The organism is Streptomyces sp. NPDC003042 (assembly GCF_053591315.1).
Map to the genome: position 1 here is coordinate 1 of NZ_JBSFTP010000049.1, position 55,932 is coordinate 55,932.

Annotated in this window: 49 protein-coding genes and 1 pseudogene (1 of these 50 only partly in view); 30 read left to right on the top strand and 20 right to left on the bottom strand. The window is 72.7% G+C overall.

Translation table 11 applies throughout. The features are described from left to right. Nucleotides 1–91: 91 nt before the first annotated feature. The 4 genes from ACWDYJ_RS22815 to ACWDYJ_RS22830 form a co-directional block, all read right to left on the bottom strand. Entirely contained in the window at nt 92–733 is a 642-nt protein-coding gene (locus ACWDYJ_RS22815) for a pyridoxamine 5'-phosphate oxidase family protein (protein WP_451567430.1), read from the bottom strand. A gap of 36 nt (nt 734–769) precedes the next feature. Beyond that, nucleotides 770–1,900: a globin domain-containing protein gene (locus ACWDYJ_RS22820; RefSeq protein WP_451567431.1), complete on the bottom strand. Its 1,131-nt coding sequence runs from the start codon at nt 1,898–1,900 to the stop codon at nt 770–772. A gap of 436 nt (nt 1,901–2,336) precedes the next feature. Then, the gene (locus ACWDYJ_RS22825; protein WP_451567432.1) at nt 2,337–2,786 is read right to left on the bottom strand and encodes a nitroreductase family deazaflavin-dependent oxidoreductase; all 450 of its coding nucleotides are present in this window, start codon (nt 2,784–2,786) and stop codon (nt 2,337–2,339) included. A 74-nt stretch (nt 2,787–2,860) separates the two neighbouring features. After that, on the bottom strand, nt 2,861–4,042 hold the full coding sequence (locus ACWDYJ_RS22830; RefSeq protein ID WP_451567433.1) for an FAD-dependent monooxygenase: 1,182 nt from the start codon (nt 4,040–4,042) through the stop codon (nt 2,861–2,863). A gap of 77 nt (nt 4,043–4,119) precedes the next feature. Here ACWDYJ_RS22830 and ACWDYJ_RS22835 point away from each other — a divergent pair, with 77 nt between their 5' ends. Together ACWDYJ_RS22835 and ACWDYJ_RS22840 are read left to right on the top strand one after the other, a co-directional pair. Then, complete coding sequence (locus ACWDYJ_RS22835; protein ID WP_451567434.1) at nt 4,120–4,728, top strand: TetR/AcrR family transcriptional regulator; 609 nt, start codon at nt 4,120–4,122, stop codon at nt 4,726–4,728. 170 nt (nt 4,729–4,898) lie between these two features. After that, on the top strand, nt 4,899–5,291 hold the full coding sequence (locus ACWDYJ_RS22840; RefSeq protein ID WP_451567435.1) for a VOC family protein: 393 nt from the start codon (nt 4,899–4,901) through the stop codon (nt 5,289–5,291). Here ACWDYJ_RS22840 and ACWDYJ_RS22845 read toward each other — a convergent pair. Next, entirely contained in the window at nt 5,288–7,186 is a 1,899-nt protein-coding gene (locus ACWDYJ_RS22845; RefSeq protein ID WP_451567436.1) for a serine hydrolase, read from the bottom strand. The genes ACWDYJ_RS22840 and ACWDYJ_RS22845 overlap by 4 nt on opposite strands. Nucleotides 7,187–7,333: 147 nt before the next feature. Here ACWDYJ_RS22845 and ACWDYJ_RS22850 point away from each other — a divergent pair, with 147 nt between their 5' ends. The 3 genes from ACWDYJ_RS22850 to ACWDYJ_RS22860 all read left to right on the top strand — a co-directional run bounded on the left by ACWDYJ_RS22850 (nt 7,334) and on the right by ACWDYJ_RS22860 (nt 11,390). Continuing rightward, entirely contained in the window at nt 7,334–8,440 is a 1,107-nt protein-coding gene (locus ACWDYJ_RS22850; RefSeq protein WP_451567437.1) for an NAD(P)H-dependent flavin oxidoreductase, read from the top strand. A 57-nt stretch (nt 8,441–8,497) separates the two neighbouring features. After that, nucleotides 8,498–10,093, top strand: coding sequence for an acyl-CoA synthetase (locus tag ACWDYJ_RS22855; protein WP_451567438.1), 1,596 nt, complete (start codon nt 8,498–8,500; stop codon nt 10,091–10,093). A gap of 163 nt (nt 10,094–10,256) precedes the next feature. Beyond that, a complete protein-coding gene (locus tag ACWDYJ_RS22860) occupies nt 10,257–11,390 on the top strand; it encodes a calcium:proton antiporter (RefSeq protein ID WP_451567439.1) in 1,134 nt (377 codons plus the stop codon). Between the two features lie 50 nt (nt 11,391–11,440). On the opposite strand, the gene ACWDYJ_RS22865 is transcribed toward ACWDYJ_RS22860, so the two are convergent. The 3 genes from ACWDYJ_RS22865 to paaK all read right to left on the bottom strand — a co-directional run bounded on the left by ACWDYJ_RS22865 (nt 11,441) and on the right by paaK (nt 16,825). Further along, nucleotides 11,441–13,894, bottom strand: a complete 2,454-nt coding sequence (locus ACWDYJ_RS22865; protein ID WP_451567479.1) for a penicillin acylase family protein — start codon at nt 13,892–13,894, stop codon at nt 11,441–11,443. A gap of 680 nt (nt 13,895–14,574) precedes the next feature. Beyond that, the gene (locus ACWDYJ_RS22870) at nt 14,575–15,426 is read right to left on the bottom strand and encodes a YhjD/YihY/BrkB family envelope integrity protein (RefSeq protein WP_451567440.1); all 852 of its coding nucleotides are present in this window, start codon (nt 15,424–15,426) and stop codon (nt 14,575–14,577) included. A 91-nt stretch (nt 15,427–15,517) separates the two neighbouring features. Then, nucleotides 15,518–16,825 (bottom strand): phenylacetate--CoA ligase PaaK, encoded by a 1,308-nt coding sequence (gene paaK, locus ACWDYJ_RS22875; protein WP_451567441.1) that lies wholly within the window; start codon nt 16,823–16,825, stop codon nt 15,518–15,520. Nucleotides 16,826–16,934: 109 nt separating this feature from the next. Between paaK and ACWDYJ_RS22880 the strand changes: the two genes are divergently transcribed. Further along, nucleotides 16,935–17,783: an alpha/beta fold hydrolase gene (locus ACWDYJ_RS22880; RefSeq protein WP_451567442.1), complete on the top strand. Its 849-nt coding sequence runs from the start codon at nt 16,935–16,937 to the stop codon at nt 17,781–17,783. 214 nt (nt 17,784–17,997) lie between these two features. On the opposite strand, the gene ACWDYJ_RS22885 is transcribed toward ACWDYJ_RS22880, so the two are convergent. Further along, nucleotides 17,998–19,629 carry an acyl-CoA synthetase gene (locus ACWDYJ_RS22885; protein ID WP_451567443.1) on the bottom strand — a complete coding sequence of 544 codons (1,632 nt, stop codon included), beginning with the start codon at nt 19,627–19,629 and terminating at the stop codon, nt 17,998–18,000. A gap of 186 nt (nt 19,630–19,815) precedes the next feature. On the opposite strand from ACWDYJ_RS22885, the gene ACWDYJ_RS22890 reads away from it, so the two are divergent. The 7 genes from ACWDYJ_RS22890 (at nt 19,816) to ACWDYJ_RS22920 (ending at nt 25,979) form a co-directional block, all read left to right on the top strand. Then, nucleotides 19,816–20,616 (top strand): crotonase/enoyl-CoA hydratase family protein, encoded by an 801-nt coding sequence (locus ACWDYJ_RS22890; protein ID WP_451567444.1) that lies wholly within the window; start codon nt 19,816–19,818, stop codon nt 20,614–20,616. A 283-nt stretch (nt 20,617–20,899) separates the two neighbouring features. Then, nucleotides 20,900–21,880: a Zn-ribbon domain-containing OB-fold protein gene (locus tag ACWDYJ_RS22895; protein WP_451567445.1), complete on the top strand. Its 981-nt coding sequence runs from the start codon at nt 20,900–20,902 to the stop codon at nt 21,878–21,880. Further along, nucleotides 21,880–22,965 (top strand): thiolase domain-containing protein, encoded by a 1,086-nt coding sequence (locus tag ACWDYJ_RS22900; protein ID WP_451567446.1) that lies wholly within the window; start codon nt 21,880–21,882, stop codon nt 22,963–22,965. Before ACWDYJ_RS22895 ends, ACWDYJ_RS22900 begins: the two co-directional genes overlap by 1 nt. Beyond that, on the top strand, nt 22,962–24,137 hold the full coding sequence (locus ACWDYJ_RS22905; RefSeq protein ID WP_451567447.1) for a thiolase domain-containing protein: 1,176 nt from the start codon (nt 22,962–22,964) through the stop codon (nt 24,135–24,137). Before ACWDYJ_RS22900 ends, ACWDYJ_RS22905 begins: the two co-directional genes overlap by 4 nt. Nucleotides 24,138–24,269: 132 nt before the next feature. Further along, nucleotides 24,270–24,497 carry a DUF397 domain-containing protein gene (locus ACWDYJ_RS22910; protein WP_451567480.1) on the top strand — a complete coding sequence of 76 codons (228 nt, stop codon included), beginning with the start codon at nt 24,270–24,272 and terminating at the stop codon, nt 24,495–24,497. A 98-nt stretch (nt 24,498–24,595) separates the two neighbouring features. Then, the gene (locus ACWDYJ_RS22915) at nt 24,596–25,000 is read left to right on the top strand and encodes an ACT domain-containing protein (protein WP_451567448.1); all 405 of its coding nucleotides are present in this window, start codon (nt 24,596–24,598) and stop codon (nt 24,998–25,000) included. 478 nt (nt 25,001–25,478) lie between these two features. Next, the gene (locus ACWDYJ_RS22920) at nt 25,479–25,979 is read left to right on the top strand and encodes a hypothetical protein (protein ID WP_451567449.1); all 501 of its coding nucleotides are present in this window, start codon (nt 25,479–25,481) and stop codon (nt 25,977–25,979) included. Between the two features lie 47 nt (nt 25,980–26,026). Here the strand turns inward: ACWDYJ_RS22920 and kstD are convergent, their stop codons facing one another. Continuing rightward, nucleotides 26,027–27,820 carry a 3-oxosteroid 1-dehydrogenase gene (kstD, locus tag ACWDYJ_RS22925; protein WP_451567450.1) on the bottom strand — a complete coding sequence of 598 codons (1,794 nt, stop codon included), beginning with the start codon at nt 27,818–27,820 and terminating at the stop codon, nt 26,027–26,029. Nucleotides 27,821–28,024: 204 nt separating this feature from the next. Next, entirely contained in the window at nt 28,025–29,152 is a 1,128-nt protein-coding gene (locus ACWDYJ_RS22930) for an aminoglycoside phosphotransferase family protein (RefSeq protein ID WP_451567451.1), read from the bottom strand. A gap of 229 nt (nt 29,153–29,381) precedes the next feature. Here ACWDYJ_RS22930 and ACWDYJ_RS22935 point away from each other — a divergent pair, with 229 nt between their 5' ends. Then, the gene (locus ACWDYJ_RS22935) at nt 29,382–30,875 is read left to right on the top strand and encodes a DNA-binding protein NsdB (RefSeq protein ID WP_451567452.1); all 1,494 of its coding nucleotides are present in this window, start codon (nt 29,382–29,384) and stop codon (nt 30,873–30,875) included. Between the two features lie 146 nt (nt 30,876–31,021). Here the strand turns inward: ACWDYJ_RS22935 and ACWDYJ_RS22940 are convergent, their stop codons facing one another. Together ACWDYJ_RS22940 and ACWDYJ_RS22945 are read right to left on the bottom strand one after the other, a co-directional pair. Beyond that, nucleotides 31,022–32,446 carry a PP2C family protein-serine/threonine phosphatase gene (locus ACWDYJ_RS22940; protein WP_451567453.1) on the bottom strand — a complete coding sequence of 475 codons (1,425 nt, stop codon included), beginning with the start codon at nt 32,444–32,446 and terminating at the stop codon, nt 31,022–31,024. 211 nt (nt 32,447–32,657) lie between these two features. Further along, nucleotides 32,658–32,909 (bottom strand): SCO4226 family nickel-binding protein, encoded by a 252-nt coding sequence (locus tag ACWDYJ_RS22945; protein ID WP_451567454.1) that lies wholly within the window; start codon nt 32,907–32,909, stop codon nt 32,658–32,660. A 374-nt stretch (nt 32,910–33,283) separates the two neighbouring features. Between ACWDYJ_RS22945 and ACWDYJ_RS22950 the strand changes: the two genes are divergently transcribed. The 3 genes from ACWDYJ_RS22950 (at nt 33,284) to ACWDYJ_RS22960 (ending at nt 38,056) form a co-directional block, all read left to right on the top strand. Further along, nucleotides 33,284–35,512: a molybdopterin cofactor-binding domain-containing protein gene (locus ACWDYJ_RS22950; RefSeq protein ID WP_451567455.1), complete on the top strand. Its 2,229-nt coding sequence runs from the start codon at nt 33,284–33,286 to the stop codon at nt 35,510–35,512. 15 nt (nt 35,513–35,527) lie between these two features. Next, entirely contained in the window at nt 35,528–35,983 is a 456-nt protein-coding gene (locus tag ACWDYJ_RS22955; RefSeq protein WP_451567456.1) for a (2Fe-2S)-binding protein, read from the top strand. Nucleotides 35,984–36,094: 111 nt separating this feature from the next. Further along, complete coding sequence (locus ACWDYJ_RS22960) at nt 36,095–38,056, top strand: APC family permease (RefSeq protein WP_451567457.1); 1,962 nt, start codon at nt 36,095–36,097, stop codon at nt 38,054–38,056. Here ACWDYJ_RS22960 and ACWDYJ_RS22965 read toward each other — a convergent pair. Continuing rightward, nucleotides 37,956–39,290 (bottom strand): helix-turn-helix domain-containing protein, encoded by a 1,335-nt coding sequence (locus tag ACWDYJ_RS22965; RefSeq protein WP_451567458.1) that lies wholly within the window; start codon nt 39,288–39,290, stop codon nt 37,956–37,958. The two genes, ACWDYJ_RS22960 and ACWDYJ_RS22965, sit on opposite strands and share 101 nt — an antisense overlap. 73 nt (nt 39,291–39,363) lie before the next feature. Here ACWDYJ_RS22965 and ACWDYJ_RS22970 point away from each other — a divergent pair, with 73 nt between their 5' ends. The 7 genes from ACWDYJ_RS22970 to ACWDYJ_RS23000 all read left to right on the top strand — a co-directional run bounded on the left by ACWDYJ_RS22970 (nt 39,364) and on the right by ACWDYJ_RS23000 (nt 46,606). Next, complete coding sequence (locus ACWDYJ_RS22970) at nt 39,364–39,987, top strand: DUF6461 domain-containing protein (protein ID WP_451567459.1); 624 nt, start codon at nt 39,364–39,366, stop codon at nt 39,985–39,987. A 171-nt stretch (nt 39,988–40,158) separates the two neighbouring features. After that, nucleotides 40,159–40,563, top strand: a complete 405-nt coding sequence (locus tag ACWDYJ_RS22975; RefSeq protein WP_451567460.1) for a hypothetical protein — start codon at nt 40,159–40,161, stop codon at nt 40,561–40,563. Continuing rightward, the gene (locus tag ACWDYJ_RS22980) at nt 40,560–41,324 is read left to right on the top strand and encodes a transcriptional regulator (protein ID WP_451567461.1); all 765 of its coding nucleotides are present in this window, start codon (nt 40,560–40,562) and stop codon (nt 41,322–41,324) included. Before ACWDYJ_RS22975 ends, ACWDYJ_RS22980 begins: the two co-directional genes overlap by 4 nt. Before the next feature lie 68 nt (nt 41,325–41,392). Continuing rightward, on the top strand, nt 41,393–41,836 hold the full coding sequence (locus ACWDYJ_RS22985; protein WP_451567462.1) for a roadblock/LC7 domain-containing protein: 444 nt from the start codon (nt 41,393–41,395) through the stop codon (nt 41,834–41,836). Nucleotides 41,837–41,875: 39 nt separating this feature from the next. Next, complete coding sequence (locus ACWDYJ_RS22990; protein ID WP_451567463.1) at nt 41,876–42,247, top strand: hypothetical protein; 372 nt, start codon at nt 41,876–41,878, stop codon at nt 42,245–42,247. Nucleotides 42,248–42,426: 179 nt separating this feature from the next. Further along, a complete protein-coding gene (locus ACWDYJ_RS22995; RefSeq protein ID WP_451567464.1) occupies nt 42,427–45,999 on the top strand; it encodes a CDP-glycerol glycerophosphotransferase family protein in 3,573 nt (1,190 codons plus the stop codon). Nucleotides 46,000–46,123: 124 nt separating this feature from the next. Then, nucleotides 46,124–46,606, top strand: a complete 483-nt coding sequence (locus ACWDYJ_RS23000) for a VOC family protein (RefSeq protein WP_451567465.1) — start codon at nt 46,124–46,126, stop codon at nt 46,604–46,606. 30 nt (nt 46,607–46,636) lie between these two features. Here the strand turns inward: ACWDYJ_RS23000 and ACWDYJ_RS23005 are convergent, their stop codons facing one another. Next, nucleotides 46,637–47,365 (bottom strand): SIR2 family NAD-dependent protein deacylase, encoded by a 729-nt coding sequence (locus ACWDYJ_RS23005; protein WP_451567466.1) that lies wholly within the window; start codon nt 47,363–47,365, stop codon nt 46,637–46,639. Nucleotides 47,366–47,550: 185 nt separating this feature from the next. Here ACWDYJ_RS23005 and ACWDYJ_RS23010 point away from each other — a divergent pair, with 185 nt between their 5' ends. Both ACWDYJ_RS23010 and ACWDYJ_RS23015 read left to right on the top strand, forming a co-directional pair. After that, nucleotides 47,551–47,991: a hypothetical protein gene (locus ACWDYJ_RS23010; RefSeq protein WP_451567467.1), complete on the top strand. Its 441-nt coding sequence runs from the start codon at nt 47,551–47,553 to the stop codon at nt 47,989–47,991. Between the two features lie 174 nt (nt 47,992–48,165). Then, nucleotides 48,166–48,615 carry a sel1 repeat family protein gene (locus tag ACWDYJ_RS23015; RefSeq protein WP_451567468.1) on the top strand — a complete coding sequence of 150 codons (450 nt, stop codon included), beginning with the start codon at nt 48,166–48,168 and terminating at the stop codon, nt 48,613–48,615. Nucleotides 48,616–48,682: 67 nt separating this feature from the next. On the opposite strand, the gene ACWDYJ_RS23020 is transcribed toward ACWDYJ_RS23015, so the two are convergent. Beyond that, nucleotides 48,683–49,126, bottom strand: a complete 444-nt coding sequence (locus ACWDYJ_RS23020; protein WP_451567469.1) for a subtilase-type protease inhibitor — start codon at nt 49,124–49,126, stop codon at nt 48,683–48,685. Between the two features lie 454 nt (nt 49,127–49,580). On the opposite strand from ACWDYJ_RS23020, the gene ACWDYJ_RS23025 reads away from it, so the two are divergent. Next, on the top strand, nt 49,581–49,769 hold the full coding sequence (locus ACWDYJ_RS23025) for a DUF6381 family protein (RefSeq protein ID WP_451567470.1): 189 nt from the start codon (nt 49,581–49,583) through the stop codon (nt 49,767–49,769). 11 nt (nt 49,770–49,780) lie between these two features. On the opposite strand, the gene ACWDYJ_RS23030 is transcribed toward ACWDYJ_RS23025, so the two are convergent. The 3 genes and pseudogenes from ACWDYJ_RS23030 to ACWDYJ_RS23040 form a co-directional block, all read right to left on the bottom strand. Beyond that, entirely contained in the window at nt 49,781–50,242 is a 462-nt protein-coding gene (locus ACWDYJ_RS23030; RefSeq protein ID WP_451567471.1) for a Crp/Fnr family transcriptional regulator, read from the bottom strand. Nucleotides 50,243–50,344: 102 nt separating this feature from the next. After that, nucleotides 50,345–50,647, bottom strand: a complete 303-nt coding sequence (locus ACWDYJ_RS23035; protein WP_451567472.1) for a hypothetical protein — start codon at nt 50,645–50,647, stop codon at nt 50,345–50,347. A gap of 128 nt (nt 50,648–50,775) precedes the next feature. Further along, nucleotides 50,776–51,192, bottom strand: a pseudogene (locus tag ACWDYJ_RS23040) (ankyrin repeat domain-containing protein); the annotation flags it as partial. Nucleotides 51,193–51,419: 227 nt separating this feature from the next. On the opposite strand from ACWDYJ_RS23040, the gene ACWDYJ_RS23045 reads away from it, so the two are divergent. Then, nucleotides 51,420–54,158, top strand: coding sequence for a DNRLRE domain-containing protein (locus ACWDYJ_RS23045; RefSeq protein ID WP_451567473.1), 2,739 nt, complete (start codon nt 51,420–51,422; stop codon nt 54,156–54,158). A 61-nt stretch (nt 54,159–54,219) separates the two neighbouring features. On the opposite strand, the gene ACWDYJ_RS23050 is transcribed toward ACWDYJ_RS23045, so the two are convergent. Further along, entirely contained in the window at nt 54,220–55,137 is a 918-nt protein-coding gene (locus tag ACWDYJ_RS23050) for a LysR family transcriptional regulator (RefSeq protein WP_451567474.1), read from the bottom strand. Nucleotides 55,138–55,208: 71 nt separating this feature from the next. Between ACWDYJ_RS23050 and ACWDYJ_RS23055 the strand changes: the two genes are divergently transcribed. After that, nucleotides 55,209–55,862, top strand: coding sequence for a maleylpyruvate isomerase family mycothiol-dependent enzyme (locus tag ACWDYJ_RS23055; RefSeq protein ID WP_451567475.1), 654 nt, complete (start codon nt 55,209–55,211; stop codon nt 55,860–55,862). Further along, nucleotides 55,859–55,932, top strand: partial view of a GNAT family N-acetyltransferase gene (locus tag ACWDYJ_RS23060; protein ID WP_451567476.1) — the beginning only. It continues 403 nt past the right edge of the window; 74 of the gene's 477 nt are visible here — the first part of the coding sequence; the start codon lies at nt 55,859–55,861; its stop codon lies off the right edge, out of view. Before ACWDYJ_RS23055 ends, ACWDYJ_RS23060 begins: the two co-directional genes overlap by 4 nt.

Genomic DNA, 55,932 nt, shown 5'->3' on the forward strand with positions numbered 1-55,932 from the left:
GGGAGTCGACGCGGAGCGTCGGCGACCGACGACAACGCGGCGAGCGTGCGTGCCAGGCCCCACCGGCCAGGAGGGACTTTGACGACACGACCTAGGGCCCGGCCGGGTACCCCACGTTGGTGGAGGGTTCGGCCGAAGCCGTGCCGAGACCGGTGAAGTAGTGCGCGTCCTTGGGGCGCCCGGCGTCCGGACCGGCCGACCGGGGGGCCGGCTCCAGGTGGGGTATGTACTTGGAGCAGTGGATGTACGCCTCTTCGACGCTCAGATGGACCCACATCTCAGGATCGCGCCCCGGCGCGAGGTCGGTGGGCAGGCCGGGATGGAGGATGCGCAGGTCCGTGTCGCGGTAGAGGCGGGCCACGCCGTTGACGTGAAGGCCCACGTGGTGGTGGGTGAAGTCCACGAACAGCATGCCGAGGTGGGGGTTCTCCATCATGTTGCCGGCGCTGGCGAGCACACCGTTCCCGCGGAATTCGGGGTAGGCGAGCGTGTGGTCGTCCAGTACTTGGACGAACCCCGGCGGCCCGGCGCGGAAGCTGGCATCGCATTCTCCGTGGGAGTCGGCGGTGGCCAGGAAGACCATGGCCTGGCGGCCTATGAAGTCCCGCATATCGGGTGTCAGGCAGGGGCGCACCTGCTGATCGTAGAACCGGGCGGCGCGTTCGGCGGTGCCGAGGTGCTGCTGCAGCAGGTGCTCACCCGCTGATCCGAAGGACGGTGGGGGGAAGGTCACGGGGCGTTCTCCTGGCAGGACGGGCAAGCGCGTGGCTCAGGGAGTGGACAGGACGGGCGTCTCGAACGGGTCGTGGTGGATGCGGTCGGGCAAGGTGCCGCCCAGCGTGAGCGCTTCGCTGGCGGAGACCACCATCTGGGCCGGGCCGCTGAGGTAGACGTCGTGCTGGTACCACGGCCCGTACTCGGCCAGGACCTCGGGCAGGGACCCGCGGGTTCCGGGGATGTACTCGTGGGAGACCGCACCGCGGACGGTCAGCCAGTGGTGCCGCTGGGCCATCCGGAGCATGTCGTCGACCCCGTACAGCTCGGCGCCGGTGCGGGCGCCGAGGAACAGGTCCACCTGGTGGCGGCCGCCACGACGGGCGACTTCTTCGACGAGTGCGCGGATGGGAGCGAGGCCCGTGCCGCCGGCCACGCAGAGCAGGTCGCTGAAGACGGCGGCGTCGAGCACCATGTCCCCCATCGGGGGCCCGAGCTGGATGACGTCGCCCACCGTGGACCGGTGCACCAACGCGCTGCTGACCGCGCCGCCGGGCACCGCGCGCACGTGAAAGGTGAGGGTGCCGTCCGCACGGGGCGCGTTGGCCGGGGAGTAGTAGCGCCAGTGCTTGGGCCACCAGGGCGTCTCGACACTGACGTACTGTCCGGCCGCGTACTCGTAGGGCAGGTGGGGACGTACGGTGATCTCGGCGATGCCGTTTCCGCGCGGGGCGCGGTGCACGACCGTGGCGGGCCACACGGCGGGCCGTACCGCCTCGTCCTGCTCGGCAGCACTGATCATCACGTCGGCGACCACGCCGTACGCCTTGGTCCAGGCGGCGGCGATGTCCGCGGTCCACGCGGGGCCGGCGTAGCGGGCCAGAGAGGCGAGGAGGCACTCGCCCACGGCCGGGAAGTGCGCGGCGAGCGTGCCGAACTTGCGGTGGTCGCGCCCGAGGTGCCCACAGAAGCGAACCAGGCTCTCAGGGTCGTCGACCATGTCCACGATGCGCAGCAGAGCGCGCAGCAGGCGCCCGCGCTGGGCGTCCATCCCCGGCGGGAACATCGGCCGGACCTCGGGGTAGCGGGCGAAGAGGATCGCGTAGAAATAGACCGTCATTTCCATGGCGAGTGGCTCGACCACCGAGACGGAGGCCCGTATGAGGTCGATCTCGTGGGCCGACAAAGGAGGCTCGACGACCTCCGGCTGGGCCGGGTGTACGGCCGGGGCGGGTGGCGGATTCCACAGGGGCGGGGGCGTGGATGTGTTGCTCGCGCGATTGAGCCGGAATCTCAACGGACCAGCGCTCCTCCATCCCCTATTCGGGATGGCTTCCCTCCGGCGGACCGTGGGGCGGCATCACTCATGGGGCCACGCCGCCCGAGCGTGCTTCGGGCGGGAGCGGTGACGGGGGTGTCGAAGGTGGCGGGCATGAGTCCTCATGGTGGGAGGAATGTTGAAACGGATCAGGCGGCTCCGGACGCTACATGATCCTGGAGGTGACTCAGAAGTAGCTAGGGGGTGTGAGCGGAATAGACCCGATTCCTCCCCGGCCCTGGCGGGCCCGCGACGGCGTTCGAGCCCTGCCCGGGGAGCGAACGTCCGTCGCGGGGCCTTCCGGCTACTTCCCCCTGACCGGTTCGATCACGACGATCGGGATCTCACGGTCGGTCTTCGTCTGGTACTCGTCGTACGCGGGCCAGTGCCTGACCATCAGCGGCCGGTACGCGGCGCGCTCCTCGGAGGTCGCCGTGCGCGCGGTGGCGTGGTGCGTCCGGGGGCCGACCTGGATGCGGACCTCGGGGTGAGCGGTCAGGTTCTTGTACCAGAGGGGGTGCTCGGGAGCGCCGCCCTTGGAGGCGACGAGGAAGTAGCGGCCGTCGTCCTCGCCGTAGATGAGCGGGGTCCGCACGGCGTTGCCGGAGACGCGTCCCACGGTGGTCAGCAGCAGGGTCTGGGTGCCGTTCCAGAACTGGCCCTCGGCTCCGTTCGAGCCCACGTACAGCTTGACGTGGTCCAGCTGCCAGCCGGGCTTGGGGTCGGTCGGGTTGTCCCAGTCGATGTCGGTCATGAGGCTTGGCCTGCCTTCGAGTTGAACGGTCAACAAACCACAACAACGAACACCAACGCCCCTGGGCACGGCCGTCATGCCCCGTACGCCGGAAGGACGGGGCCGTTGAACAGGTCGTCCAGGGCGCCCCGGGTGGCGCGCGCGGGGGTGGCGCGGACGGCGAGGTCGCGGACGGCCACGGCCAGCGGGTGGGAGAGGGCGGCGATCCGGCCCGCGCGGCGGGCGCGGACGCGGATGGCGTCGGTGCGGGCGAGGCGGGCCCGGGTGTAGGCGGCGAGGGCGGCCGGTATCCGCGCCGGGTCCGCCGCACCGTCCAGCAGGCGGGCCAGGACGACGCCGTCCTCGACGGCCTGGCAGCCGCCCTGGCCGAGGTTGGGGGTCATGGCGTGCGCGGCGTCGCCGATCCAGGCGATGCGGCCGTCGTGGAGGCGGGGGAGCGGGCCCGCCAGGTCGTACAGGTCGTGCTGGCGCACCGCCGCGGGGTCGAGCCGCTCCAGGAGTACGGGGATCGGATCGTGCCAGGCGCCGTAGCGGCGCAGCAGTTCGGCGCGGGCGTCCGCGGGCCGGTACCCCTCGGGGACGACGGCGGTGGCGTAGACGTAGATCCGGCCGTCGGCGAGCGGGACCACCCCGAAGCGCTCGCCGCGGCCCCAGGTCTCGGCCGCCGTGGGCGGCGGCCCGTCGGGGGGCAGGACGGCGCGCCAGGCCGTCTCGCCGCTGTAGCGCAGGCCGGGGTGGGCGGGGAAGTGGTGGCGGCGCAGAGGGCTGTGGATGCCGTCGGCGGCGATCACGACGTCGGCGGTGAGGTCGCCGGAGGCGGTACGGACCACCGGGCGGCCGTCGGCCTCGGCCGCGTCCACGGCGGTGACGGCCGTCCCGTACGCGACGGCGGTGTCGGGCAGTGCGGCGGCCAGCCCGGCGGTGAGGGTCTGACGGTGCACGGCGAGCGGGGGCCGGCCGTAACGGGCGGCCAGAGCGGCGGTGTCGGGGCGCAGGAGCCAGTCTCCGGTCGGTCGGCGCAGTCCGCCCAGGGCGGCCGGTGAGGCGTGCCCGGCCGTGCGGGCGGCGTCGAAGCCGACGGCGTCGAAGGCGCGCAGGGCGTTGGGGGCGAGGACGATCCCGGCCCCGGTGTCGGCCGGACCGGCTGCCTTCTCGCACACGGTGACATGCCACCCGTGACGGTGCAGTGCCACAGCGGCGGTGAGCCCGCCGATTCCCGCACCCACGACGACGGCGTGGCGCTGACGCTCCGGCATGGCGTACTCCTCCGCGTTCGACACACCCTCTACATCCGTAGAGGGTGTGCTCCACTCTACAGCTGTAGAGTGGAGTCATGTCCACCCCCGAAGGGCCCGGCCCCCGCACGAGCGACCGCAGAACCCTCCTCGCGGACACCGCGATCCACCTGGTCGCCGCCGGTGGCCTGCGGAGCCTGACCCACCGGGCCGTCGACGGCGCGGCGGCGCTGCCGGCGGGCAGCACCTCGTACTACTTCCGGACGCGGACGGCGCTGATCGGCGCCTGCTACCGGCGGGTGGCCGAGCTCGACCTCGCGGACCTCGACGCGGACGTCCCCGACCTGCCGCCCGACCGGGACGCGGTCGCGCGGGCGCTGGCCGCGCTGCTGCACCAGTGGCTGACCGTGGGCCGGGCGCGTCAGCTGGCCCGCTTCGAGCTCAGCCTGGAGGCGGCGCGGAACCCGGAGCTGGAGCCCGAACTCCACCAGGCCGGCCTCGGCGCCCGGGCCCGCGCGGCCGAGATCCTCGCCGCCCTGGGGGCGGACCGGCCCCGGGAGTCCGCCGAACTTCTGGCCGCCTGGACCGACGGCCTGCTCTACGACCGCCTCGCGGGTTCCCTCGCCCGCTCCCGCCCGGCGCCGGACCCGGCCGAACTGACCGCCACCGTGCGGCGGATGATCGACGCGGCGCTGGACACGACCTAGTGCTGTGGGCGGAAAGGTTTGCCGGGTCGCGGCGTCCGGTGGGGCGCATCCCAAGGCGGAGGGCCGCAGCTCGTACTGGACGTACTCGCGCGGTCCGACAACGCAGGGAGGTGCCGTGCCGGGCGTCGTGACCCGGTGGACCTTGCCGGTCACGGCACTAGGATCCGGTCATGATCGCTGAATTGCAGTGCGTGGTGCTGGACTGTCCCGATCCGCTGCGGCTCGCCGAGTTCTACGGGGAGTTGCTGGGCGGCACCGTCAACCAGCCCGACCGGCGCTGGTCGGTGGACGAGCACTGGGCCACGCTGCACACCCCCGCAGGAGCCGTCCTGGCCTTCCAGCGGGTCGCCGACCACCAGCCACCCCGCTGGCCGGACCCCGCCCGCCCCCAGCAGTTCCACCTGGACCTGGCGGTCCCGGACCTGGACCGGGGACAGGAAGAGGTACTGGCCCTCGGTGCGACCCTCCTCGACGACGGCTCGACCGGCCCCGCGACCCAGGACTGGCGCGTCTACGCGGACCCGGCGGGCCACCCCTTCTGCCTGGTCCGCCACACCGGCTAGTCCGCCGAGCGGGTCCAGCCCGCGGCCTCGATGCGGGCGGCGTCCGCGGGGCGGTCCTCGGCGAAGAGCAGGCGCGCCCTCTCGGCCACGCGGATCACGTCCACGTACACCCCGCGTCCGAGGTACCGGCCCGTCGCCGCGTGCCGGAAGCGGAGCCGGACCTCGCGGCCCGCCCAGGCGGGCAGGGGAGCCTCGAGGCGGTGCCAGATGCGGCCCGACCAGCCGCCCGCCGAGCCCTGCGGCCACTGTTCGGGGGTGCCTCCGGTGCTGCGTACCGTGCTGAACGGCAGCGGCTCCCAGGTCACCCCGTCGGCGGAGGCCTCCAGGTGGAAGGCGCCCGCATCCGGCACGGTGTCCCACCACACGGCGCAGCGCAGCCTCCCGCCCGCCGTGGCGGGGGTCAGCGGCGGGAGGGTGAGGGTGCCCGCGCCGCCCGTCTCCATGCCGGAGTACCACGCGGGGCCGCCGTGCTTCGTGCGCACGGGGACGGACCGGGCGAAGCGGTTGCCGACCGCGACCCTGGGCGCGCTGCCCGCCCGCCAGCTCCGTACGGGGTGGACGGAGTTGCCGAGCAGGATCAGGAAGGAGTCGGTGGACGGGTCGAGTACGAGGGAGGTGCCGGTGAATCCGGTGTGCCCGGCGGAGTGCGGGGTGGCCATGGCGCCCATGTACCAGTGCTGGTAGAGCTCGAAGCCGAGACCGTGGTCGTCGCCGGGGAAGGCGGTGTTGTAGTCGGTGAAGAGCAGCTCGACGGAGCCGGGGCGCAGGATGCGCTTGCCCGCGTAGACCCCGCCGTCGAGCAGGGCGCGGGAGAGGACGGCCAGGTCCCAGGCGGTGCCGAAGACTCCCGCGTGGCCCGCGACGCCGCCGAGGGCGTACGCGTTCTCGTCGTGGACCTCGCCCCACACCAGCCCGCGGTCCAGGCCGGACCAGGGCGGGCGCTGCACCTCGGTGGCGGCCGTGACCCGGCGCCAGGAGAGCGGTGGGTTGTAACGAGTGCGGTGCATCCCGAGTGGAGCGGTGATCTCGTCGTGGAGCAGGACGTCCAAAGTGCGACTGGTGATCCGTTCCAGGAGCAGCTGGAGCGCGATGAGGTTCAGGTCCGAATACCGGTACACCGTCCCCGGGGTCTCCTGTGGCCGCACCGACCACAGCAGCCTCAGCTGCCCCTCGCGCGTGGGCTCCTGGTAGAACGGCGCCCACGAACGCAGCCCCGAGGTGTGCGTCAGGAGCTGACGGACCGTGACGGCCGCCTTGCCGCCCTCCGTGAATTCCGGGAGGTAGCGGCACACCGGCGCCTCCAGCTCCAGCCGGCCCCGCTCCATCTGCTGCACGGCCAGGATGGAGGTGAACAGCTTGCTCAGCGAGGCCAGGTCGAAGACCGTGTCCTCGGCCATCGCGATCCGCTCCGCGGACGGGAACTCCTTGGGCCGCTCCAGCCGCCCGTCGTAGTCCGCGTACCGGACCGCGTCACCCATCGCCCGGTGGAGGGCGATGGTGCGCCCGCGCCCGGCGAGGACCACCGCCCCGGCATAGTAAGGGTGCTCGGGGGAGGGGCCGAGGAAGCGCCGGGCCTCGTCCGCCACGCCTTCGAGGTGCCTCTCCAGCAGCCCGGCCTGGCGCGCGGAGCCGTAGCGCAGGCGCAGCCCCTGCAAGGCCCGCCGCTCCGCCGGACCGCCCGAGGCCCCGGCCGCCGACCCGGGCAGCGCGGCGTGCAGTACGAGCACTCCGCCGAGCGCGAGCAGCCGCGCCCCGAGCCGTCTGCGCGTCAGTCCCCTGCCCGTGGCCGTGGCCGTGGCCGTGTCCCTGCCCGTGGCCGGGTCGTCGTCCGCCGTACCGCCCTCCGTACCACCCGTCGCACCGGCCGCCGTTGCGACCGTCGCCGTACCGCCCATGTCCGGCCCTCCTGTTCCTGCCCGCGCACGCTACTGGGTATCTGCCCGCCCGCTCCCCACCCTCCGCACCGACCGGCCCGCAAAGAATCTGACACAGCATCAGAAAATCTCTTCCCTCGGCCGCCACCCTGCGGCATCCTCACGCCCATGGAGACGGAGCTGAGCAAGAAACTGGGAGTCGAGCACGCCATCTTCGGCTTCACGCCCTTCCCGGCGGTCGCCGCCGCCATCACCCGCGCGGGTGGATTCGGCGTCCTCGGCGCGGTCCGCTACACCGCCCCCGACGACCTCAAACGCGACCTCGACTGGATGCAGGCGAACACCGACGGGAAGCCGTACGGCCTCGACGTCGTCATGCCCGCCAAGAAGGCCGTCGACGGTGTCAGCGAGGCCGACATCGAGGCGATGATCCCGGCCGGGCACCGGGAGTTCGTACGCGAGACCCTCGCCAAGCACCACGTACCCGAGCTCGCCGAGGGCGAGGCATCCGGCTGGCGGATCACCGGATGGATGGAACAGGTCGCACGCAACCAGCTCGACGTCGCCTTCGACTACCCCATCAAACTCCTTGCCAACGCCCTCGGTTCCCCACCCGCCGACGTCATCGGCCGCGCCCACGACCACGGCGTCCTCGTCGCCGCCCTCGCGGGCAGCGCCAAACACGCCCGCCGCCACGCCGAAGCCGGCATCGACATCGTCGTCGCCCAGGGCTACGAGGCCGGCGGTCACACCGGCGACATCGCCACCATGGTCCTGGTCCCCGAGATCGCCGAGGCCGTCGCCCCGCTCCCGGTCCTCGCCGCCGGCGGGATCGGCAGCGGCGCACAGATCGCCGCCGGCCTCGCGCTCGGCGCCCAGGGAGCCTGGCTCGGCTCCCTGTGGCTCACCACCACCGAAGCGGACCTCCACTCCCGCGCCCTCACCGAGAAGCTCCTCGCCGCCGGATCCGGCGACACCGTCCGCTCCCGCGCCCTCACCGGCAAGCCCGCCCGCCAGCTGCGCACCGAGTGGACCGACGCCTGGGACGACCCGGACGGGCCCGGCGCGCTCCCCATGCCGCTCCAGGGCCTGCTGGTCGCCGAGGCCGTGTCCCGGATCCAGAAGTACGAGGTCCAGCCGCTGCTCGGCACCCCCGTCGGCCAGATCGTCGGCCGGATGAACACCGAACGCAGCGTCCAGGCCGTCTTCGACGACCTCACCCGCGGCTTCGAGCACGCCATCGACCGCATCACCCATATCGCCGGCCGCGCCTGAGAGCGAGCCGAGGCCGATCCGAGATCGAGCCGAGACCGAGAGAGGAGCGCGACCGCCATGACCGGCAACACGACCGACAACACGACCGACAACACGACCGACGAACAGTCTCTTCCCAATGGTTTCTGGGCGCAGGCCGCCGCCGACCCGGAGCGCACCGTCCTGGTCACCCCGGAGGGCGAGGAGTGGAGCGCCGGCCGCCTCCACGCCGACGTCAACCGGCTCGTCCACGGACTGCGCGCCGCCGGGCTGGAGAGGGGCGACGCCTTCGCCGTCGTCCTGCCCAACAGCGTCGAGTTCATCACCGCCTACCTCGCCGCCTCCCAGGCCGGCTTCTACCTCGTCCCGGTCAACCACCACCTCGTCGGCCCCGAGATCGCCTGGATCGTCGCCGACTCCGGCGCCAAGGTCCTCGTAGCCCACGAGCGCTTCGCCGCGGCCGCCACGACCGCCGCCGACGAGGCGGGCCTGCCCGCGCGGCGCCGGTACGCCGTCGGCGCCGTCCCGGGCTTCCGGCCGTACGCCGAACTCCTGGACGGGCAGCCCGGCACACCTCCGTCCGAGCGCACCCTCGGCTGGGTGATGAACTACACCTCCGGTACCACCGGCCGCCCGCGCGGCATCCGCCGGCCGCTGTCCGGCAAGCTCCCGGAGGAGACGTACCTCGGTGGTTTCCTCGGCATCTTCGGCATCCGCCCCTTCGACGGCAACGTCCACCTCGTCTGCTCGCCGCTCTACCACACCGCCGTGCTCCAGTTCGCGGGCGCGTCCCTGCACATCGGGCATCCGCTGGTCCTGATGGACAAGTGGAGCCCGCAGGAGATGCTGCGCCTGATCGACCAGCGGGCCTGCACGCACACCCACATGGTCCCGACCCAGTTCCACCGCCTGCTCGCCCTGCCGCAGGAGACCAGGGACGCCTACGACGTGTCCTCCATGCGGCACGCCATCCACGGCGCCGCCCCCTGCCCCGACCACGTCAAGCGGGCGATGATCGACTGGTGGGGCCGGTGCGTGGAGGAGTACTACGCGGCCAGCGAGGGCGGCGGTGCCTTCGCCACCGCCGACGAGTGGCTGAAGAAGCCGGGAACCGTCGGCAAGGCCTGGCCGATCAGCGAGCTCGCCATCTTCGACGACGACGGAAACCGGCTGCCGGCGGGTGAACTCGGCACGGTCTACCTGAAGATGAACACCGGCGGCTTCAGCTACCACAAGGACGAGGGTAAGACGAAGAAGAACCGCATCGGCGACTTCTTCACGGTCGGGGACCTCGGGCTGCTGGACGAGGAGGGGTACCTCTTCCTGCGCGACCGCAAGATCGACATGATCATCTCCGGTGGCGTGAACATCTACCCGGCGGAGATCGAGTCGGCCCTGCTCACCCACCCGGCGGTCGCGGACGCCGCCGCCTTCGGCATCCCGCACGACTCCTGGGGCGAGGAGGTCAAGGCGGTCATCGAGCCCGCCGAGGGCTTCGTGGCGGGGGACGCGCTGGCCGCGGAGATCCTGCACCACTGCGAGCGGCAGCTCGCCGGCTACAAACGCCCGAAGTCGGTGGACTTCATCGAGACGATGCCGCGCGATCCGAACGGCAAGCTGTACAAGCGCCGCCTGCGCGACCCGTACTGGGAGGGCCGCGAGCGCGCGATGTGACCTCACTCGGTGACATGTCACGGTGTCATCTCACCGTGCGCGGCGCGTCAGCGGCCTGCCCGAGCGCCCGCCACGCCCGGCCGGTCGGTGAAAGCGCCACGTCAGGGCCCCGGAGGCGCGCCGTGCCCCGTACCCGGGGGTCGGTTCTGGCAACTTGGCCGACATGAGTACGGCAACGCGCACTTCCCCCCTGACCGACTGGACCCTGGTGGTCCCCGTGGTGGCGCTCGTCGCGCTCGTCTTCAGCTGGGGGCGCGATCTGCCCTCGGTCGCGGTGGTGCTGGTCTCCCTCTGCCTCGCGGGCGCGGTACTGGCGGCCGTCCACCACGCCGAAGTCGTCGCCCACCGCGTCGGCGAACCCTTCGGCTCGCTCGTCCTCGCCGTGGCCGTCACCGTCATCGAAGTGGCTCTGATCGTCACCCTGATGGCCGACGGCGGCGACGAGACCTCCTCCCTGGCACGCGACACCGTCTTCGCCGCCGTCATGATCACCTGCAACGGCATCGTCGGCGTGTCCCTCCTCGTCGGCGCCCTGCGCAACCGGGTCGCCGTCTTCCACGCCGAGGGCTCGGGGGCGGCCCTGGCGACCGTCGCGACCCTCGCCGTGCTCAGCCTGGTCCTGCCGACCTTCACCACCTCCAGGCCCGGCCCGGAGTTCTCCACCGCGCAGCTGACCTTCGCCGCCGTCGCCTCCCTCGCCCTCTACGGCCTGTTCGTCGCCGTCCAGACCGTCCGCCACCGGGACTACTTCCTGCCCGTGGACACCGAGCGGCGCACGGCCGAAGCGGCCCGCGCCGCCGCGGCGGGGGACGAGGACGGCGACCACGCCCAACCGCCCACCGCCCGCGCCGCCCTGATCAGCCTCGGCCTGCTGCTCGTCGCGCTCGTCGCGGTCGTCGGCAACGCCAAGGCCGTCTCCCCGACCATCGAGGCGGGCGTCGCGAACGCCGGCCTGCCGCACGCCGTCGTCGGTGTGATCATCGCCCTGCTCGTCCTGCTGCCCGAGACCCTGGCCGCCGTCCGCGCCGCCCGCCGCGACCGGGTCCAGACCAGCCTCAACCTCGCGTACGGCTCCGCCATCGCCAGCATCGGCCTGACCATCCCGGCCATCGCCCTGGCCTCCGTCTGGCTCTCCGGGCCGCTGCTGCTCGGTCTCGGGCCGATCCACATGGTGCTCCTCGCCCTGACCGTGGTGGTCAGCGCCCTCACGATCGTGCCCGGCCGCGCCACGCTGCTCCAGGGCGGTGTGCACATCGTGCTGCTCGCCGCGTACCTCTTCCTCGCCGTCAGCCCGTGACCGCGCGACGACGCGGCGCGGGTGCGGGCCGACGGCGAGGACCCGACCGGTCAGCGCCGCTCGCGCGCCCAGACCACCTTCAGCTGCGGCGAGGTGAGGATGTCGCGCTCGCAGAACCGCGAGGTGACCCAGCGCTCCTGCGAGAACAGCCGCGTCTGGTCGGCGTAGAAGGGCGAGGCCGGGTTCGCCGACTGGCTGTACGTCAGCACCGTGCGGGCCACCGGGCAGCGACCCCCGTTCCAGCCGACCGCCTGCATGTGGCTGGACCCGTGAACGATCTCCGGATAGCCGCCCGCGGCCGCGTTCCACGGCGCCTCGATCTTGTTCCAGACGCCGAGCGCCTCGGTCCCACCGCCCACCGGCAGCTTCTCCCCGCCGCGCACCACGAACTGGTGGTCACCCAGCTGCGCGTCCAGCGCGATCCCGGCCGTCCGCAGTTCGGTGACCGCGTCCGCCAGCGCCCGCCCGATCCCCGGGGCCGTCCGGTTCAGCGTACGAGGCGTGCGGACCGGATCGGCCGGGTCGAAGGGCACCAGCCACAGGTCCTTGGCCGGCGTCGTCGCCGTCAGCTTGCGCCAGAAGCGGTCGAACAGCAGCGCCCCCCGGCTGGAACTGTCGGCCGTACGGTCCCAGCCCGCCAGCACCCCGCAGGCCGCCGAGACGTCCACCGTCGCGCCGTCGCTGCCGGACGCCGTACCGCCGGGCAGGGCGGCGCAGGCCTTGGCCGCGTCGGTGGCTGCCAGGTCACCGGCCGGGACCCGGTTCGCGTACTGCTGCTTCTGCAGGTCGCCCACCGTCAGCGCGCCGCGCGCGGCCATCGCCGACACGTCCTCGACCGCGCCGCGCGTGCGCAGCGAGCGCGGAGTGCCGAGGCTGCCCCAGATCCGCTCGTAGCCGGTCAGCGGCTGGTCGGCATTGGCCAGCCAGGCGCTGTCGTTGGAGTTCTCCACGTACGGGGCGTCCCGCAGCGTCGGCGCCCTGCCGGGTCCGAACACGCCCGGCTGCACCGCGTCCGGATCCGAGCCGAGCGCGCAGTCGCCGCGTGAACCGTCCAGCACGGCCAGCCCCGAAGAGGCGTACGTGGCCTTGCCGAGCGGGGTGGAACAGCGGGCGGCGAGCTCGTCGGTGATCCGGGGAAGCACCTGGGACTGCGTGAACAGGGTGCCGCCCGCCGAGTCCGCGGCGATGGTGTTGACCCAGGGCAGGCCCTGCGTGCGGGCCAGGGCGTCCCGCATCGCGCCGACCGTGCGGGACTTGCCGAGGGCGAGGGCGGTGTCGGAGCCGCGCAGGTTCATCGCGTTGGGGTCGTTGAGCGCGTACGCGCCGGTCGCCGTCCAGGGCAGCGGGAGCCCCGGGCCGAGGTGCGTGACGACCGGACCGTAGCGCGTCCACCACTGGCTGCGGGTGACCGGAGCCCCGCCCGCCACCTGGACGCTGACCTTCCGCTCAGTCATCTTCTCCGGCTCGCCGTCGACGAGGTACGCCGTCGGGTCGGCCGGGTCGAGGGTGAGCTCATGCAGGTTGAGCGTGGTGCCGGTGGCCACCGTGTGGCTCCACGCCACCTTGTCGTTGAAGCCGATGTTCACCACGGTGGTGCCGAGCAGGGAACCGCCCGAGACGTTCAGCTCCCCCGGGATGGTCTGCTGCGACTGCCAGAAGCGGCGCCCGCCGTGCCAGGGGTAGTGCGGGTTCCCGAGCAGCAGGCCGCTGCCGTTGGCCGTGGTCGAGCCGCTGAAGGCCACCGCGTTGGAGCCCATGTCGTAGCGGCTGGTGTCGAAGAACTCCCGCGCGGCCTCGGCGACGGCCGCCGGATCGATGTCCGGCGCCGCCGCCGTACGGGCGGCCGTACCCGGCGGCTCCGCCGCGGTACCCCTACTCCTGCCCGGCGGCTCCGCCGCCGTGATGCCGTCGATGCCGCGCCCCTGCCCGCCGAGCACCGAGACCGCGTAGCCGCGTGCGGCCACGTCGGTGGCGGTGACCGGGTGCACCCAGCCGGCGCCCTTGCACGCCGGGTCGGTGATCTGGTTCTGGGCGAGCCAGGCGTTGTACCCGGCCGCCCAGCCGCGCATCAGCTCCTTGAGGTCCTTGCTCGGACCGGCCGGAGCGGGCGTGGCCAGCAGCTTCTCGACCGTGCCGGACTCCCGTACGCCCTTGAAATACAGGTCGCCGGCGAGGTTCTTGGTGGCGGAGGAGAGCGAGCCGTCGTGCGTGGCGTCGGGGCCGAACCAGCCTGAACGTTCACCGGCGACCGTCACGAACCCGTCCGCGAGGACGCACACCTGGTCGGCTGCCTGCGCCCAGCCGGTGCCGAAGCCGAGGCGGGCGTAGTCCTGGGCCAGGATGTGCGGGATGCCGTGCTCGGTGTACCGGATGACGGCGGAGAGACCGCCGCCGGACGGGTTGCGGTCCCCGGTCGCCGCCGAGGCCTGCGGTATCGCGGTCGTTGCGGTCGCCGCGGTCGCCGCGGTCGTCGCGGCGAGCAGGGCTGCGCTGGTGAGGGCGATCCGGCGCAAGAACGGACGAGTGCGGCGGTGACCACCGAATGAGGGCAACGTACCTCCCAAGTAGCCTGAAGACGGGCGTGGTTGCCCGTCACGTAGGCGGAGCTCGCGTGCCCGCATACTCACGCAGGCGACCCCGGGATCTGTCAACATCCCGTTTGGTATCCCCGGTTGGCGGTTCTGGCCCGACCGGGCCGCCGTCCGCCACCGCGACCGGACCCGGACGTACGCGGACCGTCTCCACCGGCGCCCCAGGGTCTCGACGTGCGGCGTCAACAGCTCGGCCGCCCGCTCGCGTCGGCGGCAGCGTCGGCGCGTCCAACGCCGACGTGGCCGTAGTCGTTGCGGGCACTCACCGATGTGCGGCGCCTACCGGCGGGCAGTCCGGCGCTGCCCGAGGAGGACCCGGCGGTGGTCGGACAGGTTCCTCCGCCCGCTGCCGCGACCGACGACGACCGTCAAGGGGTGGGCGTGCAATACGCGCAGCTCAGGGACCACAGGGCGCGGGCCATCGAGCGCGCCTACCGCGGCACCACCGCCCCGCCCGCACCCGGGATCCCGGCGCAGGCCCCCGCGGGCCGGCCCCACCGCGACACCTGGGAGTTCCTCTTCCCCTCGCGCTCGACCACGGGGCGCTTCCGCACCCGCCCGCCGTCGAGGACATCGGCCTCCACTCGGGCCGGTCACCACGGGTGCGGGTCATCAGGAGCGGGGTGGGCGGGGAGTACTCCGCGTTCCCGCAGGCGGCGCAGGGTCAGGTGCTCGTGGACCAGTCGGCCGACCATCGCCCCGCCGTAGACGACGAAACCGACCCCGACCAGCCACGACTGGACGACCAGCAGCGTGCCGAAGGGGCCGTACGTGACGGCGTTGGAGGCGATCAGCGGGGAGAACACCAGCTGCGAGAAGAGCCGGAGGCCGAGCAGGCCGAGGCTGGTGGCCACCGCTCCGGGAAGCAGCGCGCGCCAGCGGACCCGGCCGCCCAGCAGGATCCTGCCCGAGGTCCAGAAGAACACGCAGGTGCCCACCACGTCGCCCGTGGCGCCGACGATCGACCCCACCACGTCGTCGGACGGGGCGGGGATCCCGACGAGCAGAGCGAGGTAGCAGACGAGCATGGCCAGCCAGACGACATGTCGCCACATGGTGTGCCAGCGGGCGGTGGGCAGGTCCCAGACCTTCTCGTACCCGGTCTGCACGGCGGAACCGAAGGTCAGGCCGAACACCGCCAGCGCGGCCAGACCGAAGGCGGTGGTCCGCTCCAGCGCCAGGTCAGCCGCCCCGAACAGCAGCTCCACCCGGTCCCGCGAGGACTCCGTCACCCCGAGGGCCTGACCCAGCCAGCGGCCGAAGCCCGAGCCGCTGCCGGGCGCGGCGGCGGCCACGACCACCAGCAGCGGAACGAGGGTCAGGAACCCGAGGGCCGCGAAGCCCATCGCCCGGTGCATGAGCTCGATCTCCCGGCCACGACCCCAGGCCAGCCCCGCGGGGGAGCCCTGGAGCCGGTCGTAGAGCTGCCGCAGGATCGAGGTCACGCCTCATGCACTACCCGGGCGCGACCGCCGGCTCCCGGGACCGGCGGCCAAGTGGGCCCGAAGGGGTGGTTTCGACCGCCGTCAGCGCGTCTCAGCTCTCCGGTATCCCGCGGAGGTCCCGCAGCCGCTTGATCTTGCCTACCGAGCGCTCCAGCGTCTGCGGGTCCACCACCTCGACCCCGACGGAGACCCCGATCGACTCCTTGACGGCCCGCACGACCTCCGCGCCCGCGGCCCGGCGCCGCCCGGCATCGGACTCCCGGCGCGCCTCCACCCGTACGGTCAGGGCGTCCATGCGGCCCTCCCGGGTCAGCCGCAGCTGGAAATGCGGGGCGAGGCCCGGCGTGCGCAGGAGGATCTCCTCGATCTGCGTCGGGTACAGATTCACCCCGCGCAGAATGATCATGTCGTCGCTGCGCCCCGTCACCTTCTCCATCCGGCGGAAGGCAGGCCGGGCCGTCCCCGGCAGCAACCGCGTCAGGTCCCGGGTGCGGTAGCGGATGACGGGCATGGCCTCCTTGGTGAGGGAGGTGAACACCAGCTCCCCGGGCTCGCCGTCCGGGAGCACCGCCCCGGTCAGCGGATCGATCACCTCGGGATAGAAGTGGTCCTCCCAGATGTGCAGGCCGCCCTTGTGGGAGGCGAACTCCTGCGCCACACCCGGGCCGATCACCTCCGACAGGCCGTATATGTCCACGGCGTCGATGCCCAGCCGCTCCTCGATCTCACGGCGCATCTCCTCGGTCCACGGCTCGGCGCCGAAGATTCCCGTCCGCAGCGAGGTCGCGCGCGGGTCGATGCCCTGGCGCTCCATCTCGTCCAGCAGCGTGAGCATGTAGGACGGGGTCACCATGATGACCTCCGGCCGGAAGTCCTGGATCATCATGACCTGGCGGTCGGTCATGCCCCCGGAGGCGGGGACGACCGTACAGCCGAGCCGCTCCGCGCCGTAGTGGGCGCCGAGGCCGCCCGTGAACAGGCCGTACCCGTACGCGACGTGCACGATCTGCCCGGGCCGGGCGCCCGCCGCGCGCAATGACCGGGCGACGACATCGGCCCAGGTGGAGAGGTCTCGGTCGGTGTACCCGACCACCGTGGGGCGGCCCGTCGTACCGCTGGAGGCGTGGACGCGGCGCACCTCGGTGCGGGGCACGGCGAACATCCCGAAGGGGTACTGCTCGCGCAGACCGGCCTTGGTGGTGAGGGGGAAGAGGGCGAGATCGGCCAGGGTCCGGCAGTCGTCGGGACGCAGCCCCGCCTTGTCGAAGGCCTGCCGGTAGAACGGCACCCGGTCGTAGGCGCGGTGCAGGGTCGCGCGCAGCCGCTCGAGCTGGAGCGCGGCCAGCTCGTCGCGGCTCAGCCGCTCGCCTTCGTCGTGGAGATCCGCGTACGCCGTCATACCGTCACCTCACCAGGAGCCAACCAACCGAACGTTCATTCGGTAGATTGCCGGACCCGGCTGCGTAAATCAATGACTCGAACGGGTGATCGTCTGGTCGGATGCCGTCATGCCTTCCTTCCTCACCTACGACGGAACCGAACTCGCCTACCAGGTCCAGGGAGTCGGTGAACCGCTCGTCTGCCTCCCCGGCGGCCCCATGCGCGCCTCCGAGTACCTGGGCGACCTCGGCGGACTGGCCGCGGGGCGCCGCCTGGTCCTGCTCGACCTGCGCGGTACGGGCGACTCCGCGACGCCGACCGACGAGTCCACGTACCGGGTCGACCGCCAGGTCGCGGACGTGGAGGCGCTGCGGGCCCATCTCGACCTGGACCGCGTGGACCTCCTCGCGCACTCCGCCGGCGGCAACCTGGCCCAGCTGTACGCCGCGCAGCACCCTGAGCGGCTGCGCCGCCTCGCCCTGGTCACCCCCTCCGCCCTGGCCGTGGACCTCCCCGCCACCCCGGAGGACCGGCTGGGGGCGGCCCGGCTGCGGGCGGGCCGCGAGCCGTACGACGGTGCCGTCGCGGCCTTCGAGCGGATCCTCGCCGGGGCCGACGGCAACGAGGACTGGGATCTCGCCGGGCCGCTGTTCTACGGCCGCTGGGACGAGACGGCCCGGGCCCATTGCGCGGCGAACGCGCGGCAGCAGAACGAGAAGGCGGCCGGCACCTACGCCGGGCCGGGGGCCTTCGACCCGGCCGTGACCCGGGCGGGGCTGGGGCGGGTCACGGGTGAGGTGCTGGTGCTGGCCGGGGAAGTGGACGGCAACCCCCGCCCGGCCCTCGCGGCCCGGATCGCGGCCCTCTTCGCGCGGGGCGCGGTCGATGTGCAGCCTGCGGCTGGGCATTTCCCGTGGCTGGACGACGCCGATTGGTTCGCGGGGCGGGTGGAGAGGTTCCTGGCGTCGGGGGTGTGACCGGGCGGGCCTTGCCGGGGGCGGGGGTTGCCGCTGCGCGGAGCTGCTCCCCGCCCCGCCCTTTCGCCATCCCCCAGACCCCGTCCGGGGGGACCCCCAGCCGGGGCTCCGCCTCGGACCCCGCGCCTCAAACCCCCCCCAATGACTCCGTCATGGGGATACCCCCTGGCGGGGCTGAAGGCGGGCGCTCCGCCCCGGACCCCGCGCGGTGTGTTCAGGGGGTGGTGTCCGCCTCCGTTGCCACCGCCTTCGCCCAGCGGTAGTCCGCCTTGCCGCTCGGGGAGCGCTGGACGGTGGGGGTGATGACCAGTTGGCGTGGGATCTTGTAGCCCGCCAGGCGCGTGCGGCAGTGGCTCTGGATCTCCGCCAGCGTCGGCGTCGGCGCGCCCGCGCGGACCTGGACGACCGCGGCGACGTGACTGCCCCAGGTCGGGTCCGGGACGCCGGCGACCAGGGCGTCGTACACGTCCGGGTGCGACTTCAGCGCCTGCTCGACCTCCTCCGGGTAGACCTTCTCCCCACCCGTGTTGATGCACTGCGAGCCGCGGCCGAGCACCGTGACGATGCCCTCCTCGTCGACCGTCGCCATGTCGCCGAGCAGCACCCAGCGTTCCGCGCCCTTCTGGAAGAAGGTCTCGGCGGTCTTGGCCGGGTCGTTGTAGTAGCCGAGCGGGACGTATCCGCGCTGCGCGAGGCGCCCCGGTTCCCCGACGGCCACGGGCTCGTGCGTCACCGGGTCCACCACCCGCGTACGGTCGTTGACCTCGAGGCGGAAACCCTTCTCCGGACCGGAGTCGTCCGTCGCCCGGCCGTTGGACCCGGACTCGGACGACCCGAAGTTGTTCAGGAGCATCACGTTCGGCACGAGCCGCTGGAACTCGGCGCGCACCGTCTCGGACATGATCGCTCCGGACGAGGAGACGCTGAACAGCGAGGACAGGTCCGTCCCCCTCAGCGGGCCGTTCAGGGCGTCGATGAGGGGCCTGAGCATCGCGTCGCCCACCAGTGACACGCTGGAAACCCTCTCCTTCTCGATGGTCCGGAGCACTTCCTCGGGCGCGTACTTGCGGTGGATCACCACCCGCTGCCCGTAGTTGAAGGCGATGAACGAGGTCAGGGTCGAGGTCCCGTGCATCAGCGGCGGAGCGGGGAAGAAGGTGAGACCGGCCCCGCGCGCCGCGACCCGCTCGGCCAGTTCCTCGGGCCGTTTCACCGGCTCGCCCGTCGGCTCGCCGCCGAAGAGCCCCGCGAAGAAGAGGTCTTCGGCCCGCCACATGACGCCCTTGGGCATGCCGGTCGTACCGCCGGTGTAGATGATGAACAGGTCGTCGGCGGAGCGCGGGGCGAAACCGCGCTCGGGTGAGCCGGCCGCTTCGGCGTCCGCGTACGCGACCGGCGCGACCGCCGGCTCCGGCGCGCCCTCGGGGACCGCACCGACCCTGATCAGGTGCCGCAGCTTCGTGGTCTGCGGCAGCGCGGCCGCCACCCGCCCGGTGAACTCGCCCTCGAAGACGAGCGCGGCGAGGTCGGCGTCGTTGTAGAGGTAGACCAGCTCCTCCTCCACGTACCGGTAGTTGACGTTCACCGGCACCAGGCGGGCCTTGAGGCAGGCCAGCACGGTCTGGAGGTACTCGATCCCGTTGTAGAGGTGCAGGCCCAGGTGTTCGCCGGCCTTCAGCCCGCTGTCCAGCAGGTGGTGCGCGATGCGGTTGGCCGCCGCGTCCAGCTCCGCGTACGTCAGGCGGCGTTCGGCGCCGGTCCCGGGGTGGTCCACGTATACGAGGGCCTCGCGGTCCGGGACCACGTCCACGACCGACTCGAACAGGTCGGCAAGGTTGTACTCCACCGTTCCTCCTGACCCTGGAAATTCCATGGCAGTCGCATGGCTGGTCCGCTCCGGCGGTCATTACAGCGCCGCCGTCTGCAAGGGGGAAGGGAGCGGTCCAAGAAATCTGACTGACTGTCAGAAAACTATTGAACTGCACCCGCCCCTACTGCAACCTGTTCTAGGTCTTGAGACGGGAGGACGGCAATGGGTGGGACGGAACACCTGACCGTGGAGCGCCACGGCGCCACGCTGGTACTCACCATGAACAGGCCGGAGGCGAAGAACGCGCTCTCGCTTCCCCTGCTGGTGGGGCTCTACGACGGCTGGCTGGAGGCGGACGCGGACGACACGGTCCGCTCGGTGGTCCTGACGGGCGCGGGCGGCGACTTCTGCGCCGGCATGGACCTCAAGGCGCTGGCCGGGAAGGGGATGGCGGGCGACCAGTACCGCGACCGGCTCAGGGCCGACCCCGACCTGCACTGGAAGGCGATGCTGCGCCACCACCGGCCGCGCAAGCCGGTGATCGCCGCGGTGGAGGGGTACTGCGTGGCGGGCGGCACCGAGATCCTCCAGGGCACCGACATCCGGGTCGCCGCGCACGGCGCCACCTTCGGGCTGTTCGAGGTCAAACGGGGGCTGTTCCCGATCGGCGGCTCGACGGTGCGGCTGCCACGCCAGATCCCGCGCACGCACGCCCTGGAGATGCTGCTGACCGGACGTCCGTACTCGGCCGAGGAGGCGGCGCGGATCGGTCTCGTCGGACGGGTGGTGCCGGACGGGACGGCGCTGGAGGCCGCGCTGGAGATCGCCGAACGGATCAACGCGTGCGGGCCGCTCGCCGTCGAGGCGGTCAAGGCGTCCGTCTACCAAGCCGCCGAGCTGACGGAGACCGAGGGGCTGGCGGCCGAACTCGCCCGGGGGTGGCCGATCTTCGACACGGCCGACGCCAGGGAGGGGGCGCGGGCCTTCGCCGAAAAGCGGCCGGCGGTGTACCGGCGGGAGTAGCCGCCGGTGCCGGTGCCGGTGCCGGTGCCGGTGCTGTGCGTGGGCCTGCGCGGCGCCGCTGCCGGGGGCGCCGCCCCCGGACCCCCGCGCCTCAATCGCCGGCGGGGCTTCAAAGACCAGGGCTCCGCCCCGGACCCCGCGCCTCACCCCCCAATGACTCCGTCATGGGGATACCCCCTGGCGGGGCTGAGAAGGCCCCGGACAGGGCTGGAAATGCCTCCGGCGGGGCCGAAAGGACGCCGGTGAGGCCGAGAAGACCGTTCCCGAAGATCGGAGAGCCACCATGACAGCCGCGTCCCCACCCGAGGTGCTCCGGGCGCCCCTCGTCGTCGAGTTTCCCTTCACCCGCTCCCTCGGACCCGTCCAGAGCGCCTTCCTCACCGGCCTGCGCGAAGGGGTCGTCCTCGGCGTCAGGACCTCCGACGGCAGGGTGATGGTGCCGCCCGTCGAGTACGACCCCGTCACCGCCGAGGAGATCCGCGACCTCGTCGAGGTCGGCGTCACCGGCACCGTCACCACCTGGGCCTGGAACGGCGTTCCCCGCCCCCACCAGCCTCTCGACACCCCCTTCGCCTGGGTCCTGGTCACCCTCGACGGCGCCGACACCGCCCTCCTGCACGCCCTCGACGCCCCCGGCCCCGACGCCGTGCGCACCGGCATGCGGGTCCGCGTCCGGTGGGCCGCCGACCGGACCGGCGCCATCACCGACATCGCCTGCTTCGAGCCGTACGAGGGCGCGAACGAGGGGACCGAAGGCCCGGAGCGCCGCCAAGCCGCCCCGCACACCGGGGAGTTCGCCGACCCCGTGACCGGCATCGTCGCCGCCGCCCGCCTGGACTACACGTACAGCCCCGGCCGCGCCCAGAGCGCCTACATCAACGCCCTCTCCGAGCGGCGGACCGTCGGCGAACGCTGCCCCTCCTGCCACAAGGTCTACGTCCCGCCGCGCGGCGCGTGCCCGACCTGCGGGGTCGCCACCACCGACGAGGTCGAGGTCGGCCCGGCCGGCACGGTCACCACGTACTGCATCGTCAACATCAAGGCGCGCGGCCTCGACATCGAAGTCCCCTACGTCTACGCCCACATCGCCCTCGACGGCGCCGGCCTCGCCCTCCACGGCCGGATCGGCGGCATCCCGTACGACCAGGTCCGCATGGGCCTGCGCGTCGAACCGGTGTGGACCGAGGGCGGCCGCCACCCCGACCACTACCGTCCCACCGGCGAGCCGGACGCGGACTACGACGCGTACAAGGAGCTCATCTGATGCCGAAGACGCCGCCGACCCCGCCGACACCGAGGCACGCACGCGACGTGGCCGTCGTCGCCTTCGCGCAGAGCGACCACCTGCGCCGCACCGACGAGCTCAGCGAAGTCGAGATGGTCATGCCGGTCCTGCACCAGGTCCTGGCCCGGACCGGCCTGAAGGCCAACGAGATCGGCTTCACCTGCTCCGGTTCCAGCGACTACCTCGCCGGCCGGGCCTTCTCCTTCACCATGACCCTCGACGGCGTCGGCGCCTGGCCGCCGATCTCCGAGTCGCACGTCGAGATGGACGGCGCCTGGGCCCTCTACGAGGCCTGGGTCAAGATCCAGACCGGCGAGGCCGACACCGCACTCGTCTACGCGTACGGGAAGTCCTCGCCCGGATCCGTACGCGACGTCCTCACCCGCCAGCTCGACCCGTACTACGTCGCCCCCCTGTGGCCCGACGCGGTGGCCCTGGCCGCCCTCCAGGCCCAGGCCCTGATCGACGCGGGGGAGACGGACGAGCCGGCCCTCGCCGCGATCGGCGCCCGCAGCCGCGCCGCCGCCCGGGCGAACCCGCACGCCCAGCTGACCGGCGCCGTCCCGCAGGGCGCCTACCAGGTGGCCCCGCTGCGCACCGGCGACTGCCCGCCCGTCGGCGACGGCGCGGCCGCGGTGATCCTGGCCGCGGGCGACGTCGCCCGGCGGCTGTGCGAGCGGCCCGCCTGGATCACCGGCATCGACCACCGCATCGAGGCCCACAGCCTGGGCCTGCGCGACCTCACCGACTCCCCGTCCACCCGGATCGCCGCCGAACACGCCGGGGTCTTCGAGGCCCCGGTGGACACGGCGGAACTGCACGCGCCGTTCTCCTCGCAGGAGGTCGTGCTCAAGAAGGCCCTCGGTCTCGGCGACGACGTGGCCGTCAACCCCTCGGGCGGGGCGCTCGCCGCCAACCCGGTGATGGCCGCGGGCCTGATCCGGATCGGCGAGGCGGCCGCCCGCATCCACCGCGGCGAGTCCGACCGGGCCGTCGCCCACGCCACCTCGGGTCCCTGCCTCCAGCAGAACCTGGTCGCCGTCCTGGAAGGGGACCCCGCATGAACAGGACGGGCAAGGAGCCGGTGGCCGTCGTCGGCATCGGCCAGACCAAGCACGTGTCCGCCCGCCACGACGTCTCCATCGCCGGACTGGTCCGAGAGGCGGCCGCCCGCGCCCTCGCGGACGCCGAACTGACCTGGGCGGACATCGACGCCGTCGTCATCGGCAAGGCCCCCGACTTCTTCGAGGGGGTGATGATGCCGGAGCTGTACCTGGCGGACGCGCTCGGCGCGGTCGGCAAGCCCATGCTCCGCGTCCACACGGCCGGTTCGGTCGGCGGTTCCACCGCCCTGGTCGCCTCCAACCTGGTCGCCGCCCGCGTCCACCGCACCGTCCTCACCCTCGCCTTCGAGAAGCAGTCGGAGTCCAACGCCATGTGGGGTCTCTCCCTGCCCGTCCCCTTCCAGCAGCCGCTGCTGGCGGGCGCCGGCGGGTTCTTCGCCCCGCACGTGCGCGCGTACATGCGGCGCACCGGCGCGCCCGACACCGTCGGCTCGCTCGTCGCGTACAAGGACCGCCGCAACGCGCTGAAGAATCCGTACGCCCACCTGCACGAGCACGACCTCACCCTGGAGAAGGTCCAGGCCTCGCCGATGCTGTGGGACCCGATCCGGTACTCCGAGACCTGTCCGTCCTCCGACGGGGCCTGCGCGATGATCCTCACCGACCGGGCGGGCGCGGGCCGTTCACCGAAGCCGCCGGCCTGGGTGCACGGCGGGGCGATGCGCAGCGAGCCGACCCTCTTCGCGGGCAAGGACTTCGTCTCGCCGCAGGCGGGCAAGGACTGCGCGGCGGACGTCTACCGGCAGGCCGGGATCAGCGACCCGCGCCGCGAGATCGACGCCGTGGAGCTCTACGTGCCCTTCTCCTGGTACGAGCCGATGTGGCTGGAGAACCTCGGCTTCGCGGAGGAGGGCGAGGGCTGGAAGCTGACCGAGGCCGGGGTCACCGAACTCGACGGCGACCTCCCCGTGAACCCCTCCGGCGGAGTGCTGTCCACCAACCCGATCGGTGCCTCCGGCATGATCCGCTTCGCGGAGGCGGCGCTCCAGGTCCGCGGCCAGGCCGGGGAACACCAGATCCCGGGAGCCCGCCGGGCGCTCGGGCACGCCTACGGCGGCGGGGCGCAGTTCTTCGCGATGTGGCTGGTGGGGGCCGAGGCGCCGGTCTCCTGAACGGCCGCGGAACGGGAATCCACCTCCCGGGCCGGGTACCGGTCACCCACCGTGCCCTGTGCGCCACCCGCCGCGATGGCTACCCTGGCGGCCGGACGACGTACCGGGAGGAGCACGCACGTGGCCGAGAGCATGACTTCGCAGTCCCTCGCTGGCTGGGGCAAGCCCGAGCTGGATCTCAGCGGGGCGGACTGGCGGTCGAGCAGTCGAGGGGTGGGCGATGTCCAGATCGCCTTCGTGGAGGGGTTCATCGCGATGCGCAACAGCGAGCGCCCCGACAGCCCCTCGCTGATCTTCGCGCCGGACGAGTGGCGCAAGTTCGTCGTGGAGGCCCGAGGTGGGGAGTTCGACCTGACGTGACCCGGCCGGGCGCGGAGCCGCCGCCCTGGCGGCGGCCCGTCCCCCCGGATCCGCCCCGCCCCCGGATCCGCCCCCGCCCCCGCACCTAGGGTGGAGGCATGAGCGGCGAGACTGACCTGCGGAAACTGCTGAGCGGTATGCGGCCCGAGCTGAACGAGGGGCGGTACGTGTTCTGTACCGTCCCCGGCACCACCGTGCCGGCCGGGACCGCACCGGTCGCCACCGTCCTGGAGCCCGAGGGGCTCACCCTGGTCCTGCGTCAGGAGGACGCCGACGCGGCAGGGCTCGCCTACGCGTACACCGCGGGCTGGATCACCCTTCGGATCCACTCGGCCCTGGACGCCGTCGGCCTCACCGGAGCCTTCGCCGCCGAACTCGCCGCCCACGGCCTCAGCTGCAATGTGATCGCCGGCTACCACCACGACCACCTGTTCGTGGCCGCCGACCGGGCCGCCGAGGCCGTCCGCGTGCTGGAGCAACTGGCCGCCCGTTCGGCGGAATAGCGGAACGGGCGGAACAACGGAATCCGGCACCCGTACGCCCGTGGCGCGAGCCGCCTACCGCGCCTCCCGGGACCTCGCGGCGGTGCTACGCGAACACCGGCCGGACGCACCCGTGTGGCGGCAGCCCCTCACCGGCGAACCGGCGTCCTTCGACCCCGCCGACGCGGCCGACGCGGTCGCCCGGACGTTCGAGGCGGTGATCCCCGGCCCGGCGCCGATGGCGGGCCGCCCTGGCGGACGTCGAGGCCGCGGACGGCGCCGGCGACCTGGTGCTGTTCCTCCGGCAGCGGCTGCCCGCCACGTCGCTCCACGTCACCGGCGGCGCCGCACGGCTCGGCCGCTGGTTCACGCAGCGGTAAGGAGTCTCGCCCGCCGTAGCCCCGTACGAGGTTCCGCGCCCCCCGGAGCCGCGGCGCCCGGCGGCCCGCGGAAGGCCCCCAGGCCGGAAATCCCCCGCGCGTGCACGTACCATGGCGGCATGTCCTTCCTCCGCCGCCACCGCGCCGCCACACCCGCCGGCCCGGACTTCGACGTCCTGGCCATGGACCCGGGGGACTGGCCGGGCAATCTCGGGGCCGGGCTGCTGCCCGCCGCCGACGGCAGCTGCCAGGGTGTCTTCCTCCGCTACGACCTGTTCGGCGGCCGCGGTCCCGCCATGATCATCGGAAACCTCCCGGAGGGATCCCCCGCCCGGGACCTCGCCGAGGGCGAGGTTCCCTTCGAGGTGGCCCAGCTCCTCGCCGCCCTCGAGAACGACGAGGAGGTCGAGGTCTCCGGCTCCGAGGACTGCCCCGTCATGCAGGGCGACAACCTCCTCATCGTCCGCAAGGTCAAGCTCTCCGAGAGCCGGATCTCCTGCGTGCAGTTCGACCGCAGCGACAACGTCCTCGTGACCATCGCCAGCTGGGACCGCCCGATCACCGACGACCTCTACGCGCTGCTGAAGCCGCTGCCCGCCGAGCTGTTCCAGCAAGGCTGAGGTTTCGCGGCCCGCACATCCGCGTAACGTCCGCCTGCGCCATCCGCCTACGCGTCCGCGATGTCGTTCGCCGCGACATAGCCGAAGGTCATCGCGGGCCCGAGGGTCGATCCGGCCCCCGCGTAGCTGTGCCCCATGACCGCCGCGCTGGCGTTGCCCGCCGCCCACAGCCCAGGGATCACCGAGCCGTCCGCCCGCAGCGCACGGGCCCGCGCGTCCGTGACGATGCCGCCCTTCGTCCCGAGATCCCCCGGCACGATCCTGAAGGCGTAGAACGGCGGCGCCCACACCGGCGCCAGGCACGAGTTCGGCTGCACGTTCGGATCCGTGTAGTAGTGGTCGTACGCCGTGTCGCCCCGGTGGTGGTCGGTGTCGGTGCCGTTCCACGCCTGGGCGTTGAACCGGCCCAGCGTCGCCCGCAGCGCGGCCGCCGGCACCCCGATCTGACCCGCCAGGGCGTCCCAGGTCCAGGCCTTCTTCGCCGCCCCCGCCTCGTACCACGCGTCGGGGAAGGGCAGGGTCGGCAGAATGTCCTTGAACAGGTACTTGTTGCGGTAGTGCTGGTCCACGATCAGCCACGCCGGGATATGCGAACCGGGCGCGCCCCGGTCCTTCTCGTACATCACGTGCACCACATCGCTGTACGGCGCCGCCTCGTTCACGAACCGGGCCCCCGCCTGATTGACCATCAGGCCGCCCGGCAGCGTCCGCTCGGCCAGGCAGAAGTACGGCTCGCCCGGCAGCGGGATCGACGGCCCCCACCAGGCGTCCTCCATCAACGCCAGCGCCGCTCCGGCCTGTTCGCCCGCCCGGATCCCGTCGCCGGTGTTCTCCTTCGCGCCCACCGACCACTCGGTGCCGATCGGCTGCTGCTGGTAGCGCTCCCGCATCTCCGCGTTGTGCTCGAAGCCGCCGGAGCCGATGACCACGCCCTTGCGGGCCCGTACGACACCCCGTACGCCGTCCTTCTCCACCACGACGCCGGTGACCGCCCCGCCCTCCTGGACCAGTTCGACGAGCGGGCTGTCCAGCCACACCGGCACCCCCGCCCGCGACAGTCCCGCCCGCAGCCCGGCGGCGAGGGCCTGGCCCATGGTCAGCGGCTTCTGCCCGAGCAGCGCGGCCTTCGTCCCGCGCGCCAGGCACTCGGTGGACACCGCGAGCCCCTTCGCGCTGACCGCCGCGAGGTTGAGCCACTTGTAGTCCTGGCTGAACACCACCATCCCGGCCGGCACCGGCATGTACGCCGGGTTCAGGCGCGCCAGCTCGGAGCCGAGGACGTTCCCGTCGATCTGGTCCGGCTCGATGGAGCGGCCGTTCGGCAGCCCTCCGGGCAGATTCGGGTAGTAGTCGCTGTAGCCGTCCATGAAACGGAACTTCAGCGGGCTGTTGGCCATGACGAAGTCCAGCATCCGCGGCCCGTTGGCGAGGAACGCCCGCTGCCGGTCGGCCGGTACGTCGGGCCCCACCACCGCCGAGAGGTACGCCGCCGCCTTCTCCGGGGTGTCCGGCACCCCCGCGCCCAGGATCACCGAGTTGTTCGGCAGCCATATGCCGGCGCCGGAACGGGCGGCCGAGCCGCCGAAGGTCGGGGCCTTCTCCACCACCAGCACGCTCAGGCCCCGCCCGGCGGCGGTGAGGGCGGCGGTCATCCCGGACGCCCCCGACCCGACCACGACGACGTCGTACTCGCCGAGCGGAACCCCGTCATCGGCGCCGGAGCCCCGCGCGGCGGCGCCCGGCAGCACGGTGGCGGCGAGCACCCCGGCCCCCGCCCCGGCGAGCACCGTCCGGCGGGAGGGGAGACAGGAGGCGGGCGAAAGGTCCGGGCTGTCGGTCATGGGCAGGCTCCAGCGGCAGGGGAGGAAGAGGAACGGCTTCAGCATGACTGACGCCGGATCAGAAAAGGTCTTCGGGGGATCATGTGATGTCAAGACATGGACGGCGCCCACACGGGGGGCCCGTACGCAAAAATCCCGTGGGCCGCACACCAGGTGTGCGGCCCACGGGATCTCTTACGGGGCGCCGGGCGCCGGGCGTCGCGGTCAGCGCGTGCCGACCGCCGCGCGGACCGCTCTGCGGGCCATCCCCGCATCGTCGTGCAGGCGGCGCAGCAGCAGACGCTGCTCCTCACCCGAGGACAGGGCCCCCGCCGGCAGAGGCTGGGCAGGGGCGGCCGCCAGCATCGAGCGCTGTACCGCCGTCTCGGACATCCGGATCTCCCGCGTCAGCACCAGCATCAGGTTCACCAGGAAGGCGTCCCGGGCCGCCGGGCCCGCTGCCTGGGCGAGCCGGCTGATCTGGGCACGGGCCGCGGGGGCGTCACCCAGCACCGTCCACAGCGTGGCCAGGTCGTAGCCCGGCAGGTACCAGCCCGCGTGCTCCCAGTCGAGCAGCACCGGCCCGGCCGGGGACAGCAGCAGGTTCGACAGCAGGGCGTCGCCGTGGTTGAACTGCCACGTGATGCCGGCCGGTCGAAGCCCGTGCAGCAGCTTCTGCAGATCGCCGAAGTCCCGGTCGGTCAGCAGTCCCAGCTGGTGGTCCCGCGAGATCCGCCGCGCGTAGTCCAGCGGGTGCCCGAAGAGGTCGGCCGGCGGCCGCCACTGGTTCACCCGGCACACCGCGCCCAGCGCGGCCCGTAGATCGGTCCGGGGCGGGGCCTCCACCGGATGCCGCTGAAGGGCCGCGACCCGCCCCGCCATCCGCTCGACGACCAGGACGCAGTTCTCCGGATCGGCGGCGATCAGCCGCGGCACCCGGACCGGCGGGCGGTGCCGGACGAACGTCCGGTACGTCGCTATTTCGTGCCGGTACCGCTCGCGCCACTCGGGCGAATGGTCCAGTAAAACCTTCGCGACGGCGGTCATCCGTCCCGTCGTCCCCACCAGGAGGACCGATCGGCCGCTGCGCCGCAGCACCTGTACGGGCGCGAACTCGGGACAGATCCGCTGCACCGACGCGAGCGCGGTGCGCAGCTGCGCCCCCTGCGGCCCCGACAGGTCGATTCTTCCGCTGAGCGGCTGTGGCGATCCGGCCCCCGGCAGCCGCCGCGCCCGTACGGCGCCCTGCGCCGGGGCCGGCGGGCGGCCGGGGTCGAGGTAGGGGCCGCCGCCCGCCTGGAGCGTGCGGTGCGGCCGGACCGGGGCGGACACGGAGGACGTTGCTGCGTACATGGCGTTTACGGTTCCCTTCGTGCGCCGACGAGTGCGTACGCCGCCCCGCCGATCCCGTACTTCACCCTGGGGAGTTCCGCCGGTGACCGGGTCGGGGAGGCGCATTCCTACCTGACACCCGGCCGTGGGTGGCGGACCATCGAGCGGACCCTGGCGAACCCTGGCGAATAGTCGCTGGGCATCTGACGGGGGGTTACTGTCAACTCAGCCGAGAACCTGGGGGCTTGAAGTGAGCAGAGGACCAAACGCCCGCCTGAACGATCTGTTCGGTCTGGCAGGCTGGTCGAAGGGCGAACTGGCGAGGATGGTCAACCGGCAGGCGGCGGCGATGGGCCACCACCAGCTGGCCACCGACACCTCGCGGGTGCGGCGCTGGATCGACATGGGGGAGACCCCGCGCGAACCGGTGCCCACGGTGCTGGCAGCCCTGTTCACCGAGCGGCTCGGTCGTGTCGTGACCATCGAGGACCTCGGGTTCGTACGGCAGCGGCGCACCAGCAGACGGCAGCCGGACGGGGTGCGGGAGAACCCCGACGGAGTGCCCTGGGCGCCCGAACGCACAGCCGCGGTCCTCACCGAATTCACGGGAATGGACCTCATGCTCAACCGTCGCGGCCTGATGGGCGCGGGAGCCGCGCTCACCGCCGGCTCAGCCCTCAGCAACGCCATGTACGACTGGCTCCACACCGACCCCGCCACCGCCGAGGACGCCCAGCGCTTCGGTGATTCCCAGGCCGAGCAGGCCGGCTACGGCCGCTACGAGGCCGCTCCGATCGGCTCCCAGGAGATCGCGGCCCTGGAACGCTCCGTCGAGGTCTTCCGGGCCTGGGACGCCTCCAGGGGCGGCGGGCTCCAGCGCAAGGCCGTCGTGGGTCAGCTCAACGAGGTGGGCGGCATGCTCGCCTACCACCACCCCGACCACCTCCAGCGGCGGCTGTGGGGGGTGGCGGCCAACCTGGCCGTACTGGCGGGCTGGATGTCGCACGACGTCGGCCTCGAACCCACCGCCCAGAAGTACTTCGTCATCGCCGCGCACGCCGCCCGCGAGGGCGGCGACCGGCCGCGCGCCGGCGAGGCGCTGTCCCGGGCGGCCCGCCAGATGGTGCACCTCGGCAAGCCCCACGAGGCCCTGGACCTGATGAAGCTGGCGCAGTCCGGCTCCGGCGAGCAGACCCTGCCGCGCACCCGCGCCATGCTGCACACCATCGAGGCGTGGGCCCAGGCCGCCATGGGCAAGGGCCAGGCCATGCGCCGCACGCTCGGCGAGGCCGAGGACCTGTTCGTGTCCGACAAGGGCGACGTACCGCCGCCGTCGTGGATGCAGCACTTCGACGAGGCGGATCTGCACGGCATGCAGGCCCTGGCGTACCGCACGCTCGCCGACCACGACGCCACGGCGGCGCCGGTCGCGGCACGGCACGCCATGGAGGCGCTGCGACTGCGCGGCGAGGGCTACCAGCGCTCGCAGATCTTCGACTACCTCTCCCTGGCCTCGGCCTGCTTCATCGCCGACGACCCGGAACAGGCCGACCGCTACGCCCGTCTCGCCCTCGTCTCGATGAACGAGACCTCCTCGCACCGGACGTGGGACCGGCTGCGCGAGATGTACCGGCTCACAGGCCAGTACGCCGGCTACGCGCGCATCGAGGACCTGCGCGAAGAGATCGAGCTGGCCCTCCCGAACGGCCCCGCGCCGCGTGCCCCGCGCGGCGCCGAGGTCTGAGCGGGCACCGAGCTGAGCGGGCACCGAGGTCTGCGGGCAGTGGGGGCCGAGAGGGCGTGGGAGCCCGCGGCAGGGGGCACACGAGAAAGGCCGCGCCGGCCGGCGCGGCCCCTGAATCCCGTCCCCCGGCCCGGTGGGCCGCGCGACTAACCGCCTATCCGGGCGACCAGGACGCACGCGTCGTCCTCGCGCTCGCTCTCGCCGAACTCCTCCGTCACCATCCGTACGCAGTCCCGTGCCGACCGCGCCGCCGAGAACCGCGGCGCGAGCGCCAGCAGCCGCTCCGTCCCGTCCGCCCGGCTGAACTCGATGCTGCGCGGGGTCAGACCGTCCGTGTGCAGGATGAGTACGTCGCCCTCTTCCAGCCGCTCCTCGGCCTGCCCGTACGCCGCCCCGGAGGTCGCCCCCAGCAGCACGCCCTCCGGCGGCTGGAGCGCACGGCCCTGGCCGCGGCGGAAGAGCAGCGGCGCTGGGTGTCCGGCCTGCGCCCAGGAGAGCATCCGGCGCGCGGGGTCGTAGCGGCAGCAGACCGCCGAACCGAGGGAGGGCTGCACCGTGTTCTCCAGCAGCTGGTTGAGCCAGCCCATCAGCGGGCCCGGCTCGATCCCGGCCATGGCCATACCGCGCAGGGCGCCGAGCATCATCGCCATCCCGGAGGTGGCGCTCACCCCGTGGCCGGTGAGGTCACCGACCGTCAGCAGCGAGCAGCCGTCGGGGAGTTCGAGCGCGTCGTACCAGTCGCCGCCGATCAGCGCGCTGGTCGCGGAAGGGAGGTAGTGCGCGGCGACGTCCATCGCGCCCTCGTTGCGGTGCGGGAACCGCAGGGAGCCGCGCCACGGCGGGAGCACGGCCTCCTGGAGCTCGACCGCCAGCCGGTGCTCGGTCTGCGCGATCTCCCGTCGGCGCTGGAGCGAGTCACGGGACTCGCGTACCGCCCGCTGGCTGCGGCGCAGTTCGCTGACGTCGCGCAGTACGGCCCACATGGAGGCCGTGCAGCCGTCGGAGTCGAGTACCGGCTCGCCCCTCATGTGCAGTGTCCGCACCCGGCCGTCGGCCCGGACGATGCGGAATTCGCCGTCTATCGGCTTGCCGTCCACGAGGCAGTCGGTGACCATCGCGGTCAGCAGGGGCTGGTCCTCGGAGAACAGGTTCGAGCCCAGTTCGTCCAGGGGCAGGGGGCCCGCCTCGGGGGACCGGCCGAAGATCTCGAAGAGCTCGTCGGACCAGGTGACCTCGTCCGTCAGCAGGTTCCACTCGGAGCTGCCGACGCGGGTCTGGCGGTCCTCCGGCGCGGCCTCGGGGACGGCCTCGGGCAGTTCGACGACCTCGGGCGCGGGCGGCAGGCCCTCCTTGAGCTGGCCGAGGTGCTGGCCGAGGTCGTCGAGGTGGTGCACGGCGAGATCGCACAGGGCGCGCTGCCAGCGGCCCTGGGCGTCGTCGTCGTCCACGACGGTGTCGCGGCGGACCGCGTCCACTTCTCCCCGCAAGCGGCGGGTCTGTGAAATCAGCGCGTCCACCGCTCCGGGCTCGGGGGGCTGCGCGGGACGGTCCGCGGACAGGTGCGACGGCATGAGAACTCCGATACAGGCGCGGCACGGCCAGGTCTGAAAGAAGGACCGGTTACGACTGTTGCACAGGGAGCGAGGGGCTGTAAGGCGTTTGGCAACATCCGTAACGGTCTTGCATCAGGCATATGCCGCAGGCCTCCCCTCCCCCCCTGTGCTGTGCGAACGAATCCGGTCAGGCCGGATCGGGCTGCGCGCGCGTCGTGCTGACGTGGCGTCAGGAAACGGTCAGCGGGACCGGGTGGATCTCGTCCGCCGGGTGCCCGGACCGCTCATGGATCCGCTGGACCGCGTCGGCCGAAGGCCCCTCGGACAGGCAGTAGACCGTGCCCGAATCCGGGTCGGCCCACGCCTTGACGAAGTGCACGCCCTCGTCGGCCTCGATCGCCAGGTCAGCCCGGTGGGCGGCCGTCAGTGCCTCTTCCGTGATGCCCTTCATGCCCGTGTGGACGTCCATGAAAGTGGCCATCGCGAACACCTCCTTCTGTTTCCTCCATCGTCCGCCCGGGACGGGATCCGGTCGACTCGGCGCCGCGGCGCCCGCGTACCGGCCGGAAACCGGCCGTCCGGACGCGGCGGGTCGATCGTACGAACGAGCTGTACGAGCGGTCCGTGCCGCCGAACCCGCCCAGGACGCCGGTCGTCGCTCTCCCGTGGTACCCCCCGAACGAAGGACCCCGTCGTGCGGAACGCCGCTGGGAGGGGGCCGGATTCAAGCTTCCCACCGCACCCCTTGATCGCTACTCTACGTGTCGGTAACGAGCAGGTGCGGTCCGCTTCAGCGGGCTGAAGCGGGGCGGGACACCACGACACGGGGGCCCCACACATAGGAGACGTGGCGACATGACCGAACAGAGCAGCGCGGCCGGACAGAGCCGCCGCTCTTTCCTGACCTACCTCGTCGCGGCGCCGACCCTCGCCCTCGTCACCCGCGCCGGGGCCGACGCCCTCGCCCCGCAGCCCGCCCACGCGGTGATCCCGAGCCTGCCCGTCATCGCCGACCTGGTGGACCTCGGCGACCTCTTCATTCTGGCCGGCGCCCCCACCTCCACCCTGCTGGCCCTCGCAGTGGAGGCGGACGGCACCATCCGCTTCCGGCTGCCCCGCGAGGAGGTGGGCCAGGGCCTCACCACCGCCGTGGCCATGCTCGTCGCCGAGGAACTCGACGCACCGCTGGCCGCCGTCCGCGTGGAGCTGGACGACGCCCGCCCCGAGCTGCTCTTCAACCAGCTCACGGGATCCTCCAACTCCATCCGCTCCCTCTACGGACCGGTCCGCCAGAGCGCCGCCACCGCCCGGGCCCGCCTCGTCGCCGCCGCCGCGGCGCGCTGGAGCCTCTCCGCCGCCACGCTGAGCACCGCGAACGGCGTCGTACGCGCCCCCGACGGCCGCACCGCCGACTACGGCAGCCTCGCCGCGGCCGCGGCCGACCCCGGCCTGATCGTCCTCGGCGCCACCCCGAAACCGGCCGCGCGGCACACCCTGGTCGGCACCCCGACCAGCCGGATCGACGCCCGCGCCATGGTCACCGGCGCCCAGCGCTACACCCTCGACCTCGACGTGCCCGGCGCCAAGCCCTGCGTGGTGCGCCGCCCGCCCACCCTCGGCGGGACCGTGCGCGGCGTCGGCAACCTCGCCGCCGTCCAGGCCATGCCCGGGGTCCTGCACGTGGTGACCGTGCCGACCGGCGTCGCCGTCGTCGCCGAGACCTTCGGGCAGGCCCTCGACGCCAAGACCGCCCTCCAGGTCAGCTGGGGACCCGGCACGGCCGACCGGCTCTCGGACGCGGAGATCCGTACGAAACTGCGCGCCGCCACCGGACCGCTGGTGGTGCCGCCGCTGCTCACCCCGCACGTGGACGCCGAGTTCGACTTCGCCTTCGTCAGCCACGCCCCGATGGAGACCAACTCCGCGATCGCCGACGTCCGCGAGGACCGCGCCGAGATCTGGTCCGGGCTGAAGTCCCCGATCGTCGCGCGCCAGACCATAGCCGCCGACCTCGGACTGCCGCTGGACCGGGTGAAGGTGCACGTGGTGCAGGCCGGCGGCTCCTTCGGCCGGCGGCTGTTCTTCGACGCCGCCCTGGAGGCCGCCCGCATCTCCAAGGCCTGCCGCCGCCCGGTCAAGCTGATGTGGACCCGGGTGGACGACACCCGGCACGGCCGGATGCGCCCCGCGACCCACCACAAGATCCGGGCCACCCACCTCCTCGGTGAGGTCCTCAGCTTCGAGCACCGCGTCGCCGCCGCCGAGACCGACTTCCGGCACGGGCTCGGCGAGATCATCACCGCCACCGCCGCCAGCCTGCCGCTCGGCCTCGGCAACGCCACCCTCGCCCAGACCCTGTTCCACACCACGGTCAAGTCCCCGTACCACTTCGGACTCACCACCCAGGGGCTCACCGAGGTGCCGACCGGCATCCCCACCGGCTCGTGGCGCTCCGTGTACTCCGCCAACACGCGCGGCGCCGAGGAGATCGTCGTCGACGAGCTGGCCGCCGCGACCGGCAAGGACCCGTACCGCTTCCGCCGCACCTTCCTCAAGACCGCCGCGCAGCGCGCGGTGCTGGACAAGGCGGCCACCGAGGGCGACTGGGGCCGTACGATGCCCGCCGGCCGCGCCCAGGGCATCGCCTTCCACGAGGAGTACAAGTCCCGCACCGCCTGCCTCGTCGAGATCGACACCCGCGACCCGGAGCACGTCCGCGTCACCAAGGCCGTCATCGCCGTCGACGTGGGCCTGCCCGTCAACCCGCGCGGGCTGGAGGGCCAGATGATCGGCGCACTCACCGACGCGATCTCCACCACCCTGCGGGCCGGACTGCACCTGGACAAGGGGCTGCCGCTGGAAGGCAGTTACAGCCAGTTCCACTGGGCGCGGCAGCGTGACACCCCGCGTGACGTACGGGTCTTCGTGCTCCCGGCGACCGGCGGTGAGCCCGGCGGCGCGGGCGAGCTCGGCGTCCCGGCCGCCGTCGGCGCCATCGCCAACGCCTGGGCCCGGGCCACCGGTTCGAAGCCCCGCAGCTTCCCCCTCGACTTCGACGTCGACTTCACCCCCTACCCGCGCTAACCGCTGGAGTACGCCGTGCCCTCGCACACCTTCACCGTCAACGGGCGGAGCGTCACCGTCGACGCGCCCGACGATCTGCCCCTGCTGTGGGTGCTCCGCGACATGCTGGGCGTCAACGGCCCGAAGTACGGCTGCGGGGTGGACGTCTGCAAGGCCTGCACCAGCCATCTCGACGGCAGGGACGTCCGCCCCTGCGTGGTGCCCGTCTCCGCCTGCGCGGGAAAGTCGGTGACCACCATCGAGGGACTGGCGAAGGGGGACGAGCTGCACCCCGTGCAGGAGGCCTGGCTCGAACAGGACGTAGCCCAGTGCGGGTTCTGCCAGCCCGGCCAGATCATGGCCGCCGTCGCCCTGCTCCAGCGCACCAGCGAACCCACCGACGAGGACATCGACGCCATCGCCAACATCTGCCGCTGCGGCACCTACTTCCGCATCCGCGAGGCCATCCGCGGCGCCGCCGCCAAGATGTGAGCGAGCCGCCGGCCGGAGCGCCCGGCCGGCCCCGTGGGCCCAGGCGGAAACGCGGCATGACACAGTCTCCATAACGGCCGGAAACCGACCAAGATGGACGATCATTCCGTAATGAGGCGTATCAATGCGAAGCGCGTGCTGGTCGGAGAGCCCCTCGACACCGCGCGCCTGGGCGAGACCCTGCTGCCCAAACGGCTCGCCCTGCCGATCTTCTGCAGCGACCCGCTCTCCTCCGTCGCCTACGCCACCGAGGAGATCCTGCTGATCCTCGCCCTCGGCGGGGTCGCGCTGCTCCACCTCACCTGGTACGCGGCCGCCGCGATCGTCTTCCTGATGGTGGTCGTCATCGCCTCCTACCGCCAGACCTGCCACGCCTATCCCGGCGGGGGAGGCGCGTACGTCGTCAGCTCCGAGAACCTGGGGCCGACGGCGGCCCTGACGGCGGCCAGCGCCCTGCTCGTCGACTACGTCATGACCGTCGCCGTGTCCGTCGTCTCCGGCGTCGCCGCCGTCACCTCGGCGATCCCCGCCCTCAGCGACCACGAAGTCGCCCTGTCCGTCGCCTTCGTGGTGCTGCTGAGCGTGCTGAACCTGCGCGGCGTACGGGAGTCGGGACGCCTCTTCGCCATCCCCACCTACGGATTCGTCCTCGTCGTCCACGTCATGTTCGCCTGCGCCGCCGTCCGGCTCGCGACCGGCGAGACCATCCGCGCCGAATCCGCCGACCTGCCGATCACCGCGGCCGGCACCTACACGGGCCTCGCCCTGGTCCTCCTCGCGATGCGCGCCTTCGCCTCCGGCTGCACGGCCCTGACCGGTGTCGAAGCGATCAGCAACGGCGTCCCCGCCTTCCGCAAGCCCAAGGCCAGGAACGCGGCGACCACCCTCGCGGTGATGGGCGTGCTGTCCGTGACGATGTTCACCGGCATCACCGCCCTCGCCATGTCCTACGAGGTGCACGCCGCGGCCGACCCCACCGAACTGGGCCTCGCCGCCGGCACCCCCATGTCCACCGCACTCGCCCAGATCGGCCGTGCCACCTTCGGGAGCTGGCACTTCCTCTTCTACCTGCTCCAGGCCGTCACCGCCGGCGTGCTCATCCTGGCCGCGAACACCGCCTTCAACGGCTTCCCGATGCTCGCCTCGATCCTCGCCAGGGACCGGTACGCGCCGCGCCAGCTCTTCCACCGCGGCGACCGGCTCGTCTACTCCAACGGCATCGTCCTGCTCGCCCTCGCCGCCATCGTCCTCATCGTCGCCTTCGACGCCGAGCTGACCCGCCTCATCCAGCTCTACATCATCGGCGTCTTCGTCTCGTTCACCCTCTCCCAGTCCGGCATGGTCCGGCACTGGAGGCGGGAACTCGCCTCGCCCGCCACACCCAGGGCCGAGCGGATCCACATCCACCGCCGGCTCGGCATCAACGCGCTCGGCGCCGTCATGACCGCCCTGGTCCTCGTCATCGTCCTGGTCACCAAGTTCACGCACGGCGCCTGGCTGGTCGTCATCGCCATGCCGGCGCTGTTCCTCGGCATGAAGGGGGTCCGCCGCCACTACGACCAGGTCGCGCGGCAGGTCTCCGTCGCCCCCGGGGCCGGACCGCGCAAGCCTGCCCGCCACCACGTGGTGGTCCTCGTCTCCTCCGTGCACGCCCCGACCCTCAAGGCCCTCGGCTACGCCCAGGGGCTGCGCCCCGACACCCTGACCGCGCTCTCCGTGGCCGCCGACGAGCAGGACGCGCGGCGGCTGCGCGAAGCCTGGGCGGAGCACGTCCCGGGGATCCCGCTGACGGTGCTGCACTCGCCGTACCGCGAGGTGGTGCGGCCGGTCCTGGAGTACGTGCGGGAGCAGGCGGCGGCGACCGAGGGGACGGACATGCTGTCGGTGGTCATCCCGGAGTACGTGGTCGGGCACTGGTGGGAGCAGCCGCTGCACAACCAGAACGCGCTGCGGCTGAAGGCGAGACTGCTGTTCACCCCGGGGATCGCGGTGATCGACGTGCCGTACCCGCTGCGGTCGGTGCGACAGGCCGATCCGCGGGAGCCGGTGCCACCGGTGGGGCCGAAGCGGTAGCCCGCTGGGTCACCGCCGCGTGGGCGAGGGCCAGCTCGACCACGTGCGCCGGGTCGGACAGGGCCCGGCCGGTGAGCTGCTCCAGGCGGCGGAGCCGGTTGGAGACGGTGTTGCGGTGGCAGTAGAGCCGCTGGGCGGCGTACGTCGTCGAGCCCTGACAGGTCAGCCAGGTGCCCAGGGTCGTCAGCAGGACCCGGCAGTCCTCCGCGGGCAGCGCCAGCACCGGCCCCAGCACCACCTGGCGCAGCCGGGAGGCCAGTTCGGCATCGGCCGCGACCAGCGCCGCCGGGAGCCGCTCGTCCAGCAGGGCGGTGCCCGGGCCGGCGGGCCCGGGTCCGGCGCGCAGGGCGAGGGCCGCCAGCCTGCGCGCCCCGGCCAGCTCGGCGGGCGTCGTCACGACCGGGCTCACCCCCGCCCGCACGCCGAGGGGAGCGAGGAGCTCCCGTAAGGCCACCAGCGGGTGGTGGCCCAGCTCCGCCAGGCCCAGCTCGCCGTCGGCGCGGATCCGCCACAGCACGCGCGGGGTGCCCGGCCCGCCGGGCGGTTCCCCGGATCCGCTCGAACCGCCGGGCCCGAGCACGACCACGGCGAAGCGGCCCGGCTGCGCCAGCCCCAGCTGCGCGGCCGCCTCCCCGGCCGCGCCCGACCCGTCCAGCAGCGCGTCCAGCAGGGCCGCCCTGCGCTCGCGCTCCCGCTCGCCCCGCGCGGCCTCCACCCCGTGGTACGCCTGCGCGGACGCGTCCGTCATCTGGTCCAGTACGTCCCACAGTGCGGCTGCCCCCGGCAGGAGGCGGGGCAGCGCCGCCCGGTCGTGCGCGGCCACGGCCTCCGTGAGGCTCTGCCAGAGCAGCCGGCCGCCGCGGCGGTAGGTGCGCTGCAAGGACGCGAGCGGCACACCCTGTTCGGCGCGCAGCGCGCCGGTCGCGCGGGCCTCGGCGAGTTCGACCGGCAGCCCCCGCGCACTGCGGACCAGGCCCTCGACGGCCTGGCGCAGAGTGTGGTGGATCCGCTCGCGCAGCTCGGTCCGCCCGAGCAGGGCGGCGTAGGCCGGGTCCTCGGCCAGCGTCCGGTCGGTGAGCCGGTCCGCCGCCACGGCGATCCGGCGGGTCAGGTCCTCGCGTATCTCCTCGATGATCCGCTCCATGACGGGCAGGGTGACACGGGGGAGGGGGCGGTGGGGAGGGCCCGGAGTGGACTCCTGCCCGGTGGACCGCCCCGTCGGGGTGATGGTCAAGCGTCCGCTCCCGCAGCGCCCCGCCGACTGGCTATCGTGCGGGAGCAGGAGCACGGAGGGCCGGGGGGAGACTGTGGACGGTGCGCGGGCCGGCGAGGGAGAGACCGGCATCCAGTGGCTGGCCGGCTGGGACGGCTGGTTCGTCGGCCTGACCTTCGCTCGGGGCATCGGTCCCTACCAACTCGCCGCACGGCTCGGCGCGGTGCCCGGCATCCGCCCCGGACCGATGGGGGCCCTGGCCGCCTGGAGCATGGCCACCGAGACCCTCGACGGGGACGGTGTGGCCCGCGTCGGTGCGTGGGGCGGCTGGTCCTTCGCCGTCGAACACGGCATCCCCGCCGGGGCGGAGCGGCTCGCGGAGGTGTCCCGGGCCGGAGCCGAGGCCGTCCACCTCGACCCGCAGCCGGAGCATCCGCCCAAGCAGTTCGCGTACGCCCGGGACGGGGAACTGGTGTGCTGCTTCGGCCTCGGTGAGGAATGCTGGCGCGGCGGGCACCGGCCGGACTTCCTGCTCCCCGAACTCGTCGCGGCCGAGATCCTCGCCCCGGACGGCGCGTACCCGCGCCCCGACGACGCACCGTACGAGGAGCGCGACCGCCTCACCCTCGCGGTCCTGGAAGAGCGCTTCGGGCTGTCCCTGCCCCGCCACCTCGTGGAGGACACCCCGCTCCCGGCCTTCGTGACGCGCACCCGCTAGTGCTGTGTTGATCAGAAGCGGACGGGTTCCGGCCAAGCTGTCACGTGCTATCGCGCATGTTCCAGCGGAAAATGCCAGAACCCCCTTCCGCGCTGCGGAACTTGAGTAAGTTCCCTTCTGTCGCGCCGTACGACCGTGCACCCAGCACGTCCGGCCGGGAGGGGAGCCCGCGTGCCCGGGATCGACGAATGCCTGCTCGAAGCCATGGCCCTGCCTGGTGCGCGGGGGGCCGCGCTGGTCGACTGGAGCAGCGGACTGGCCCTCGGCACCGCGGGCGACTCGCCGGTCGGTGACCACGAGACCACCGCCGCCGAGACCGCCGAACTGGCCCGCGCGGCAGCCGAGTACGAGTCCTTCGCACCGACGGCCGGGGACGCGCCCGGGGGCGTGGACGCCGGCCCGCCCGTCGAGGACCTGATCATCACCACCCGCACCGGCTACCACGTACTGCGCTTCGTCGCCACGAGCTTCGACAGCAGCGTCTTCCTGCACCTGTGGCTCGACCGCACCGACGGCAACCTCGCCATGGCCCGGCACAGACTGCGCGCACTGGCCGAAGGACTGGTGCTCAGATGACCACCGCCGTCTCACCGCTCCTCACCCGGCTCGCCGCCGAGCGCGCCACCGGCGCCCTCCTGCGCGACCGGGGCACGCTCTTCCTGGAGGACGGCCGGATCGTGCACGCCGAGAGCCCCTCCACCCCCGGCCTCGACGTCCTGCTCACCACGGGCGGCGGCCTCGCCCCCGAGCGCTGGAATGAGGCCCTGAACCGGGCCGGGGCCCGCCGCCAGGTCGCCCGCTTCCTCGTGGACAGCGGCGGCATGGCCGGGGGCGAGCTGGAGATCTGCCATCTCGCCGCCCTCTTCGACGCCGCCTTCTTCGCGCTCTCCCCGGGCAGCGGCCCCTCCCGCTTCCGCCGCGGGGCCACCCACTGGATCGGCTCCGTCCGCTCGGTCGCGGCGGCCGCCGTCGAGCGGGAGACCCGCCGCCGCCGGGAACTGCTGGACGCGGTCTGGCCCTACCCGCTCGTGGACACGGCCCCGGTCGTGCCCCGGCAGGCCGCCCCCGGACAGACGGTCACCGCCCGCCAGCGGATCCTGCTCGGCCGGGCGGACGGCGTACGGACCCCCGCGGACCTGGCGTGGCTGCTGGGCCGGCCCGCCTTCCACACCCTGCTCGACGTACGCAGACTCGCGGCCGCCGGGCTGGTCGAGACTCCTCACACCCCACCGGAGCCGGCACCGGCCGAACCCCTGCCCGACTGGATGACCCAGACCCACCCCCCGGACGTGGCACTGCTCCGGCGATTACGCGACGCACTGGAGGCAAGCCTGTGAGGCTCCCGATGCGACCGGTCCTGCGCGCCGACCGTTCCGAGCGCAGGCAGCCCGAAGGGAGAAAGGACATGAGCACGGCGATGGTGCCCGCCGAGGCCGAAGCCGGGATACTCGCCGAACTCCGGCGACTGCGGGCCCGCGTTCCCCAGCTCACCGGGGCCCTCGCCGCGAGCGCCGACGGGCTGGTCCTCGCCCAGGACAGCGCCGCCACCGAGGCCGATTCCGTCGCGGCCCTGACCGCCGCCGCCCTCGGCGTCGCCCAGCGGCTCAGCGACAGCACCGGGCAGGGCGACTTCCGCGAACTGCTCGTACGGGGCGAGCTCGGCTACGTCGCCACCTACGCCGCGGGCGAGACGGCCGTCCTCACGCTGATCGCCGAGCCGCGCGTCAACGTGGGCCGCCTCCACCTGGAGGCCCGCCGCTCGACCCTGCGCATCACCGAACTCATCGAGCACAGCATCGGCCGCCGCGACCCGCAGGCGCCGCCCCCGCCCCCCGAACCCTCCCGGTAGCAAGCACACACCAAGCGACAGCGGAAAGAGGAACCCCTCATGGTCAACGTGGAAACCGCCCTCAAGGAAGCCACCACCATCGACGGCGCGCTCGGCGCGGCCCTGGTCGACTACGGCAGCGGAATGGCCCTGGGCGCGGTGGGCGGCGGCAAGGACCTCGACCTCGCGGTGGCCGCCGCGGGCAACACCGACGTCGTGCGGGCCAAGATCCGCACGATGGAGATGCTCGGCCTGAAGGACGAGATCGAGGACATCCTGATCACCCTCGGCGGCCAGTACCACCTGATCCGGCCGATGAAGAGCCGGGGATCCGACGGCTTCTTCCTCTACCTGGCCCTCGATCGTGGCCGCGCCAACCTCGCGATGGCCCGGCACCAGCTCAAGAAGATCGAGGCCGAGCTCGAGGTCTGACTGCGGCCCCGAGTCGCGTCACCGGTGGCGGGCAGCTGAATTCTTTGCGTCCGCCCCGGCTGACCTCGGCGCTATGTCCCCAGATGAGCTGAATTTATCATCCTGTTACAGAGTAAGATGCTCTAATCGGCTGATCATTAACTCATCGACAAAGCAAAACGCTGGAGAACCCGCCACCTATGCCCCCGCGCCTGAGTATCGTCGTACCGGTCTACAACGTCGAGCTCTACCTCGACGAGTGCCTGGAGTCCATCGCAGCCCAGACGTTCGACGACTTCGAGGTGGTGATGGTCGACGACGGGTCCACCGACGGCAGCGCGGCCATCGCGGAAGCCTTCGCTGCTCGCGACGAACGCTTCAGGCTGGTCCTCCAGAAGAACGCGGGTCTCGGCGCCGCCCGCAACGTGGGCGCCCGGCACATGAGCGAGGGCACCGAATACCTGGCCTTCGTCGACAGTGACGACACCATGCCCCCGTACGCCTACCAGCGGCTGATCGACTCGCTCGACGAGACCGGCTCGGACTTCGCCGGCGGCAACGTCACGCGCTTCCGCTCCGTCGGCATGCAGCAGTCCTGGGGCCACCGCGCCGCGTTCGCGAAGACCCGGCTGAAGACCCACATCTCCACCTTCCCGGCGCTGGTCACCGACCGCACCGCGTGGAACAAGGTCTACCGCCGCACCTTCTGGGAAGAGCACGGCTTCCAGTACCCGGAAGGCATCCTCTACGAGGACGCCCCCGTCAGCATCCCCGCGCACTACTTCGCCTCCAGCGTCGACGTGATCCACGACGTGGTCTACCACTGGCGGGTCCGCGAGACCGGCGAGCGCTCCATCACCCAGCGCTCCACCGACCCGGTCTCCGTCGTCGACCGCGTCACCTCCGTCCGCCTGGTCCGCCAGGCGCTGCTGGCCAAGCAGGGCGAGAAGTACGCCCGCTACCTGCGCGACTACGACCGCAACGTGCTGGACGAGGAACTGCCCCTCATCTACAAGTACGTCGGCGAAGGCGGCCCCGACTTCCGCGCCGCCTTCGTCAAGGAGGTCGGCGGCCTCATCCGCGAGATCGGCACCGGGCCCTGGTCCGACCTGACCGTCGCCGACCGGCTCAAGGCGTACCTGGCCCGCGAAGGCCGGATCGAGGAGTTCATCGCGCTCCAGGACCACCAGCGGGACTTCAGCTACAGCGTGCCGGTCAAGGGACTGGCCCGCCCGCAGGCCGACTACCCCTTCCTGAAGGCCCCCGTCCCCGCCAAGCTCCTCACCCTCGGCCCGCGCGAACGCCGCGTGGTCAGCCGGCTGGAACAGGCCTCCTGGAAGGAGGGCAAGCTGCTGCTTCGCGGCTACGCCCTGCCCGGCCACATGGGCGCCGAGAGCCGCCTCGGCTCCCGCAAGATGCTGATCTTCCGCGAGAGCGGCAAGCGCCGCCGCACCGTCGTCGGCACCCGCACCGTGGCCTCTCCGATGGCCACCGTGAACGCCCCGCACCTCGCCCTGCGGCACGCCGACTGGGCCGGTTTCACCGCCGTCGTCGACCCCACCGTCTTCCAGTCGGGCGGCACGTGGCGCGAGGGCATATGGACGACCTCCATCGCCGTCACCGGCGCCGGAGGCCTGCACCGGGCCCGTCTCAGGGGCGGAGAACACGACAGCGCCCTCACCCCGCCCGCGCACTGGGTCACCCCCGACGTCCGCATCCGCCCGACCGTCGCCGGAGCCCTGACCGTCCACGTCGAGGTCGTCCGCGCCCGGGCCCTGGACGTCCGCCCGCTCGGCGACGACGCCCTGGAACTGGCCGGCGAGCTGGCCGCCGAGGTCGGCGAAGGCGCCACCCTGCGCGCCGAGCACACCATCACCGGCACCGCCCTCAGCTTCCCGCTGACCGTCACCGCGGCCACGGGCGGCGCGGCCAGCCGGATCCCCTTCACCGCGGTCGTCCCGCTGGCCGAACTGGCCGCCGTACCGGCCGCCGAGAGCCAGCCCGGCGAGTGGACCCCCGAGCCCTGGACCCTGACCGTGGTCCGCGCCGACGGCACGTCCCACCCCCTGGCGCACGACGAGCGCGGCGGCTTCACCGCACTGGTCGCACCGCTGCCCGGCGACACCACCGGACGCGCCGTCTTCGCCAAGCGCGGGACGAGCGGCCACCTGCTCCTCTCCGTCCAGGACTCCCCGCCGCTGGTCGACACGGTCACCGCCAAGGACGGCACGCTGACCCTGCGCGGCACGTTCCACGCACCCGCGGCCACGGCCGGCGAAGCGTACGAGCTGGTCCTGCACAACCACCAGGGCAGGGAGTTCAGCTACCCGGTCAGCCGTGACGGGGACCGCTTCGAGGCCACCTTCGAGCCCGTGCTGCCCGAGGCCTACGCCGGCCGGACCAGCCTCCCGCACAGCCGCTGGTGGCCCACGCTGCGCCCGGCGAGCCAGGGCGGCACCACCGCCGGCCTGCTCGGCGTCGACCGCGGCGCTCCCGTGCAGCTCGTGGCGCCCGCGCTGGGCACCGGACCGCACGCGCTCACCGCCCTGGGCCGCCGGATGCGCGTCGAGGCCCGCTTCCACGACCGGCTGGTCCTGGTCAGCGACCCGCTGATCAGCCCGCACGACCGCTCCCGCTACGCGCAGCGCATCGCCCGGGACGTGACCTACCCGGCGCAGGTGAAGTTGCCGGTCAAGGACATGATCGTCTACGAGACCTTCCAGGGGAACGGCGCCGGCGACTCGCCCCGCGCCATCCACGAGGAGCTGCTGCGCCGGGGCGAGAAGCTGGAGCACGTCTGGCTCGTCCGCGACGGCCGCGCCGAGGTGCCCGCGACGGCGCGCGCCGTCCAGTACGACAGCCTGGAGGCCTGGGAGGTCCTGGCCCGCGCCAAGTACTACGTCGTCAACGACAGCGTGCCGCGCCACTTCCGCCGCCGCCCCGGCCAGATCGTCGTACAGACCTGGCACGGCACGCCGCTGAAGCAGATCGGCTACGACTACACGCACGACTACTACACCAGCCCCGAGGTACTGGAGGCGCTGGAGCACGACAGCGCCCAGTGGTCGCTGCTGGCCTCCCCGAGCTCGTACGCCACCACCGTCCTCAAGCGGGCCCTCGGCTACGACGGCGAGACCATCGAGGTGGGCAGCCCGCGCGCCGACGCGCTCGTACGGCCCGACGCCGAGCGGATCGCCGGAATCCGGCGGCGCCTCGGCCTGCCCGAGGGCAAGAAGGTCGTCCTCTACATGCCCACCTGGCGGGAGAACCGCGAAAGCTTCAGCGGCGGGTACAAGCTCGACCTGCGGATCGACCTCGACGCGGCCCGGCGTGAACTCGGCGAGGACCACGTCCTGCTGGTCCGCGGCCACTACAGGGTGGGCGAGCAGGTCCGCGAGGGCGTGCGTGACGGCTTCGTCGTGGACGTGTCGGGCTGGCCCGACGCCACCGACCTGCTGCTCGTCGCCGACGTGCTGATCTCGGACTACTCCTCCGCGATCTGCGACTTCGCGCTCACCGACCGGCCGATCCTGCTGTTCACCTACGACCTGGAGCAGTACCGCGACACCCTGCGCGGCTTCACCTTCGACCTGGAGGACAAGGCCCCCGGCCCGCTGCTGGCGGACTCGGAGAGCCTGATCAAGGCCGTACGGAACGCGGACGCGGTGGGAGCCGAGTACGCGCCGGCGCGGGCGGCGTTCCGCGCCGAGTTCTGCGACCTGGACGACGGCACGGCGGCCGAGAAGGTCGTCGACCGCATGCTCGGGATGTAGCCCGTGTAGCCCGGACGAGTACACCTGCGGACAGGTCCCGCGCCCACCGATGAGTTTCGGGCGCGGGACCGGTCTGTATGTGAGGGACGAGACAAGCGCCCCTCACCCTCGCCCGGAGGCAGTCATGGTCAGCAGAGGTTTCACCACGTGCCTGTGGTTCGACGGCAAGGCCGAGGAGGCCGCCGACTATTACCTGTCCGTCTTCAAGGACGGCAAGCGCGGCCGGATCGGCCGCTACACCGAGGCCGGACCCGGCCCCGTCGGCGAGGTGATGGTCGTCGAGTTCGAGATCAACGGACAGAAGTTCGTCGGTCTCAACGGCGGCCCGCGGTTCTCCTTCACCGAGGCCATCTCCTTCCAGATCCACTGCGCCGACCAGGCGGAGGCGGACCACTACTGGGACGAGCTGACCAAGGACGGCGGCCAGGGGGTCGCCTGCGGCTGGGTCAAGGACAAGTACGGCGTGTCCTGGCAGGTCATCCCCACCGAGGCCCTCGACCTGATCAGCGACCCCGACCCCCAGCGGGCGGCCCGGGCGAGCGCCGCCATGCTCAAGATGGTGAAGCTCGACGTGGAGCAGCTGCGCCGGGCCGCCGACGAGGACTGAGCCTCGCGGAACGCCGGCGTCAGCCCGCTGTCAGGCTGCGCCGATCCGGGCCAGGAGGGCCGGGAGCGCGGTGCCGATCGGCTCGCGGATCACCTCGTCGGCGAGGGAGTCGTACGGGGTCTCCTCCGCGTTCACGATGATCAGCCGCGCCCCGGCCTCGGCGGCCATCCCCGCCAGCGAGGCCGCGGGCTGCACCTGGAGCGTCGACCCCACGGCGAGGAACACCTGGCACCCCTTGGCGACGGCCACGGCCTGCGCCAACACCTGGGGATCGAGCCGCTCGCCGAACATCACGGTCGCCGTCTTCAAGATGCCACCACACGCCAGACAGGGCGGATCCGGCTCCCCGGCGGCGACCCGGGCCAGCGCCTCGTCCAGGCCCGAGCGGGCGTGGCAGGCGGTACAGAGCACCGACCGCGCCGTGCCGTGCAGCTCGAACACCTTGCGCGCGGGCATTCCGGCGAGCTGGTGCAGCCCGTCGACGTTCTGCGTGATCACCCGTACCGGTGTGCCGCCGCGTTCCAGCTCGGCCACGGCCAGATGCGCGGCATTGGGCCGCGGCTGGACGGCCCACACCTCGGCGCGCATCAGCCAGGAGCGGCGGCGGATCTGCGGATCGGCCATGTAGTACGAGTAGGTCACGAGCTTCTCGGCGTCGGGCTCCCGCCGCCACAGCCCCTGCGGCCCCCGATAGTCCGGAATCCCGGAATCGGTGGACATCCCGGCCCCACTGAACACTGCGACGAGCGGCTTCCCCATGCCACGACCCTACGCACGGCCGGCCCGCGCCCGCGACCGTATTCCGCCCGGCCCCCGTCCGGCTCCTCCGCCCGGCTCTGCCGTGCCCGGCGAAGGGACGTTTCCGCGGTGAATCGCGCCTCCACAGGAGTGAGCCCGCGCCGCGCCCCTCCCGGCGGACGCGGGCAGGCAGGTACAAACTGGGCATGACGTTCATGCCGCACCGCTCCGGCGCTCTGCTGCTCGCCCTGGCCGCCTCGCTCCTCCCGGTCGTGTCGGCGGCCCCCGCGACCGCCGTCACCGACCCGGTGCCCCGCTGGTACCGGCTGCACACAGCTGACGAGATCAGCCGTTTCCTGACCGCCTTCTACGGGCACCACGGCCCCTCCGGGCGCGACCGGATGCTGTGGACCTCGCAGCAGCTCAAGGACAAACAGGAGAACGCCCCCGCCTCCGACGTCGTGCTCTGCGCCCAGAACACCCCGCAGGACATCGGCATCGGCCCCGTCACCGTCGCCCAGGCCGCGGGCGTGGGCTGGGCAACCGTCACCACCCACTGGGACTCCGGCGCCACCGACACCTTCACCGCCTACGTACGCCTGGACTCCCGGCCCATCCAGCTCGACGACGTGATCTGCGCGGGCTGAGTCCCGTGTGCGCGGTCAGGGGTACGGCGTACGGCATCCGGCTGCGCGGGCTCGCCGGGCACGCCCACGGCGGGGGAGGTCGCCGTGGACGTGCCCGACAGGCAACCGGCTGACAGTAAAGGCCCGTTGACATAGTCTGCGCGTGGCCCGACTGCCGCGTTCTGGGGGGACATCATGTCGTTTCCGCTGCTGTTCGTCGCCGCGGTGCTGAGTGTGCTCGGCTGGATCAACGACAGCGACGGCCTGATCACCGCGAGCTGGGTGGTGTGGGGCGTAGGCCTCCTCGCCCTGGTCGTCCGATGGCGGCGCAACCGCAACAAGTTCGCCTCCGTCGAACAGGCACAGGCCGCGGCCGCCGCCGGGGATCCCCGCGCCATGCGCTTCCTGGCCCTGCTCCAGAAGATCAAGGGCGACTTCGCCGAAGCGGAGCGGCTGCTGCGCGAGGCGGTCGAACTGGGCGACGTGGAGGCGATGTGGGAGATGGCCCGGCTCGTCGAACAGCGGGACGGGCTGCGGGAGTCCGAGCCGTGGTTCCGGATGGCCGCCGAGGGCGGCCACTTCTTCGCCAAGCGGCTCTTCCGCCCCGGCCATGCCCTCAACATGGACGGCAGCAGCCCCCTGTGAGACGGGGGCCGGGCGGCGGTCGCACGGCGCCGCCCGGCGCGAACCGGAGGAACGGACGGGCAGGGGATCAGATCCCGAACAGCACGCCACTGCTGTTGCGCAGGCCGCACTGGTTGCCGAAGGTGTACGCGTAGCTCAGCCGGCGGCCCTCCCACACCCCGTCGGCGGTCACCGTCACCGGGTCCCACTCCCGGGTGCACATCGCGTCCGAGCGAGGCTCGGCGAGAGCGTCCAACGCGGGCCCGTTGGCCCGTAATTCGGCGCACGCGGCGACCGGGTCGGGGTGCGTGCCACCCGGGCGGGGTGCGCACTCCAGGGTGACCGCGCGCAGCACGGTACCGCCGTCGGCGTCCTCCCCGGCCGTCACGCTGACCACCAGCGCGGACGGCGCGTACAGGCTCTGCGTACCGGACGGGGCCGCGCCTGCCGCGCCGGATCCGGCCAGCGCGGTGAGGGCGGTGAGCGCCATCGCTCCGGACGCCAGCCCCAGACTCCTGCTGATGGACCGCATTGCGAACACTCCTTGGTCTCGGTGCCTCGGATAACGGACGTGAGTCTTGCCCATGCGGAACCGGAACGCCCGTTCGGGCGCCCATTTCGCGTCACCGATCGTGAGCGCATGAGTGCACTCCGCAGCGGCGCGAGGGCTGTGACCTGTGCGGGAGCGGCACGGTTAATCGGCTGAACTCGCCCCTCCGAGGGGGGTCTCGGGGGCGGGAGCAGGGCTGGCCCGCCGCGGGGAGAGCCTGACCCGCCACTTCATTCGGCGCCACTGCGCTCCCGCTCGCCTCGCGTCCGCGTTTGCTCCCTCGGGCCGGGGGCAGGCGGGCAGCGTACGGCCACGACATCGGCAGCGAGCGACGGAGGACGGACGTGCGGATCATGCCCACCGCACGTGACCCGCGGTCCTGTGCGCAGCGGCTGACCGCCTGGCCGACGATCAAGACCGTACGACGGGAGCGACCATGAACATGAGGGACGGAACCGAGGAGAACGCCCGGCGGATGCGTGACAAGGCGCAGGAGCTGGAACAGGCGGCGGCCCATGCCACCGACCCGGCCGAGCGTCAGCGGCTGACCGAGAAGGCGCTGCGCATACGGGAGAAGAGCGAGCAGGTCAACGGCCCGGGCAGCGGAACCATGGACCCGATGTAGTCACCTGGACGTCAGCGCGTCACCCCCGTGTGCGGGACGTAGAGGTCCACGAGCCGGGTGCGGGTCTGCTGGAGCCGGACGGCCAGGACGCGCCCGACCCAGTGGCCGATGGCGGACCCGAAGACCGGATCGGCGTCCATGAGCAGCCGCACGGTCGGCCCGTCGAACTCGTACGCCCGTACCGGGGTCATCGCCTCGGCGCCCAGCTGCCACACGTACGGCGGGAACAGCCACGACCAGCCCACGAGCTCCCCGGGACCGAGGCTCTCGACGGTGGCGGGCCGCCGGCCGGGGACGGGAAGCTCCAGGGTCACCGTGCCGGAGCGCACGATCCAGAAGGAATCCGCCCGGCCGCCCTCGTCGAAGATCCGCGCGCCCTCGGGGAAGTTGACCTGGCGGGCCTGCGACATCAGCCGTCCACGGTGTTCGGTGGACAGGACGGCGGCGATCCGGATAGGGGAAGGTGTGCTCACGACAGCCTCCGATCACGACCCCCCACAAGCATCTGTCCCCCCAGTGTCGCCGACCGGGGTCCGGATTACGCCATACCTCGGCCCAGCTCGTTCGACGCGGGGCTACTCCTCGGCGGCGGCCTCCAGGCAGGCCAGCTCCATCGCGTCGAGCACCGCCTCGTGGCTGCGGCTGCTCAGCTCGGCGACGTTCTCGATCTGCGCCGTCGCCCAGGCGGCCAGGGTCATCACCAGCACCCGAAGCCCGTCGGTGCCGTGCTCCGCGAGGATCGCGTCCGCGACGACCATGGCGTCCTCCGGCACCTGCTCCGGAGGCTCCAGCCCCGCCATGCCGCGCAGCATCGCGAGGGTGCGGCGCGAGATCTCCGGGGTGATCCTCGCCAGCCGCATGTCTTCTTCTTCGTCCATCCGCCCCACCCTCCCGGTGCCGTTCCCTACCCCGTGAGGGCACGGTAGAGGGGCGCGGCCCCGCGCGGGGCCGTTTTGCCCGGGTGGGTGTCCGGCGAGGGGTCGCACCGGTCCGCCGGGTTGACGGGCCGCGGCGCCGCGGCGGCCGCGCGCAGCAGGCGGGCGCTCTCCCCGTGCTCCCCGCGCAGCGCCCACTCCAACGGGGACAGCCCGCTCCCGCCGTCCTCGCGCAGTCCCGGATCGGCTCCGTGCGCGAGGAGCGCCCGTACGGTCTCCAGGTGGCCCCAGGAGGCCGCCGCGCACAGCGGGGTCCCGTCCGTCTCGCCACCACTCTCGGTGTCGGGGGCCGCGCCGCGCGCGAGCAACAGCCGTACGGCGCCCGCACGGCCCGCGACGGCCGCCGCGTACAGGGCGGTGGTCCCGTCCGCGTCCGTCGCGCCGGGGTCGGCCCCGGCCCGCAGGAGCGCGGCCACCCGGGCGTCCTCGCCCCTCCCGGCCGCGGTGACGAGCCGGCGCGAGAGGCGCTTGCGGGTCCGCCGGTTCACACGTTCACCGCAGAATCGATCATGCGGGAAGCGTAGGACGGACGTTCGCGGTTCGGCATCACATCGGTCAAGTCGGATGACCGGACCGGCGATTCGCCCTAAGGTGCGCCCGTATGTATGACACGTGTGACCGTACAACCTCAATCGAGCCACACGGTCGTACGCCGTGCACCGCGCATCCCGCGCGCCGCACGCGCACAGCACCACGCACACGAACTGGGGGGTTCATGCGTAGATCCAGAGGTCTGGCGGCCGCTCTCGCCCTGTCCCTGGCCGGAACCGGCGCGGCCTTGGGCCTCGGCCTCGTACCGCCGGCGGCGGCCGTCACCCCACCCGTCGCCTTCACCGCCGACGCGCTGCCCACCTGGCAGCCCAACGGGGTCGTCTGGGCCCTCGCCGAGGCGGGCGGCACCGTCTTCGTCGGCGGCACCTTCTCCGCCGTACGTCCTCCCGCCGGCGGCGCCGGCAGCGAGCGGACGGCGGTGAACTTCGCGGCGCTCGACGCCGCGACCGGCGCCCCGACCTCCTGCACCCTGTCCTTCACCGTCGGCTCCGGCACCGCCACCGTCCGCGCGCTCACCGTCTCGCCGGACAAGTCGACCCTCTACGCGGGCGGCTACTTCGGCGCCGTCAACGGCACCCCGGTCTCCAGCCTCGTAGCCATCGACGTGGCGACCTGCACCGTGAAACCGACCTTCCGCCCCGCCTTCGCGGCCACCGTGCGGGCCCTCGCCGTCACCGGCGACACCGTCTACGCGGGCGGCGACTTCCTCACCGTCGCGGGCCAGCCGCGCCAGCGCTTCGCCGCGGTCGCCGCGGCCGACGGCGCCCTGCGCCCCTTCACCGCCAACGCCGACGAGCCCGGCCGCGCCGTCGAGGTCACCCCCGACGGAAAGAACGTTCTCCTCGGCGGCGACTTCTTCACCGTCAACGGTGCCAACACGCACGCGCTGGCCGTCGTCGACGCGACCAGCGGCGCGCTCACCAAGTCCTACGCCGGTTTCATCGAGACCAACTCCGTCGTCAAGGACATCGCGACCGACGCCACCGGCTTCTACACCGCCAACGAGGGCACCGGCGGCGGAGTCTTCGACGGCCGCATCGCCCTCGACCTCGCCGGATTCGGCCAGCGCTGGCGCGACACCTGCCTGGGCGCCACCCAAGCCGTCCTGCCGCACCAGAACGTCCTCTACAGCGCCTCGCACGCGCACGACTGCGCCAGCGTCGGCGAGTTCCCCGACGGCCAGCGCCACCACCTCCTGGCCCAGCCGACCGCCAGTGTCGGGAAATTGGGCTGGGCACCCGACACCAACGACGGCATCGGCGAGGGCATCGGCCCGCGCGTGATGGCGGTCGGCGCCACAGCGGGCGTCCAGTACCTGTGGGTCGGCGGCGAGTTCACCACCGTCAACGGGGCGGCGCAGCAGAGCCTGACGCGCTTCTCCTCCACCGGTGACACCGGCGCGCCCACGGTGCCCGTCGCGAGCGCCGTCAGCTTCAGGCCCGGCGAGGCCCAGGTGCGCTGGCGCACCAGCCTCGACCTGGACGACAGCGCGCTGACGTACCGGATCTACCGCAACGGCTCGGCGACGCCGAGCGCCACGGTCACCGCGGACTCGCTCTTCTTCCGGCGTCCGCAGGCCTCCTGGACGGACACCACCGTCCAGCCCGGCCAGTCGTACACCTACCGGGTCACGGCGACGGACGCCGCGGGCAATGCCAGCGCCCCGTCGGCGACCGCGAGCGTGACGGTGCCGACCTCGGTGGAGGCGTACCCGAGCCAGGTCCGCGCGGACGGCGCCCAGCTGTTCTGGCGCTACGACGAATCGGCCGCACCCTTCGTCGCGGACTCCTCCGACAGCGGCAACCAGGCGGGCGTGCACCGAGGCGGCCCGGCCCTGCGCCAGACGCCCGCAGCCGTGACCGGCGCGAGCACGGCGATCGGCTTCAACGGCACCAACGCCCACGTGTACGGCGACCGCCGCCAGTCGGTGGGCAGCACCTACAGCATCGAGACCTGGTTCAAGACGAGCACCACCCGGGGCGGCAAGCTCGTCGGCTTCGGCAACCAGCAGGTCAACGGCAGCAACCGGTACGACAAGCACGTCTACATGACCAACGACGGCCGGCTGGTCTACGGCGTCTACACGGGCGCCTTCCGCACCATCACCACCGGCGCCACCGAGCGGTACAACGACGACCGCTGGCACCACGTCGTGGCGACCCAGGGCCCCGGTGGCATGACCCTGTACGTGGACGGCGTTCAGAAGGGCACCCTCAACGTCACCGCGCACGAGAACTTCTCGGGCTTCTGGCGCGTCGGCGGAGACGGCCTCGGCGGCTGGCCGGACCGTCCCACCAGCGAGCACTGGGCGGGCCAGCTGGACGAGACGGCGGTGTACCCCGGAGTCCTGAGCGCGGCGCAGGTGCGGAACCACCATGCCCTCGCCTCCGCACCGGCGGACTCGGTCGTCCAGATCACCGCGGCCGAGGACACGTACGCCAACGCGGGCGCCCCGGGCACCAACTACGGGACCTCCGGCTCCCTGGCGGTGCGCGGGACCTCCCTGTACGCGAGCTACCTGCGCTTCAACCTGCCCGCCGCACCCGCCGGCACGGTACTCAAGTCGGCCACGCTCAGCGTGAAGACCAGCACCATGAGCGGCGCCGGTACCACGGACACCGTCTCGGTCGTCCCGGTCACGGGCGCGTGGACGGAGGGCGGGACCACGTACGACAACCGCCCGGCCCTGGGCGCTGCCGCCCTCGGCGGGTTCCCGGGGATCCCGGACGGTTCGGCGGTCCACACCGCCGGACTGGACACCGCCACCGTCGCCGGCGCCCTCGGCGGCGCCTACAGCCTGGCGCTGACCAGCGCCGGGACCAACGCGCTGTGGCTGTGGTCCTCGCAGGCCGCGGCGAACGAAGGCACGCCGCGACTGACGCTGACCTTCGGCAAGCCGTAGGAGCCGAGGGGCACGTGGGGGAGGGGCGCGGACCGCGGGGTCCGCGCCCCTTCGCGTGCGGTCAGCCGCTCCCGGGCGCGCTGAGGCTCGCACGGAGCAGGCCCAGGAAGGCCGTGGCCGCGGGGCTGGAGGGACCGTCCGTCCGCCAGGTCACCGCGATACGGCCGCGCAACCGAGGTTGAGTGATCTCCAGCGTCCGCAGCCCCAAAGCCGACGCCATGTCGGCCGGGAGGGCCGGGACCACCGCCACGCCGAGACCGCGGGAGGCGAGCTGCGTGAGGAACAGCGGAGCGGCTGCCTCGAAGGCGATGCGGGGCTGGAACCCGGCTCGCGCGCAAGCGCGGTCGAGCACCCCGCGCAGACCTGTCCCACGCGGCAGGCTGATCAGCGGGCGATCGCGGAGCTCGGCCAACGGCACGCTGGTACGGTCCGCGTGCGTGACGAGCGGGTCGTCCGGGGCGACGGCGACGACCAGGGGTTCGTCGATCACGATCTGGAGCGAGACGCCCGGAGGGGGTTCCTCCTGCGCGAGTCCGACCACGGCGATGTCGAGTTCCCCGCGGCTCAGAGCGGCGAGCATCCGCTCCGACGTGTCCTCGGTCAGGGCGATCTCCACCTGAGGGTGATCATCGTGGAAGTCGGCCAGGACGGAGGCCAGGTCGACGTCCTGCGTGGCGGCGCCCGAGACGACGCCGATGGTGACATGGCCACGAAGCAGCCCCGTGAACTCGTCCACGGTCTGGCGTACCGACGCGACCGCTGCGAGCGCGGCCCGCGCGTACGGCAGTACCGCCTCGCCGACCTCCGTCAGCGTCACCGACCCGCCGGAGCGGTCCAACAACGGCTGCCCGAGTTCCTTTTCGAGCTGCCGGACCTGGGCGCTGACCCCTGGCTGCGCCAGGTGCAGGCGGGCGGCCGCACGGGTGAAGTTGGCTTCTTCCACCACGGTGACGAAGTACCGCAGTTGGCGGATGTCCATAACGGATCATTCTAGTGGCGAGAAGTGCAAAGTCTTGGACTTGTGGCAGGGCTGCCGAGACCCTTGAAGCCATGGGGAACACGATGCGCAGGAGAACAACGCGGGACATCAGAGCCGCGATCGCCGCCGAACGCCGGGAGGTGGCCGACATGCTGGACGGCCTGTCGGCCGAGGAATGGGACGCGCCGACCCTGTGCGCGGGGTGGCGGGTACGGGAAGTGGCGGCCCACATGACGATGGGGTTCCGGTACTCGTTCGCCACGATGGCGCGGGAACTCCTCAGGGCCCGGGGCAACCTCCACCGCATGACCGACCGATGCGCCCACAAGGACGCGGCCGCGTATGCGACACCCGAGCTCGCCGCGCTGCTCCGTGACAACGCGGGCCACCCCTGGAAGCCGCCGGTCGGCGGGCTCGAGGCGGCCCTGGGCCACGATGTGATCCACGGCCTGGACATCACGGTCGCGCTGAACCACGGCCGCCGGGTTCCCGAAGACCGCCTGCGCATCCTGCTGGAGAGCATCGATGCCAGGACCCTCAGGTTCTTCGGAGCCGACCTCGACGGCATCGAGCTCCGCGCCGACGACCTCGACTGGTCCTTCGGCAGCGGAACGCCCCTGTCCGGCGCCGCACAGGATCTCCTCCTGCTCGCCTACGGCCGACGGCTCCCCGCGGGGCGCCTCCACGGCGCAGCGCGCGACCGCTTCGTGGCGGTGCCGGCGTGACGGCGGTGTCGGCACTGCGCGAGGTGCGGGACAGCGACCTGGAGATCTTCTGGGCGCACTGCACCGACCC

What these genes read in the sequence shown, in the direction of transcription:
- ACWDYJ_RS22905 (WP_451567447.1), top strand. Translation starts at nt 22,962, where the DNA reads ATGAACAGGACGGGCAAGGAGCCGGTGGCCGTCGTCGGCATCGGCCAG.
- ACWDYJ_RS22930 (WP_451567451.1), bottom strand. Translation starts at nt 29,152, where the DNA reads ATGTACGCAGCAACGTCCTCCGTGTCCGCCCCGGTCCGGCCGCACCGC.
- ACWDYJ_RS22985 (WP_451567462.1), top strand. Translation starts at nt 41,393, where the DNA reads ATGAGCACGGCGATGGTGCCCGCCGAGGCCGAAGCCGGGATACTCGCC.
- ACWDYJ_RS22990 (WP_451567463.1), top strand. Translation starts at nt 41,876, where the DNA reads ATGGTCAACGTGGAAACCGCCCTCAAGGAAGCCACCACCATCGACGGC.
- ACWDYJ_RS22995 (WP_451567464.1), top strand. Translation starts at nt 42,427, where the DNA reads ATGCCCCCGCGCCTGAGTATCGTCGTACCGGTCTACAACGTCGAGCTC.
- ACWDYJ_RS22940 (WP_451567453.1), bottom strand. Translation starts at nt 32,446, where the DNA reads ATGCCGTCGCACCTGTCCGCGGACCGTCCCGCGCAGCCCCCCGAGCCC.
- ACWDYJ_RS23045 (WP_451567473.1), top strand. Translation starts at nt 51,420, where the DNA reads ATGCGTAGATCCAGAGGTCTGGCGGCCGCTCTCGCCCTGTCCCTGGCC.
- ACWDYJ_RS22910 (WP_451567480.1), top strand. Translation starts at nt 24,270, where the DNA reads ATGACTTCGCAGTCCCTCGCTGGCTGGGGCAAGCCCGAGCTGGATCTC.
- ACWDYJ_RS22830 (WP_451567433.1), bottom strand. Translation starts at nt 4,042, where the DNA reads ATGCCGGAGCGTCAGCGCCACGCCGTCGTCGTGGGTGCGGGAATCGGC.
- ACWDYJ_RS22835 (WP_451567434.1), top strand. Translation starts at nt 4,120, where the DNA reads ATGTCCACCCCCGAAGGGCCCGGCCCCCGCACGAGCGACCGCAGAACC.
- ACWDYJ_RS22855 (WP_451567438.1), top strand. Translation starts at nt 8,498, where the DNA reads ATGACCGGCAACACGACCGACAACACGACCGACAACACGACCGACGAA.
- ACWDYJ_RS22950 (WP_451567455.1), top strand. Translation starts at nt 33,284, where the DNA reads ATGACCGAACAGAGCAGCGCGGCCGGACAGAGCCGCCGCTCTTTCCTG.
- ACWDYJ_RS22980 (WP_451567461.1), top strand. Translation starts at nt 40,560, where the DNA reads ATGACCACCGCCGTCTCACCGCTCCTCACCCGGCTCGCCGCCGAGCGC.
- ACWDYJ_RS22890 (WP_451567444.1), top strand. Translation starts at nt 19,816, where the DNA reads ATGGGTGGGACGGAACACCTGACCGTGGAGCGCCACGGCGCCACGCTG.
- ACWDYJ_RS23000 (WP_451567465.1), top strand. Translation starts at nt 46,124, where the DNA reads ATGGTCAGCAGAGGTTTCACCACGTGCCTGTGGTTCGACGGCAAGGCC.
- ACWDYJ_RS22840 (WP_451567435.1), top strand. Translation starts at nt 4,899, where the DNA reads ATGATCGCTGAATTGCAGTGCGTGGTGCTGGACTGTCCCGATCCGCTG.
- ACWDYJ_RS22900 (WP_451567446.1), top strand. Translation starts at nt 21,880, where the DNA reads ATGCCGAAGACGCCGCCGACCCCGCCGACACCGAGGCACGCACGCGAC.
- ACWDYJ_RS22915 (WP_451567448.1), top strand. Translation starts at nt 24,596, where the DNA reads ATGAGCGGCGAGACTGACCTGCGGAAACTGCTGAGCGGTATGCGGCCC.
- ACWDYJ_RS23005 (WP_451567466.1), bottom strand. Translation starts at nt 47,365, where the DNA reads ATGGGGAAGCCGCTCGTCGCAGTGTTCAGTGGGGCCGGGATGTCCACC.
- ACWDYJ_RS22845 (WP_451567436.1), bottom strand. Translation starts at nt 7,186, where the DNA reads ATGGGCGGTACGGCGACGGTCGCAACGGCGGCCGGTGCGACGGGTGGT.
- ACWDYJ_RS23015 (WP_451567468.1), top strand. Translation starts at nt 48,166, where the DNA reads ATGTCGTTTCCGCTGCTGTTCGTCGCCGCGGTGCTGAGTGTGCTCGGC.
- ACWDYJ_RS23010 (WP_451567467.1), top strand. Translation starts at nt 47,551, where the DNA reads ATGACGTTCATGCCGCACCGCTCCGGCGCTCTGCTGCTCGCCCTGGCC.
- ACWDYJ_RS22895 (WP_451567445.1), top strand. Translation starts at nt 20,900, where the DNA reads ATGACAGCCGCGTCCCCACCCGAGGTGCTCCGGGCGCCCCTCGTCGTC.
- ACWDYJ_RS23020 (WP_451567469.1), bottom strand. Translation starts at nt 49,126, where the DNA reads ATGCGGTCCATCAGCAGGAGTCTGGGGCTGGCGTCCGGAGCGATGGCG.
- ACWDYJ_RS22920 (WP_451567449.1), top strand. Translation starts at nt 25,479, where the DNA reads ATGTCCTTCCTCCGCCGCCACCGCGCCGCCACACCCGCCGGCCCGGAC.
- ACWDYJ_RS22825 (WP_451567432.1), bottom strand. Translation starts at nt 2,786, where the DNA reads ATGACCGACATCGACTGGGACAACCCGACCGACCCCAAGCCCGGCTGG.
- ACWDYJ_RS22960 (WP_451567457.1), top strand. Translation starts at nt 36,095, where the DNA reads ATGAGGCGTATCAATGCGAAGCGCGTGCTGGTCGGAGAGCCCCTCGAC.
- ACWDYJ_RS23025 (WP_451567470.1), top strand. Translation starts at nt 49,581, where the DNA reads ATGAACATGAGGGACGGAACCGAGGAGAACGCCCGGCGGATGCGTGAC.
- ACWDYJ_RS22880 (WP_451567442.1), top strand. Translation starts at nt 16,935, where the DNA reads ATGCCTTCCTTCCTCACCTACGACGGAACCGAACTCGCCTACCAGGTC.
- ACWDYJ_RS22860 (WP_451567439.1), top strand. Translation starts at nt 10,257, where the DNA reads ATGAGTACGGCAACGCGCACTTCCCCCCTGACCGACTGGACCCTGGTG.
- kstD (WP_451567450.1), bottom strand. Translation starts at nt 27,820, where the DNA reads ATGACCGACAGCCCGGACCTTTCGCCCGCCTCCTGTCTCCCCTCCCGC.
- ACWDYJ_RS23055 (WP_451567475.1), top strand. Translation starts at nt 55,209, where the DNA reads ATGGGGAACACGATGCGCAGGAGAACAACGCGGGACATCAGAGCCGCG.
- ACWDYJ_RS22850 (WP_451567437.1), top strand. Translation starts at nt 7,334, where the DNA reads ATGGAGACGGAGCTGAGCAAGAAACTGGGAGTCGAGCACGCCATCTTC.
- ACWDYJ_RS23035 (WP_451567472.1), bottom strand. Translation starts at nt 50,647, where the DNA reads ATGGACGAAGAAGAAGACATGCGGCTGGCGAGGATCACCCCGGAGATC.
- ACWDYJ_RS22945 (WP_451567454.1), bottom strand. Translation starts at nt 32,909, where the DNA reads ATGGCCACTTTCATGGACGTCCACACGGGCATGAAGGGCATCACGGAA.
- ACWDYJ_RS23050 (WP_451567474.1), bottom strand. Translation starts at nt 55,137, where the DNA reads ATGGACATCCGCCAACTGCGGTACTTCGTCACCGTGGTGGAAGAAGCC.
- paaK (WP_451567441.1), bottom strand. Translation starts at nt 16,825, where the DNA reads ATGACGGCGTACGCGGATCTCCACGACGAAGGCGAGCGGCTGAGCCGC.